60 protein-coding genes (2 of these 60 cut by a window edge) are annotated in these 55,436 nt (G+C 60.5%); 37 read left to right on the forward strand and 23 right to left on the reverse strand.

The window, feature by feature from the left end; translation table 11 throughout:
- Together grrP and SynA1560_RS03445 are read right to left on the reverse strand one after the other, a co-directional pair.
- Positions 1–369: the beginning of an extracellular substrate binding-like orphan protein GrrP gene (gene grrP, locus SynA1560_RS03440; protein WP_186501177.1), read on the reverse strand. 543 nt of this gene lie to the left of the window's left edge; only the first 369 of its 912 coding nucleotides appear in the window; the start codon lies at positions 367–369; its stop codon lies off the left edge, out of view.
- A 96-nt stretch (positions 370–465) separates the two neighbouring features.
- Complete coding sequence (locus SynA1560_RS03445; protein WP_370523179.1) at positions 466–780, reverse strand: hypothetical protein; 315 nt, start codon at positions 778–780, stop codon at positions 466–468.
- Between the two features lie 241 nt (positions 781–1,021).
- On the opposite strand from SynA1560_RS03445, the gene SynA1560_RS03450 reads away from it, so the two are divergent.
- Together SynA1560_RS03450 and rpiA are read left to right on the forward strand one after the other, a co-directional pair.
- Positions 1,022–2,080, forward strand: coding sequence for a trypsin-like peptidase domain-containing protein (locus tag SynA1560_RS03450; protein ID WP_304623066.1), 1,059 nt, complete (start codon positions 1,022–1,024; stop codon positions 2,078–2,080).
- Between the two features lie 37 nt (positions 2,081–2,117).
- Positions 2,118–2,834 carry a ribose-5-phosphate isomerase RpiA gene (rpiA, locus tag SynA1560_RS03455; protein WP_186501178.1) on the forward strand — a complete coding sequence of 239 codons (717 nt, stop codon included), beginning with the start codon at positions 2,118–2,120 and terminating at the stop codon, positions 2,832–2,834.
- A 2-nt stretch (positions 2,835–2,836) separates the two neighbouring features.
- On the opposite strand, the gene hisD is transcribed toward rpiA, so the two are convergent.
- Complete coding sequence (gene hisD, locus SynA1560_RS03460) at positions 2,837–4,159, reverse strand: histidinol dehydrogenase (RefSeq protein WP_186501179.1); 1,323 nt, start codon at positions 4,157–4,159, stop codon at positions 2,837–2,839.
- Positions 4,160–4,266: 107 nt separating this feature from the next.
- Between hisD and rpsT the strand changes: the two genes are divergently transcribed.
- From rpsT to SynA1560_RS03525, 14 genes are all read left to right on the forward strand, one after another.
- On the forward strand, positions 4,267–4,575 hold the full coding sequence (gene rpsT / locus SynA1560_RS03465; RefSeq protein ID WP_186470989.1) for a 30S ribosomal protein S20: 309 nt from the start codon (positions 4,267–4,269) through the stop codon (positions 4,573–4,575).
- A 73-nt stretch (positions 4,576–4,648) separates the two neighbouring features.
- Positions 4,649–5,434 (forward strand): TatD family hydrolase, encoded by a 786-nt coding sequence (locus tag SynA1560_RS03470; RefSeq protein WP_186501180.1) that lies wholly within the window; start codon positions 4,649–4,651, stop codon positions 5,432–5,434.
- Between the two features lie 267 nt (positions 5,435–5,701).
- Positions 5,702–8,995, forward strand: coding sequence for a DNA-directed RNA polymerase subunit beta (gene rpoB / locus SynA1560_RS03475; protein ID WP_186501181.1), 3,294 nt, complete (start codon positions 5,702–5,704; stop codon positions 8,993–8,995).
- Between the two features lie 48 nt (positions 8,996–9,043).
- Positions 9,044–10,948, forward strand: coding sequence for a DNA-directed RNA polymerase subunit gamma (locus tag SynA1560_RS03480; RefSeq protein WP_186470277.1), 1,905 nt, complete (start codon positions 9,044–9,046; stop codon positions 10,946–10,948).
- A 46-nt stretch (positions 10,949–10,994) separates the two neighbouring features.
- The gene (locus tag SynA1560_RS03485) at positions 10,995–15,086 is read left to right on the forward strand and encodes a DNA-directed RNA polymerase subunit beta' (RefSeq protein ID WP_186470278.1); all 4,092 of its coding nucleotides are present in this window, start codon (positions 10,995–10,997) and stop codon (positions 15,084–15,086) included.
- A gap of 68 nt (positions 15,087–15,154) precedes the next feature.
- On the forward strand, positions 15,155–15,307 hold the full coding sequence (locus tag SynA1560_RS03490) for a chlorophyll a/b-binding protein (RefSeq protein WP_186470991.1): 153 nt from the start codon (positions 15,155–15,157) through the stop codon (positions 15,305–15,307).
- Positions 15,304–16,344 (forward strand): 23S rRNA (adenine(2503)-C(2))-methyltransferase RlmN, encoded by a 1,041-nt coding sequence (gene rlmN / locus SynA1560_RS03495; RefSeq protein ID WP_186470279.1) that lies wholly within the window; start codon positions 15,304–15,306, stop codon positions 16,342–16,344. The genes SynA1560_RS03490 and rlmN overlap by 4 nt, the downstream gene beginning before the upstream one ends.
- 28 nt (positions 16,345–16,372) lie before the next feature.
- A complete protein-coding gene (locus tag SynA1560_RS03500) occupies positions 16,373–18,136 on the forward strand; it encodes a sodium:solute symporter family protein (RefSeq protein WP_186501182.1) in 1,764 nt (587 codons plus the stop codon).
- Positions 18,137–18,175: 39 nt separating this feature from the next.
- A complete protein-coding gene (locus SynA1560_RS13740) occupies positions 18,176–18,301 on the forward strand; it encodes a hypothetical protein (protein WP_255442756.1) in 126 nt (41 codons plus the stop codon).
- 15 nt (positions 18,302–18,316) lie between these two features.
- Positions 18,317–19,126 carry a HEAT repeat domain-containing protein gene (locus SynA1560_RS03505; RefSeq protein WP_186501183.1) on the forward strand — a complete coding sequence of 270 codons (810 nt, stop codon included), beginning with the start codon at positions 18,317–18,319 and terminating at the stop codon, positions 19,124–19,126.
- Between the two features lie 107 nt (positions 19,127–19,233).
- Entirely contained in the window at positions 19,234–19,443 is a 210-nt protein-coding gene (locus SynA1560_RS03510; RefSeq protein WP_186470282.1) for a DUF2997 domain-containing protein, read from the forward strand.
- A complete protein-coding gene (locus tag SynA1560_RS03515) occupies positions 19,443–19,835 on the forward strand; it encodes a DUF1257 domain-containing protein (protein ID WP_186470283.1) in 393 nt (130 codons plus the stop codon). Before SynA1560_RS03510 ends, SynA1560_RS03515 begins: the two co-directional genes overlap by 1 nt.
- A gap of 29 nt (positions 19,836–19,864) precedes the next feature.
- The gene (locus SynA1560_RS03520; RefSeq protein WP_186501184.1) at positions 19,865–20,263 is read left to right on the forward strand and encodes a ferredoxin; all 399 of its coding nucleotides are present in this window, start codon (positions 19,865–19,867) and stop codon (positions 20,261–20,263) included.
- On the forward strand, positions 20,263–21,471 hold the full coding sequence (locus SynA1560_RS03525) for an aldo/keto reductase (RefSeq protein WP_255477044.1): 1,209 nt from the start codon (positions 20,263–20,265) through the stop codon (positions 21,469–21,471). Before SynA1560_RS03520 ends, SynA1560_RS03525 begins: the two co-directional genes overlap by 1 nt.
- Here the strand turns inward: SynA1560_RS03525 and rsmG are convergent.
- A complete protein-coding gene (rsmG, locus tag SynA1560_RS03530; protein WP_186501185.1) occupies positions 21,447–22,211 on the reverse strand; it encodes a 16S rRNA (guanine(527)-N(7))-methyltransferase RsmG in 765 nt (254 codons plus the stop codon). The two genes, SynA1560_RS03525 and rsmG, sit on opposite strands and share 25 nt — an antisense overlap.
- A 28-nt stretch (positions 22,212–22,239) precedes the next feature.
- Between rsmG and SynA1560_RS03535 the strand changes: the two genes are divergently transcribed.
- Both SynA1560_RS03535 and SynA1560_RS03540 read left to right on the forward strand, forming a co-directional pair.
- Complete coding sequence (locus SynA1560_RS03535; protein ID WP_255477045.1) at positions 22,240–22,800, forward strand: J domain-containing protein; 561 nt, start codon at positions 22,240–22,242, stop codon at positions 22,798–22,800.
- A gap of 7 nt (positions 22,801–22,807) precedes the next feature.
- A complete protein-coding gene (locus SynA1560_RS03540) occupies positions 22,808–23,008 on the forward strand; it encodes a DUF3143 domain-containing protein (RefSeq protein WP_370523180.1) in 201 nt (66 codons plus the stop codon).
- Positions 23,009–23,014: 6 nt separating this feature from the next.
- Here SynA1560_RS03540 and bioA read toward each other — a convergent pair whose 3' ends face one another.
- Positions 23,015–24,304, reverse strand: coding sequence for an adenosylmethionine--8-amino-7-oxononanoate transaminase (gene bioA, locus SynA1560_RS03545; protein WP_255477046.1), 1,290 nt, complete (start codon positions 24,302–24,304; stop codon positions 23,015–23,017).
- A gap of 54 nt (positions 24,305–24,358) precedes the next feature.
- Between bioA and SynA1560_RS03550 the strand changes: the two genes are divergently transcribed.
- Positions 24,359–24,649: a hypothetical protein gene (locus tag SynA1560_RS03550; protein ID WP_186470288.1), complete on the forward strand. Its 291-nt coding sequence runs from the start codon at positions 24,359–24,361 to the stop codon at positions 24,647–24,649.
- Positions 24,650–24,692: 43 nt separating this feature from the next.
- Here SynA1560_RS03550 and SynA1560_RS03555 read toward each other — a convergent pair whose 3' ends face one another.
- From SynA1560_RS03555 to SynA1560_RS03575, 5 genes are read right to left on the reverse strand one after another with little or no spacing between them, the layout of a single operon-like run.
- Entirely contained in the window at positions 24,693–24,848 is a 156-nt protein-coding gene (locus SynA1560_RS03555) for a hypothetical protein (RefSeq protein ID WP_186470289.1), read from the reverse strand.
- Positions 24,845–25,516, reverse strand: coding sequence for a dethiobiotin synthase (gene bioD, locus SynA1560_RS03560; RefSeq protein ID WP_186470290.1), 672 nt, complete (start codon positions 25,514–25,516; stop codon positions 24,845–24,847). Before bioD ends, SynA1560_RS03555 begins: the two co-directional genes overlap by 4 nt.
- Positions 25,513–26,271: a methyltransferase gene (locus tag SynA1560_RS03565; protein WP_186470291.1), complete on the reverse strand. Its 759-nt coding sequence runs from the start codon at positions 26,269–26,271 to the stop codon at positions 25,513–25,515. The genes bioD and SynA1560_RS03565 overlap by 4 nt, the downstream gene beginning before the upstream one ends.
- Positions 26,268–26,996, reverse strand: a complete 729-nt coding sequence (locus SynA1560_RS03570; RefSeq protein ID WP_186470292.1) for an alpha/beta hydrolase — start codon at positions 26,994–26,996, stop codon at positions 26,268–26,270. Before SynA1560_RS03570 ends, SynA1560_RS03565 begins: the two co-directional genes overlap by 4 nt.
- Entirely contained in the window at positions 26,993–28,138 is a 1,146-nt protein-coding gene (locus SynA1560_RS03575; RefSeq protein WP_186470293.1) for an 8-amino-7-oxononanoate synthase, read from the reverse strand. Before SynA1560_RS03575 ends, SynA1560_RS03570 begins: the two co-directional genes overlap by 4 nt.
- 68 nt (positions 28,139–28,206) lie before the next feature.
- On the opposite strand from SynA1560_RS03575, the gene SynA1560_RS03580 reads away from it, so the two are divergent.
- Together SynA1560_RS03580 and SynA1560_RS03585 are read left to right on the forward strand one after the other, a co-directional pair.
- The gene (locus SynA1560_RS03580; RefSeq protein WP_186501566.1) at positions 28,207–29,130 is read left to right on the forward strand and encodes a bile acid:sodium symporter family protein; all 924 of its coding nucleotides are present in this window, start codon (positions 28,207–28,209) and stop codon (positions 29,128–29,130) included.
- A gap of 9 nt (positions 29,131–29,139) precedes the next feature.
- A complete protein-coding gene (locus tag SynA1560_RS03585) occupies positions 29,140–31,914 on the forward strand; it encodes an RNA helicase (RefSeq protein WP_186501188.1) in 2,775 nt (924 codons plus the stop codon).
- A 16-nt stretch (positions 31,915–31,930) separates the two neighbouring features.
- On the opposite strand, the gene fumC is transcribed toward SynA1560_RS03585, so the two are convergent.
- From fumC to SynA1560_RS03605, 4 genes are all read right to left on the reverse strand, one after another.
- Positions 31,931–33,328, reverse strand: coding sequence for a class II fumarate hydratase (gene fumC / locus SynA1560_RS03590; RefSeq protein WP_186470296.1), 1,398 nt, complete (start codon positions 33,326–33,328; stop codon positions 31,931–31,933).
- 18 nt (positions 33,329–33,346) lie between these two features.
- Complete coding sequence (locus SynA1560_RS03595) at positions 33,347–33,454, reverse strand: adenylosuccinate lyase (RefSeq protein WP_186470297.1); 108 nt, start codon at positions 33,452–33,454, stop codon at positions 33,347–33,349.
- A 15-nt stretch (positions 33,455–33,469) separates the two neighbouring features.
- On the reverse strand, positions 33,470–34,765 hold the full coding sequence (purB, locus tag SynA1560_RS03600; RefSeq protein WP_186501189.1) for an adenylosuccinate lyase: 1,296 nt from the start codon (positions 34,763–34,765) through the stop codon (positions 33,470–33,472).
- 68 nt (positions 34,766–34,833) lie between these two features.
- Positions 34,834–35,049, reverse strand: a complete 216-nt coding sequence (locus tag SynA1560_RS03605; RefSeq protein ID WP_186470299.1) for a hypothetical protein — start codon at positions 35,047–35,049, stop codon at positions 34,834–34,836.
- A gap of 98 nt (positions 35,050–35,147) precedes the next feature.
- On the opposite strand from SynA1560_RS03605, the gene SynA1560_RS03610 reads away from it, so the two are divergent.
- On the forward strand, positions 35,148–35,975 hold the full coding sequence (locus tag SynA1560_RS03610) for a TlyA family RNA methyltransferase (RefSeq protein ID WP_186501190.1): 828 nt from the start codon (positions 35,148–35,150) through the stop codon (positions 35,973–35,975).
- 15 nt (positions 35,976–35,990) lie between these two features.
- Here the strand turns inward: SynA1560_RS03610 and SynA1560_RS03615 are convergent, their stop codons facing one another.
- A complete protein-coding gene (locus SynA1560_RS03615; protein ID WP_186470301.1) occupies positions 35,991–36,329 on the reverse strand; it encodes a P-II family nitrogen regulator in 339 nt (112 codons plus the stop codon).
- A gap of 331 nt (positions 36,330–36,660) precedes the next feature.
- Positions 36,661–36,876: a DUF4278 domain-containing protein gene (locus tag SynA1560_RS03620; RefSeq protein ID WP_186501191.1), complete on the reverse strand. Its 216-nt coding sequence runs from the start codon at positions 36,874–36,876 to the stop codon at positions 36,661–36,663.
- 296 nt (positions 36,877–37,172) lie between these two features.
- On the opposite strand from SynA1560_RS03620, the gene queF reads away from it, so the two are divergent.
- Entirely contained in the window at positions 37,173–37,583 is a 411-nt protein-coding gene (queF, locus tag SynA1560_RS03625; protein ID WP_186470304.1) for a preQ(1) synthase, read from the forward strand.
- Here queF and SynA1560_RS03630 read toward each other — a convergent pair.
- The 7 genes from SynA1560_RS03630 to SynA1560_RS03660 all read right to left on the reverse strand — a co-directional run bounded on the left by SynA1560_RS03630 (position 37,555) and on the right by SynA1560_RS03660 (position 45,675).
- Positions 37,555–38,847 (reverse strand): cytochrome c biogenesis protein ResB, encoded by a 1,293-nt coding sequence (locus SynA1560_RS03630; RefSeq protein ID WP_186501192.1) that lies wholly within the window; start codon positions 38,845–38,847, stop codon positions 37,555–37,557. The two genes, queF and SynA1560_RS03630, sit on opposite strands and share 29 nt — an antisense overlap.
- Positions 38,848–38,849: 2 nt before the next feature.
- Complete coding sequence (locus SynA1560_RS03635) at positions 38,850–39,518, reverse strand: cytochrome c biogenesis CcdA family protein (RefSeq protein WP_255477120.1); 669 nt, start codon at positions 39,516–39,518, stop codon at positions 38,850–38,852.
- A 152-nt stretch (positions 39,519–39,670) separates the two neighbouring features.
- Complete coding sequence (locus tag SynA1560_RS03640; RefSeq protein ID WP_370523181.1) at positions 39,671–40,963, reverse strand: FtsW/RodA/SpoVE family cell cycle protein; 1,293 nt, start codon at positions 40,961–40,963, stop codon at positions 39,671–39,673.
- A 110-nt stretch (positions 40,964–41,073) separates the two neighbouring features.
- Positions 41,074–41,274, reverse strand: a complete 201-nt coding sequence (locus SynA1560_RS03645; protein ID WP_186470306.1) for a phycobilisome linker polypeptide — start codon at positions 41,272–41,274, stop codon at positions 41,074–41,076.
- A 4-nt stretch (positions 41,275–41,278) separates the two neighbouring features.
- Positions 41,279–41,767 (reverse strand): allophycocyanin subunit beta, encoded by a 489-nt coding sequence (gene apcB, locus SynA1560_RS03650; protein WP_186470307.1) that lies wholly within the window; start codon positions 41,765–41,767, stop codon positions 41,279–41,281.
- A 39-nt stretch (positions 41,768–41,806) separates the two neighbouring features.
- Positions 41,807–42,292 (reverse strand): allophycocyanin, encoded by a 486-nt coding sequence (locus tag SynA1560_RS03655; RefSeq protein WP_067095786.1) that lies wholly within the window; start codon positions 42,290–42,292, stop codon positions 41,807–41,809.
- 419 nt (positions 42,293–42,711) lie between these two features.
- Complete coding sequence (locus SynA1560_RS03660; RefSeq protein ID WP_186501193.1) at positions 42,712–45,675, reverse strand: phycobilisome rod-core linker polypeptide; 2,964 nt, start codon at positions 45,673–45,675, stop codon at positions 42,712–42,714.
- A 158-nt stretch (positions 45,676–45,833) separates the two neighbouring features.
- Here SynA1560_RS03660 and SynA1560_RS03665 point away from each other — a divergent pair, with 158 nt between their 5' ends.
- The 14 genes from SynA1560_RS03665 to SynA1560_RS03730 all read left to right on the forward strand — a co-directional run.
- Positions 45,834–47,027, forward strand: coding sequence for a bifunctional 2-polyprenyl-6-hydroxyphenol methylase/3-demethylubiquinol 3-O-methyltransferase UbiG (locus SynA1560_RS03665; RefSeq protein ID WP_255477049.1), 1,194 nt, complete (start codon positions 45,834–45,836; stop codon positions 47,025–47,027).
- Between the two features lie 113 nt (positions 47,028–47,140).
- Positions 47,141–47,464, forward strand: coding sequence for a hypothetical protein (locus tag SynA1560_RS03670; RefSeq protein WP_186501194.1), 324 nt, complete (start codon positions 47,141–47,143; stop codon positions 47,462–47,464).
- A gap of 21 nt (positions 47,465–47,485) precedes the next feature.
- The gene (gene atpB, locus SynA1560_RS03675; protein WP_186470311.1) at positions 47,486–48,214 is read left to right on the forward strand and encodes a F0F1 ATP synthase subunit A; all 729 of its coding nucleotides are present in this window, start codon (positions 47,486–47,488) and stop codon (positions 48,212–48,214) included.
- A gap of 154 nt (positions 48,215–48,368) precedes the next feature.
- Positions 48,369–48,617, forward strand: a complete 249-nt coding sequence (gene atpE / locus SynA1560_RS03680; protein ID WP_006911576.1) for an ATP synthase F0 subunit C — start codon at positions 48,369–48,371, stop codon at positions 48,615–48,617.
- A gap of 80 nt (positions 48,618–48,697) precedes the next feature.
- Complete coding sequence (locus SynA1560_RS03685; RefSeq protein WP_186470312.1) at positions 48,698–49,162, forward strand: F0F1 ATP synthase subunit B'; 465 nt, start codon at positions 48,698–48,700, stop codon at positions 49,160–49,162.
- Between the two features lie 2 nt (positions 49,163–49,164).
- Positions 49,165–49,683 (forward strand): F0F1 ATP synthase subunit B, encoded by a 519-nt coding sequence (locus SynA1560_RS03690; RefSeq protein WP_255477050.1) that lies wholly within the window; start codon positions 49,165–49,167, stop codon positions 49,681–49,683.
- Complete coding sequence (atpH, locus tag SynA1560_RS03695; RefSeq protein ID WP_186470314.1) at positions 49,683–50,231, forward strand: ATP synthase F1 subunit delta; 549 nt, start codon at positions 49,683–49,685, stop codon at positions 50,229–50,231. Before SynA1560_RS03690 ends, atpH begins: the two co-directional genes overlap by 1 nt.
- A gap of 57 nt (positions 50,232–50,288) precedes the next feature.
- On the forward strand, positions 50,289–51,809 hold the full coding sequence (gene atpA / locus SynA1560_RS03700; RefSeq protein ID WP_186470315.1) for a F0F1 ATP synthase subunit alpha: 1,521 nt from the start codon (positions 50,289–50,291) through the stop codon (positions 51,807–51,809).
- A 10-nt stretch (positions 51,810–51,819) separates the two neighbouring features.
- A complete protein-coding gene (locus tag SynA1560_RS03705) occupies positions 51,820–52,770 on the forward strand; it encodes a F0F1 ATP synthase subunit gamma (protein WP_186470316.1) in 951 nt (316 codons plus the stop codon).
- A 106-nt stretch (positions 52,771–52,876) separates the two neighbouring features.
- The gene (locus SynA1560_RS03710; protein WP_255477051.1) at positions 52,877–53,578 is read left to right on the forward strand and encodes a TIGR02466 family protein; all 702 of its coding nucleotides are present in this window, start codon (positions 52,877–52,879) and stop codon (positions 53,576–53,578) included.
- Positions 53,579–53,610: 32 nt separating this feature from the next.
- Positions 53,611–53,946, forward strand: coding sequence for a 2Fe-2S iron-sulfur cluster-binding protein (locus tag SynA1560_RS03715; RefSeq protein WP_186470318.1), 336 nt, complete (start codon positions 53,611–53,613; stop codon positions 53,944–53,946).
- Positions 53,943–54,146 (forward strand): hypothetical protein, encoded by a 204-nt coding sequence (locus SynA1560_RS03720; protein WP_186471254.1) that lies wholly within the window; start codon positions 53,943–53,945, stop codon positions 54,144–54,146. Before SynA1560_RS03715 ends, SynA1560_RS03720 begins: the two co-directional genes overlap by 4 nt.
- A gap of 20 nt (positions 54,147–54,166) precedes the next feature.
- On the forward strand, positions 54,167–55,198 hold the full coding sequence (locus SynA1560_RS03725) for a DUF3326 domain-containing protein (protein ID WP_186470996.1): 1,032 nt from the start codon (positions 54,167–54,169) through the stop codon (positions 55,196–55,198).
- On the forward strand, positions 55,198–55,436 hold the 5' portion of the coding sequence (locus tag SynA1560_RS03730) for a YchJ family protein (protein WP_186470319.1). 196 nt of this gene lie beyond the right edge of the window; 239 of the gene's 435 nt are visible here — the first part of the coding sequence; it begins with the start codon at positions 55,198–55,200; its stop codon lies beyond the right edge, outside the window. Before SynA1560_RS03725 ends, SynA1560_RS03730 begins: the two co-directional genes overlap by 1 nt.

Here is a 55,436-nt window from a genome sequence, read left to right on the forward strand (position 1 = left end):
GCGCTGCCAGCTGAAGTCAACACCGCAGGCGATGTCTGCGTCGCCAGAACGAATTTTATCGAGCCCTTCGGTAGGGGAATTCACGGCCACAGGCTCGATGGAGACGTCCTTGTCCTTTCTCAGAGGCGAGACGTTGATCTGGTCGCGAATCGCATCCAGCACCACGAAGGACAATCCGTCATACCCGTCGCCATTTTTTTCGACCATCGGCAACGCGTCGCCGATCACCACAGCACGCAGCTTGCCTGTGTCGTAAACGCTGGCGGACGTGGCTGTATGGGTTGAGCTCGACGCTGCGTTCTGGGAAGTAACCAGAGCAATCGAAGACAGAGCGATCAGGCCCGTTGCGGCCGTCTTGATCAGGCGCATGGTGAAAACCCGTTAGATCCGTTTCGCTACCTCTAGACACGCCGCTGGAAAGCGTCCACGCGTGTGTGGACAAAACCTGCCCAACACGGATCAGGATCAGGGCATGCTGTCGCCGATTTGAATGGCGTCGATTTCCTCAAAACCATCTCCTGGACGACAGTCTCCGCGGAGCTCGGGGTCCTGATTGATGCATCGGCTGCGCTGCGCATCGCTCTTGAGGTACTGACACACCCTGGCCCAAAGTTTGCTGCGGCTGCCAGGGGTGCCGCGGCTGAAGATCACCCGATCGGCTGGCCCACCTTGACCATGGATCTCAACCTCACAAAGAGGGCAACGCTCACGTTGATCAGTGGCAAGGCTCATCGAATCGGGGCGGAATTGTGCGGACACTAGTGCTGGATCTCGACCCATGAAGCTTGCTGACGGCTGGGGTGCAACCTGATGGTGCTGCCGAGGATGGGGTTTTCCGTCGCAGCGAGGAGAAACCGCATCTGTGGATGCTGCTCGCTGGATCCTCGTTCTGTACCGCTTATCACGGAAGGACAGCCCTAGCGTGCACCGAGAGCTTGCGCCTCCAGCTGTGCTTCAAGGTTCGTCGTTCTCTTCGCTGATTGTCCGCTGGTTCGCCGTGTTGTCAGCGATCGTTCTGACCGTGGGGCCCCCTGTGGAGGCGGCCTCTACACCAGTCCCAGGCCCCCACAGCTTTGTGGCTGATGCTGTGCGCAATGTGGCTCCCGCGGTCGTTCGCATTGACACCGAACGTGTTGTGGAGCGACAACCCTTTGATCCCAACTTGATTGATCCTCTGTTGCGTGACCTGCTTGGGGAGCCGGGCTACGGCCCCGAGCGTCAACGGGGGCAAGGGTCAGGCGTGATCATCGACCGAGAAGGCCTGGTACTCACGAATGCCCATGTTGTGGAGCAGGTGGAGGATGTCGGCGTCACTCTTGCCGACGGAGAGCAGCGCGATGGGGTGGTTGTCGGCCGTGACCCGATCACGGATCTGGCACTGGTGCGTCTGAAGGGCGAGGCTCCTCCGAAGCCGGCCCGTCTGGGTGATTCCGATGCCTTGGATGTCGGTGATTGGGCCATTGCTCTGGGCACTCCCTACGGATTGGAGCGAACCGTCACCCTTGGGATCGTCAGCAGCCTGCATCGCAACATCAGCAGTCTTGGCTTCAACGACAAGCGACTGGATCTGATTCAGACGGATGCGGCCATTAATCCTGGTAATTCAGGTGGCCCCTTGGTCAATGCCGAGGGGCGTGTGATCGGGATCAACACCCTGGTGCGCTCGGGTCCTGGCGCCGGTCTTGGTTTTGCGATCCCCATCAACCTCGCGAGGCGCGTGGCTGATCAGCTGCAGGAGGCTGGTGAAGTGGTCCACCCCTATTTGGGCTTGCAGCTGGTGCCACTCACCGCACGAATCGCCAGAGAACACAACAGTGACCCCAACGCGTTGGTGGAATTGCCGGAACGTTCTGGTGCACTGGTCCAGTCGGTTCTGCCGGATAGTCCTGCCCAGCGAGCCGGGCTGCGTCGAGGTGACCTGGTGGTGAAGGCCGGCGAAGTGCCGGTTGCCGACCCCCAGACACTCCTCCAGCAAGTGGATCAAGCCGAGCTTCACCGGCCCTTGCCGCTTCAGATCATTCGCGGTCAGAAAGATCTCCAACTCTCAGTCGAGCCAGAGCCCCTGCCAGGGTTCAGTTAAGACCCTTGCTACGGTCGCGCCGGACTAATCCTGCGTGATGTCAGATCTTCAGAACCAGATGAAGCGGGCCGTCGCCGAGGCGGCGGTCGAACAATTCCGTGATGGCATGGTTGTCGGTCTGGGGTCCGGTTCGACGGCGGCTGTGATGATTCAGGGCCTAGGTCAGCGACTGGCGTCAGGGCAGCTCAAAGACATCGTTGGGGTGACGACATCCTTCCAGGGTGAGGTGCTGGCTGCGGAGTTGGGGATCCCCCTCCTCAGCCTCAATGCCGTAGACCGAATCGATCTGGCCATTGACGGTGCGGATGAAGTTGATCCCTCTTTTCAGCTGATCAAGGGCGGCGGTGCCTGTCACGTTCAGGAAAAGCTGGTGGCGGCTCGCGCGGATCGTTTCATCGTCGTGGTGGATTCCACCAAGTTGGTGGACCGCCTCAACCTTGGGTTTCTGCTGCCGGTTGAGGTGTTGCCTGGAGCCTGGCGTCAGGTGCAGCAGCAATTGACCGGCATGGATGGTGCAGCCGAGCTGCGCATGGCGCAACGCAAGGCTGGACCTGTGGTGACTGACCAGGGCAATCTCGTTTTGGATGTGCGTTTCAACGGTGGAATTGCTGATCCTGTGGCCCTCGAACGCGAGATCAACAACATTCCCGGAGTGCTTGAGAACGGCCTGTTCGTCAACATCGTCGATGACGTGCTGGTCGGTGAGGTCAGCGATGGTGTCGCCGGTGTGCGCAGCCTCGAGAAGGCTGGTTGATCTCAGTTCAGGCGTACGCGGACAGAATTGGCATGGCTGTGCAGCCCTTCACTGCCAGCCAGCTCAATCACAGCCCCCCCGGTCGCTTCCAGGGCCTCCCTGCTGAACTCGATCATCGAGGTGTGGCGCATGAAGGTCTCCACGCTTAAGGCGCCGCTGTAGCGGGCTGATCCACAGGTGGGGAGTGTGTGGTTCGGGCCTGCCAAGTAATCACCAACCGCCTCAGGACTCCAGGGGCCAATGAAGATGGCGCCGGCCTGCTGGATCCGGTCGGCGAGCATCCGGGGCCGTTCGACCAACAGTTCCAGATGTTCGGGAGCAAAGCGATCGCTCAGGCAGGCGCATTCCTCAAGGCTGTCGCAGACCACCACCAGGCCCCATGCTTCCAGCGACTGACGGCAGATCTGTTCGCGTGGATGCCCTGCGAGCTGTCGTTCCAGTTCCGCTGGCAGGGCATCAGCAAGGCCCTGCGATGTGGTGAGCAAGATTGCAGCAGCCAGGGGGTCATGCTCTGCCTGAGCTAAGAGGTCTGAGGCCACTTGGGTCACGGAGGCCGAGGCATCGGCGATCACCAGCACTTCACTGGGGCCTGCGAGCGAGTCGATACCGACCTGGCCGTAGACCAGCTTCTTTGCAAGGGTGACGTAAAGATTTCCAGGGCCACTGATCACGTCGACCCGGGGAATGGACTGTGTGCCGAAGGCAAGGGCGGCAATCGCCTGAGCCCCACCCACTCTGTACACCTCCTGAACGCCGGCGAGATGGGCAGCTGCCAGAACCGTTCTGTTGACGGTTCCATCAGGGCTTGCGGGGGTGACCATCACCACCCGCCCGACCCCGGCTGCCTTGGCAGGCACCGCGTTCATCAGCACAGTGCTGGGATAAGACGCCCGCCCGCCAGGGATGTATAGGCCTGCTGCCTGCACCGGCCGCCAGCGGCGACCGAGCTGTTCTCCGTGGACCCCCTTGACGTCGAGATTCTGAGGCTTCTGGCGCTGATGAAAATCCTGGATGCGGCGGTGCGCCAGCTCCAGGGCATCTCTCAGATTGGCGGGAGTCTGATCCCAGGCCTGATGCAACTCTGTCGGAGAGACCTGAAGAGGCTCAGGCCGGAACCCATCGAACTGCTCGGTGAGCGCCATCACTGCCTCATCCCCGTCGTTGCGCACCTGGTCGAGGATCGATTCCACAGTGGTGGTCGCGTCCTGCTGGGTTGACCCGGTGGTGCGTCTGGAAATCAGGTCGAGCTGGTGTTCAGCATCAGCTGTGTTGTGGAGACACCTGGGCAGTCCGGATTGGATTGAATCAGTGCTCAGGGTGCTCATCAACGCCCAGCGTCATGTTTGGGCACGCTAAGGCCCACCGGGTGATGTGATGGTGAAGAGAGGGGGGTGCGTTATGGTTGCAGATTGTCGATCTGAAATCCGGCTCTGTGGCCAATAACAAGTCATCAAAGAAGCGCGTCGAGATCGCTGAGCGCAATCGCCTCCAGAACAAGGCTTACAAGTCCGCCATGCGCACTCTCATGAAGCGCTGCTTCAGTGCTTGTGATGCCTACACCGCTACTCCAGGCGATGAAGCCAAGGCCACTGTTCAATCCAGCCTGAATGCGGCCTTCAGCAAAATCGACAAGGCGGTCAAGCGCGGCGTTCTGCATCGCAACAGCGGTGCCCATCAGAAAGCACGTCTCAGTGTGGCGGTGAAGAAGGCCATCGATCCAGCTCCGACGACCGCCGGCTGATTCCAGTCGCTTTAAAAGCAAGTCGAAGGCCCATCCCTGCAAAATGGATCCTGAAGGCGCGTTTCAGGATCCAATGGCCATCCCGGCATTGATTGACAGTCACTGTCACATCGTCTTCCGCAACTTTGAAGAAGACCTCGACGAGGTCGCAACCCGCTGGCGACAGGCTGGTGTTAAGTCGTTGTTGCATGCCTGTGTCGAGCCCAGCGAGATCCCTGCGATCCGCGCCCTTGCCGATCAGTTTCCTGAAATGCGTTACTCGGTGGGGGTGCATCCTCTGGATACCGAGCATTGGCGCGAGGACACGCCCGAGGTTCTGCGGCAGGCGGCTCAAGCTGATGCCCGTGTGGTGGCCATCGGCGAGCTCGGGCTGGATCTCTTCCGCGACAAGAATCTGGATGAGCAACTCGCGGTTCTTCGTCCCCAGTTGGATTTAGCGGTCGAGCTCGATCTCCCCGTGATCGTGCACTGCCGCGATGCGGCCGATCCGATGTTGAAGGAATTGCGTCGGCGTCAAGAGAAGGGGGAGTGCCCGCGAGGCGTGATGCACTGCTGGGGTGGCACCCCCGATGAAATGGACCAATTCCTCGAACTGGGTTTCTTCATCAGTTTCAGTGGCACCGTGACCTTCCCCAAGGCCACGCCTACGCATGACTGCGCCCGGCAGGTTCCGCAGGATCGTTTCTTGGTCGAGACGGATTGTCCGTTTCTGGCCCCCGTGCCACGGCGCGGAAAACGCAATGAGCCTGCGTTTGTGGCTTCCGTCGCAGCGCGTGTGGCCGAATTAAGGGAGCAGTCTTTGGAGCAGGTGGCTGAAGACACCACGGCCAACGCCCGTCGACTCTTTGGTCTTCCTTGAGTTGGTCAAGGAATCGTGCACGAAAGTGTAAGATGATTTATTGGCCTGGCCAAGCACGGTTTTCTGTGCTTGGGCTCCCGAAGCGTCCATTACCGTCCGGTGCATTGACGACGTCAGCTGTTCTGACCCGAGTCTTCTGAAGCCAGTGATCACGGTGGTTGTCCCTCCCCGTGGGGATGACCACCGTTGTGTTGGCTGCCAGTTTCGAGTTTGAGCCGCTGCCTACTTCAGGCCCCTCTGTCCCCTCTGATACCTGCAGGTCTCCGCATGAGCAGCAGCGCGATTCAGGTCGCCAAGACCGCTACCTATCTGCCCGATCTGGTGGAGGTTCAGCGTGCCAGTTTCAAGTGGTTCTTGGAGAAAGGTCTGATCGAGGAGCTTGAGAGCTTCTCCCCGATCACCGATTACACCGGCAAGCTCGAATTGCATTTCGTCGGTAGCGAGTACCGATTGAAGCGTCCGCGCCACGACGTCGAAGAAGCCAAGCGTCGTGATGCCACTTTTGCATCACAGATGTATGTGACCTGTCGTCTGGTTAACAAGGAAACCGGCGAAATCAAGGAGCAGGAAGTCTTCATTGGTGAGCTCCCGTTGATGACCGAACGGGGAACGTTCATCATCAATGGCGCTGAGCGTGTGATCGTCAACCAGATTGTTCGCAGCCCTGGTGTCTATTTCAAAGATGAAATGGACAAGAATGGCCGTCGCACCTACAACGCCAGCGTTATTCCAAACCGAGGAGCCTGGCTAAAATTTGAAACTGACAAGAACGATCTGCTGCATGTTCGTGTCGACAAAACCTGCAAAATCAATGCCCACGTGCTCATGCGCGCGATGGGTCTGTCTGATAACGATGTGATCGATAAACTCCGCCACCCGGAGTATTACAAAAAGTCGATTGATGCCGCTAACGATGAAGGCATCAGTTCTGAGGATCAAGCGCTTCTTGAGCTGTACAAGAAGCTTCGCCCCGGTGAACCTCCCTCGGTCAGCGGCGGTCAGCAGCTGCTGCAGACCCGCTTTTTCGATCCCAAGCGCTACGACCTCGGTCGTGTGGGCCGCTACAAGATCAACAAAAAGCTGCGCCTCACCATTCCTGATTCGGTGCGCACCCTCACCCATGAGGACGTGCTCTCCACTTTGGACTACCTAATCAACTTGGAGCTGGATGTCGGCGGCGCCAGCCTGGATGACATCGACCACCTCGGCAACCGTCGTGTCCGCTCGGTCGGTGAGCTGTTGCAGAACCAGGTCCGTGTTGGCCTCAACCGGCTCGAGCGGATCATCAAAGAGCGGATGACTGTGGGTGAGACCGACTCCCTCACCCCTGCTCAGCTGGTGAATCCCAAACCTCTGGTGGCGGCCATCAAGGAGTTCTTTGGCTCCAGCCAGCTGAGTCAGTTCATGGACCAGACCAACCCTCTGGCAGAGCTCACCCACAAGCGCCGCATCTCAGCTCTCGGCCCCGGTGGTCTGACTCGTGAGCGTGCCGGTTTCGCCGTTCGTGATATCCACCCATCCCACTACGGCCGTCTCTGCCCCATTGAGACGCCTGAAGGTCCCAATGCTGGCCTGATCAACTCCCTGGCCACCCACGCCCGGGTCAATGAATATGGATTCATCGAGACCCCGTTCTGGAAAGTTGAGAACGGACGGGTTTTAAAGGAGGGTGATCCGATCTACCTCTCGGCTGATTTGGAGGATGAATGCCGTGTCGCCCCAGGCGATGTGGCCACCGACAGTGATGGTTCGATCCTCGCTGATCTGATTCCCGTCCGCTACCGCCAGGACTTCGAGAAAGTCCCTCCTGAGCAGGTGGATTACGTGCAGCTCTCACCGGTTCAGGTGATCTCCGTTGCAACTTCTCTGATTCCGTTCCTGGAGCACGACGACGCCAACCGTGCGTTGATGGGCTCCAACATGCAGCGTCAGGCAGTGCCTCTGCTGCGCCCTGAGCGTCCCTTGGTGGGCACTGGGCTTGAAACCCAGGTGGCACGCGACTCCGGCATGGTGCCGATTTCACGGGTCAACGGCACCGTCACCTTTGTGGACGCCACGGCGATCGTGGTGCAGGACGACGATGGCAATGATCACAATCATTTCCTTCAGAAGTACCAGCGCTCCAACCAAGACACCTGCCTGAATCAGCGTCCGATCGTTCGTCAAGGCGACCGCGTCATTGTTGGTCAGGTACTAGCCGATGGCTCGGCCTGTGAAGGCGGTGAGATCGCCCTGGGTCAGAACGTTCTGATCGCTTATATGCCCTGGGAGGGATACAACTACGAGGACGCGATTCTCGTCAGCGAGCGTCTGGTGAACGATGACCTCTACACCTCGGTGCACATCGAGAAGTACGAGATCGAAGCCCGTCAGACCAAACTCGGCCCTGAAGAGATCACCCGCGAGATTCCCAACGTTGCGGAGGAGAGTCTCGGCAACCTGGATGAAATGGGCATCATCCGGATCGGCGCTTTCGTCGAAAGCGGCGACATCCTGGTGGGCAAAGTGACGCCCAAGGGTGAGTCAGACCAGCCGCCGGAAGAAAAACTCCTGCGCGCAATCTTCGGTGAGAAGGCAAGGGATGTGCGCGACAACTCCCTGCGTGTTCCCAGCACCGAGCGCGGTCGCGTCGTCGACGTGCGGATCTACACCCGAGAGCAGGGTGATGAGCTACCCCCTGGCGCCAACATGGTGGTGCGTGTCTACGTGGCCCAGCGTCGCAAGATCCAGGTCGGCGACAAGATGGCTGGCCGTCACGGCAACAAAGGCATCATCAGCCGCATCCTTCCTCGGGAGGACATGCCTTATCTGCCCGATGGCACCCCCGTCGACATCGTGCTGAATCCCCTGGGTGTTCCCAGCCGGATGAACGTCGGTCAGGTGTTCGAGCTGCTAATGGGCTGGGCTGCCGCCAACCTCGATTGCCGCGTCAAGGTGGTTCCCTTCGATGAGATGTACGGCGCCGAGAAGTCGCAGCAGACCGTTGAGGCCTACCTCAAGGAAGCAGCCAAGCAGCCCGGTAAAGACTGGATCTACAACCCTGACGATCCCGGCAAGCTGCAGCTGATTGATGGCCGCACCGGCGAACCCTTCGACCAACCGGTGGCGGTGGGATATTCCCACTTCCTCAAACTGGTGCACCTGGTCGACGACAAGATCCACGCCCGCTCCACTGGCCCCTACTCCCTGGTGACTCAGCAGCCTCTCGGCGGTAAAGCCCAGCAAGGTGGACAGCGTCTTGGAGAGATGGAGGTGTGGGCACTGGAGGCCTATGGCGCTGCCTACACCCTTCAGGAGCTGCTGACGGTCAAGTCCGACGATATGCAGGGCCGTAACGAAGCCCTCAACGCGATCGTCAAGGGCAAACCGATCCCCCGCCCCGGTACGCCGGAATCTTTCAAGGTGCTGATGCGCGAGCTTCAGTCCCTGGGTCTCGACATCGCTGTGTTCACCGATGAAGGCAAGGAAGTTGACTTGATGCAAGACGTGAACCCACGTCGCAGCACGCCCAGTCGACCTACCTACGAATCCCTCGGCGTCGCGGATTACGACGAGGACTGACGGACCAACGAACGAACCGACAAACCGCTCCTTCTTCCTTAACCGTCAATGACCAACAGCAACCTCCGCACCGAGAACCACTTCGATTACGTCAAGATCACACTCGCATCACCCGATCGGGTGATGGAGTGGGGACAGCGCACCCTGCCCAACGGCCAGGTTGTCGGTGAGGTCACCAAGCCGGAGACCATCAATTACCGCACCCTCAAGCCCGAGATGGACGGGCTGTTCTGCGAAAAGATCTTCGGCCCTTCCAAGGACTGGGAATGCCATTGTGGAAAGTACAAGCGCGTGCGTCACCGGGGCATCGTCTGTGAGCGCTGCGGCGTGGAGGTCACCGAAAGCCGGGTGCGTCGTCATCGCATGGGCTTCATCAAACTGGCGGCACCCGTTTCCCACGTCTGGTACCTAAAGGGGATCCCCAGCTATGTGGCCATTCTGCTGGACATGCCCCTGCGGGATGTGGAGCAGATCGTTTACTTCAACTGCTATGTGGTCCTGGATCCCGGCGATCACAAGGATCTGAAGTACAAACAGCTGCTCACGGAAGACGAGTGGCTGGAAATTGAAGACGAGATCTACGCCGAAGATTCCGAGATTGAGAACGAGCCCGTGGTGGGCATCGGTGCCGAGGCCCTCAAGCAATTGCTGGAAGATCTCACCCTTGAAGAGGTGGCGGAACAGCTGCGCGAAGAGATCGCCGGTAGCAAGGGTCAGAAGCGGGCCAAGTTGATCAAGCGTTTGCGCGTGATCGACAACTTCATCGCCACCAACGCCCGTCCGGAATGGATGGTGCTGGACGTCATTCCGGTGATTCCCCCCGACCTGCGCCCGATGGTGCAGCTCGATGGTGGACGTTTTGCCACCTCCGACCTGAATGACCTCTACCGACGGGTGATCAATCGCAACAACCGTCTCGCAAGGCTTCAGGAAATCCTCGCTCCCGAGATCATTGTCCGCAACGAAAAGCGGATGCTGCAGGAAGCCGTCGATGCCCTGATCGACAACGGCCGTCGTGGCCGCACCGTGGTAGGCGCCAACAACCGTCCGCTCAAGTCATTGAGCGACATCATCGAAGGCAAACAGGGTCGTTTCCGTCAAAACCTGCTCGGGAAGCGTGTCGACTACTCCGGGCGTTCCGTGATCGTGGTTGGTCCCAAGCTCAAGATGCACCAGTGTGGTCTTCCCAAGGAGATGGCGATCGAGCTGTTCCAGCCGTTCGTGATTCATCGCCTGATCCGGCAGAACATCGTCAACAACATCAAGGCGGCCAAGAAGCTGATTCAGCGGGCCGATGATGAGGTGATGCAGGTGCTGCAAGAGGTGATCGAAGGACACCCGATCATGCTCAACCGTGCTCCGACGCTGCACCGTCTTGGTATCCAAGCGTTTGAGCCCAAGCTGGTGGATGGTCGCGCCATCCAGCTGCACCCCCTGGTCTGTCCGGCCTTCAACGCCGACTTCGACGGTGACCAGATGGCTGTCCACGTGCCTCTAGCGATCGAGGCGCAAACCGAGGCCCGCATGCTCATGCTGGCCAGCAACAACATCCTGTCTCCAGCCACCGGCGAACCGATCATCACGCCCTCTCAGGACATGGTTCTCGGTGCCTACTACCTCACAGCACTTCAACCGGAGATGGCACCGATCGACTTCGGTGATCGCAGCCGCACCTTCTCGGGTCTGGAAGATGTGATTCACGCTTTTGAAGACAAGCGTCTTGGCCTCCACGACTGGGTGTGGGTGCGCTTCAACGGCGAAGTTGATGACGATGACGAGCGGGATGAACCCGTGAGCAGCGAAACCCTGTCCGATGGCACACGTCTGGAGCAGTGGACTTTCCGCCGTGATCGTTTCGATGAAGACGGAGCCCTGATCAGCCGCTACATCCTCACGACCGTGGGACGTGTGGTGATGAATCACACGATCATCGACGCAGTGGCAGCCACCTGAACGTCACCCCTCAATCCGCTTCTCACCTTCCTTTCACCGCGCTGTCATGACCTCCACTCCCTCCAAATCCCGTAAGTCCTCCAAGACGTCCAAAGCGGCTAAGGCCGCAAAGGCGGCAAAAGAAGCCCGCGCTCTAGCCAAGACACCACCACCCTTTCGCAACAAGGTGGTCGACAAAAAAGGTCTGAAGCAGCTGGTGGCCTGGGCCTACAAGCACCACGGTACGGCGGCCACCTCCGCGATGGCCGATCAGCTCAAAGATCTTGGCTTTAAGTACGCCACTCAAGCGGCTGTTTCGATCTCCGTCGACGACCTCAAGGTGCCTGAAGCCAAGCAGGATCTGCTGGGTCAAGCCGAGGAGTTGATCACAGCCACGGAGGAGTCGTATCGCCTTGGTGTGATCACGGAAGTGGAGCGTCACACCAAGGTGATCGACACCTGGACCGAGACCAATGAGCGTCTGGTGGATGCGGTCAAGAAGAACTTCAACCAGAACGACCCGCTCAACTCGGTCTGGATGATGGCCAACTCCGGTGCCCGAGGGAACATGTCCCAGGTGCGTCAGCTGGTGGGCATGCGCGGTCTGATGGCCAACCCGCAGGGTGAAATCATCGACCTTCCGATCCGCACCAATTTCCGTGAGGGTCTGACGGTCACTGAATACGTGATCTCCTCCTACGGCGCCAGAAAAGGTCTGGTTGACACGGCACTGCGCACCGCAGACTCCGGATACCTGACACGACGCCTGGTGGACGTTGCTCAGGATGTCATCGTGCGCGAAGACGATTGCGGCACGACACGCTGCATCGTGGTCAAGGCGGAGGACGGCAAGTTCGGTAGCCGACTGGTCGGACGGCTGACCGCTGATCAGGTGGTGTCTGCCGACGGCGAAGTGCTTGCTGAGCGCAACACCGAGATCGATCCGCCCTTGTCCAAACGGTTTGAGGGGGCTGGTGTCGCTGCAGTGAGCGTGCGTTCACCGCTCACTTGTGAAGCCAATCGCTCGGTATGCCGGAAGTGCTACGGCTGGGCACTGGCTCACAACGAACTCGTCGATCTGGGTGAAGCCGTCGGCATCATTGCTGCTCAGTCCATTGGTGAGCCCGGAACCCAGCTCACGATGCGGACGTTCCACACCGGTGGTGTGTCCACGGCTGAAACCGGCGTGGTGCGTTCCAAGTTGGCCGGCACCGTGGAATTTGGTGCGAAAGCACGCGTTCGCCCGTATCGCACCCCGCACGGCGTGGATGCACAACAGGCTGAGGTGGACTTCAACCTGACCATTCAGCCCTCGGGCAAAGGCAAGGCCCAGAAGATTGAGATCACCAACGGTTCTCTGCTGTTCGTTGACAACGGCCAGGCCATTGACGCGGATGTCACCGTGGCCCAGATCGCCGCAGGTGCGGTGAAGAAGAGCGTTGAGAAAGCCACGAAAGACGTGATCTGCGACCTGGCTGGGCAGGTCAGCTACGACCCCACCATCCAGCCTCGGGAAGTCACAGACCGCCAGGGCAACATCACGCACAAAGCCCAACGATTGGGTCGGATGTGGGTGCTGGCCGGTGATGTCTACAACCTGCCTCCGAATGCTCAACCTGTGGTCACAGCTGGCGCGCAGGTGGTCGAAGCGCAGGTGCTGGCAGAAGCCAGCCAGGCGACTGAGTACGGCGGTGCCGTCCGCCTGCGTGAAGCTCTGGGTGATTCTCGCGAGGTTCAGATCGTCACCACGGCGATGACCTTGCGTGACTTCAAGCTCCAGGGTGAATCCACCCATGCTGGGGAGATCTGGAATCTTGAGGCCAAAGACGGCACCCGTTACCGCCTAAACACCATCCCCGGCAGCAAGATCGGCAGCGGCGAAGTTGTTGCTGAACTCAATGACGATCGCTTCCGCACGCAGACCGGAGGTCTGGTGAAGTTTGCTCCTGGTTTGGCGATCAAAAAAGCGCGTTCAGCCAAGAACGGTTACGAGGTGAATAAAGGTGGAACCCTGCTGTGGATTCCTCAGGAAACTCACGAGATCAACAAGGACATCTCCCTGTTGATGATTACCGATGGTCAGTGGATCGAGGCTGGCACCGAGGTAGTGAAGGACATCTTCAGCCAGACCGCGGGCATCGTGACAGTGACTCAGAAGAACGACATTCTTCGCGAAATCATTGTTCGTAGCGGCAGTTTCCATCTGTGCACCGAAAAGAAAGCGCTGGAGCGCTTCACCGGTGATGGCGTCATGGTCAACCCCGGTGAGCCCATCGCCAAGGGCATCAGCACCGATGCCACGGTCTACGTGCAGACCGTTGAAACCCCCGAGGGTACGGGTCTGTTGTTGCGTCCCGTTGAGGAATACACCATTCCCAATGAGGCTCAGCTGCCTGATCTTGGCCATGTCAAACAGCCCAATGGCCCGCACCTGGGTCTGAAGGCAACACAGCGTCTTGCGTTCAAAGACAACGAGCTGGTCAAGTCTGTTGAGGGTGTTGAGCTGCTGCGGACGCAGCTCATGCTCGAGACTTTTGACACCACACCGCAGATGACGGTTGACGTCGAGCGTGTGCCCGACAAGCGAGCCAAGACGATCGAACGTCTACAGCTGGTGATCCTGGAGAGCATTCTGGTTCGTCGCGACACCATCTCTGACTCGAGTCACGGTTCCACCCACACCGAACTCCAGGTGGAGGACGGCCAGTCCATCAAGGCTGGTGATGTGGTCGCCACCACACAGATCCTTTGCAAGCAGGAAGGTGTGGCTCAGTTGCCCGAACCCTCGGAGAACGAGCCAGTGCGGCGTCTGATCGTTGAGCGGTCTGAAGACACCGTGACCATCAACACAGCGTCTGCACCTGTGGTGACCGTTGGTCAGCGGATTGTTGACGGTGAACTGCTCGCTGAGGGTCAGGCTGCGGACTGCTGTGGTGAGGTCGAGAAAGTCGATGCCAAGGCCGTCACCCTGCGACTGGGTCGCCCCTACATGATCTCGCCGGATTCCGTGCTTCACGTGCGAGACGGCGACCTCGTGCAGCGTGGGGATGGTCTGGCGCTGTTGGTGTTCGAGCGGCAGAAGACTGGTGACATCGTTCAGGGTCTGCCCCGCATTGAAGAGCTGTTGGAAGCCCGTCGTCCGAGGGAGTCGGCCATCCTTTGTAAGAAGCCCGGCACCGTTGAGATCAAGCAGGGAGAGGACGACGAAACCACCGTTGTCACGGTCATTGAGGCCGATGACGCTGTCGCTGAGTATCCGATTCTTCTTGGCCGCAACGTGATGGTCAGCGATAGCCAGCAGGTGCTCGCCGGTGAGCTGTTGACCGACGGACCGATCAATCCCCACGAACTGCTCGAGTGTTTCTTCGAAGACCTGCGCAGTCGCAAGCCTCTAATGGAGGCCGCTCAAGAAGCGATCGCCAACCTTCAGCACCGTCTGGTGACCGAGGTTCAGAACGTCTACAAGTCCCAGGGCGTGTCGATCGATGACAAGCACATCGAAGTGATTGTCCGTCAGATGACCAGCAAGGTTCGGGTCGAGGATGCTGGTGACACCACGCTTCTTCCTGGCGAGCTGATCGAGCTGCGCCAGGTGGAGGACACCAACCAGGCCATGTCGATCACCGGTGGTGCGCCTGCGGAGTTCACGCCTGTCCTCCTCGGGATCACCAAGGCCTCTCTCAACACCGACAGCTTCATCTCTGCAGCCTCCTTCCAGGAGACCACCAGAGTGCTCACGGAAGCTGCCATCGAGGGCAAGAGCGACTGGTTGCGTGGTCTCAAGGAGAACGTGATCATCGGTCGCTTGATTCCGGCCGGTACCGGTTTCAGCGGATTCGAGGAAGAGCTCCGGGCTGAGGCTGGTCCTCATCCGGACATCCTTGCCGAGGATCCTGCTGGCTATCGCCGCATGCAGAACCTGCGCCCGGATTACACCGTTGACATGCCGGCCGCTCCTGCCGCCGATGCCTCTGCGGTTCTCGACGATCCCAGCGATGCGGATCTCGAGGCCACTCGCAGCCGTCATGGCATTGAAGCGGGCGCCAACTTTGCAGCGTTTGCCCGTCCTGAAGGCGACAACGAGCTGAAGGAAGAGCAGGTGGTGGATGCAGAAGCCGTCGAGGGTCTGCAGGAGGAGGGGCTTCTCAGTGATGAGTGAGTTCTGCGCTCGCTCTCGCGGCCGCTCCCCGGCGGCCACCAAACTGATCCACGATGCCCGTTCAGTCCATGATTGATCCCACCACGATCCCGGTTCGTCGACTGCCTCGGTATGGGTTTCACACCCACACTGAGCGCCTCAACGGGCGTGCTGCCATGCTCGGCTTCATTGCCCTTCTCGTGGTTGAGATCAAGCTTGGCCATGGCCTCCTGATCTGGTGAGCAAGACCCTGCTCGGCCGCAGCGCGGCCGAGCTTGAAGACTGGGTCGTGTCCCAGGGGCAGAAGCCCTTCCGGGGCCGGCAGCTCCACGATTGGTTGTACGCCAAGGGTGCCCGCTGTCTGGATGACATCACGGTGCTGCCCAAAGCGTGGCGATCCAGTCTTCAGGACGAAGGGGTGACTATCGGTCGCCTCAAGGAAGTGCACCGATCGGTTGCCGCAGATGCGACCACCAAGCTTCTGCTGGCCACCGAAGACGGTGAAACGATCGAAACCGTTGGCATCCCAACCGATCAGCGACTGACAGTTTGTGTGTCCAGCCAGGTGGGATGTCCGATGGCCTGCCGCTTCTGCGCAACTGGCAAGGACGGTCTGCAGCGCTCACTGCGCACGCATGAAATCGTTGATCAGGTGCTGAGCGTGCGCGAAGCCATGGATCGTCGCCCCTCCCACATCGTGTTCATGGGGATGGGTGAACCACTGTTGAACAGTCAAGCGGTGCTCGAGGCGATTCGTTGCCTCAACGATGATCTCGGCATCGGCCAGCGCCGGATCACCGTGAGCACGGTTGGCGTGCCAAAGACGCTTCCGCAGCTGGCGGAACTGGCCCTCGAGACACTTGGTCGCGCGCAATTCACACTGGCCGTCAGCCTGCATGCACCGAATCAGCAGCTGCGCGAGGAATTGATCCCCACCGCGCATGCCTACCCCTATGACGATCTCCTCGAGGATTGCCGTCACTACCTGGCGGTGACCGGTCGGCGGGTGAGTTTTGAATACATCTTGCTCGGCAATCTCAATGATCGTCCGCAGCATGCTGAGGAGCTGGCGGATCGTGTGGGTGGCTTTCAGAGCCATGTGAATCTGATTGCTTACAACCCAATCGAAGAAGAGGAGTTTCAGCGGCCCTCCCGTGAACGCATCGACGGCTTCAGGCGGGTGCTTGAGCGTCGTGGCATCGCTGTCAGCCTGCGGGCTAGCCGTGGTCTGGACCAGGATGCAGCCTGCGGTCAGCTGCGGCGCTCGCGCCTGAAGTAGGGGAGACTGCGGCCACCTGCCCGGTCTTATGGCCCCGATCGACTGGATCATCCTGATTGGCTACCTGGCAGCGACGTTGGCCCTTGGCCTCTGGTTGGCCAAACGCAACCGTGGTGAGGATGACTATTTCGTTGCAGGTCGCAGCCTCAGCGGTTGGCTCGCGGGCGCTTCGATGGCCGCCACGACCTTCTCCATCGATACGCCGCTTTACGTGGCGGGCATTGTTGGCACCCGAGGCCTCGCGGCCAACTGGGAGTGGTGGGGGTTCGGCTTAGCCCATGTGGCAATGGCCGTGGTGTTCGCACCGCTCTGGCGCCGGAGTGGGGTGCTCACGGATGCGGCCTTTACGGAATTGCGTTATGGGGGGCCGGCAGCGGCTTGGCTTAGGGGCATCAAGGCCTTTCTGTTGGCATTGCCGGTCAACTGCATCGGCATCGGTTATGCCTTCCTCGCCATGCGCAAAGTGGTGGAGGCTCTGGGCATCGTCTCCAACCGACCGGTGGCCGCCGCCGGGGGAATCCCCGACACGCTGCTGCTGCTCAGCATCGTCGCTGCATTGGTCCTGGCGTACACCGTGGCCGGGGGACTGTGGGCCGTGGTGATCACTGATTTCATTCAGTTGCTTCTGGCTCTGCTGGGGGCCTCTGCTGTGGCTTGGGCAGCGGTGCATGCGGCCGGTGGAATGGGCTCACTCCTGGATCAGCTCAGCGCCATCGAGCGCCCTGAGTTGCTGTCCCTCGTTCCCTGGCGCTGGGGTCCTAACGGTTTCGACTGGATCGGTGGGGCTGGCATCAGCATCTCGACCTTCCTGGCCTACCTCACCGTGCAGTGGTGGAGCTTCCGTCGCAGTGACGGTGGTGGTGAATTCATTCAGCGAATGCTGGCCACGAAAGACGAGCAGCAGGCTCGTCTTGCCGGCTGGGTGTTTCTGGTGGTCAATTATCTGGTGCGCAGCTGGTTGTGGGTGCTCGTGGCCTTGGCGGCTCTGGTGTTGCTGCCCGATCAGAGCGATTGGGAGATGAGCTATCCCGCCCTCGCCGTGCAGTTGTTGCCTCCTGTGGTGCTTGGTCTGGTGGTGGTGTCGCTCGTGGCTGCCTTTATGAGCACCGTGAGCACCTCCGTGAATTGGGGTGCCAGCTATCTGACCCACGATCTCTATCAACGTTTCCTGCGTCCGAACGCTTCGCCCCGCGAGTTGCTTCTGGTGGGTCAGGTGATGAGCGTGGTGCTGTTGGTACTGGGGGTGGCAACCGCTCTGATCAGCGACAGCATTGGAACGGTCTTCCGTCTGGTGATCGCCATCGGCACCGGCCCGGGGGTGGTGCTTGTGCTGCGCTGGTTTTGGTGGCGGATCAATGCAGCAGCGGAGCTGGCCGCGATGCTCTGTGGCTTTGTTGTAGGCCTCACCACGTCGGTGGTGCCCCTGCTTCAGATCAGTGATTACGGTCAGCGGCTGATGGTCACCACCGCGCTCACCGCGGTGGTTTGGATCACAGTGATGCTGGTGACACCACCAGAGTCTTCGGATGTGTTGGAGCGTTTTGTGAGGACGGTGCAACCACCCGGCCCCGGTTGGAACCAGTGGCGTCGGCGCTTCGAAGTGCAGGCCAGCGAAAGCCTCCCAGACCTGCTGGCCCGATTTGTGTTCAGTTCGGGTGTGCTCTTTGGTGCCCTGTTGGGCTCCGGCGCTTTCCTTCTGCACCAGACGCCATTGGGCTGGCTCGGCTTGGTGGTGGCAGTGGTGTCGTTGACACTGCTTCGACTTCCACGCCGTTCGGTCGCAGCGCTCTGATCGAGCGCCAGTCACAATGCAATGAAATCAGGCAATGCCTTGGCTTTTTTTCGCAGCACCCTGCTCCCAATCCTGATCGTGGCTCTGTTCGCCTTGGCTCTCGTGGCCGTCAGCGCCAGGATTTGGCTTCCCGGTGACATGCTTGCGCCTGCACCTATCGGCTGAGATTACGATCGGCTCATGCGCGATTCATCCGGCAACCACAATGAGGAGCCGAGGCCGGAGTTGGCCATCGATCCTGATGTGCTGGCTCGCGAGCTCGAAGCGGAGCTTGTGGGAGACCCACTGGATGAGATCGCTCCGGATGATCCAGAAGGGGATGCGCTTGAAGCTGTGCGTTCCTGTGACGCCGGCTTGGAATGGCTCAAGCAAGGCCATGACCAAAAGCTTCAGGGCCTCAGAGTGTTCTGCGAACACCGTGATCCACGAGCCGTTCCATTGCTCTTGCCGCTGCTGGACGAGACGTGTCCAGTGGTGAGGATGAGTGCCGTCTATGCGCTGGGACGGAACCCTTCAACCCAGGCTGTACAGGCGTTGCTCACTCTTCTGCAGGTCGATAGCAATGCCTATGTGCGCAAAGCCACGGCCTGGAGTTTGGGAAATTATTCAGATGCTCCGGTTCTCAACCCATTGATCCGCGCCTTGCAGGTCGACGTTGCAGCCGTACGACTTTGGGCATCGGTTTCTCTAGCTGAGGCTGGCAGTACCTCCCCTGCCAAGGCGGATCTCGCTGCGGGGCAACTGCTGCTCAGCCTGAAGATCGACAGCGAGCCTGTGGTTCGCAGCAACTGCATCTGGGCACTCGGTCGCCTCCACGACATGTTGGTCAAGCCTCGCCAAGAGGAAGTGGTCGAATGCTTCGTGGCGGCACTGCTGAAGGATCCGGAAACTGCTGTTCGCGATGAAGCGCGCACTGCTCTTGAGCAGTTGGATAACCCAGACTTGGTCGACCGGTTGCAAACTCTCCTGGACGAAGGTCTGCTGCTTTGACCCCTCAGGGGCTGAAGCTCTGACTCAAATCTGGTCGGATCCTGTGACAGGTGAACCTCAGATTTCGATCAGTTGCCCTTAACATGCGGCCAATTCTGTGTTGGTGCATGCCTCAACGCACAGTTCGATTCCGCATCCGCCCGGATGGGCGTGTTGAAGAGCAGGTGGAGGGTGTCAGTGGCGACGCCTGTCTGCAGCTCACGGATCGTTTAGAGGCGGCCCTTGGCACCGTTGAACAGCGTCAGCCTACGGCTGAAGCCTTTTGTTCTCCTCAGGTCCTGACCCAGTCGCAACCCCAGTCCGTCGAGCCTTCCTGATGTCTCACTTCAGTACTGTCAAAACCGAACTACGTCAGCTCCCCTCACTCCGAGCAGCGCTGGAAGATCTGGGATACACCCCTGGCGAGAGTCAGCAGGCTGTCCGGGGTTATCAGGGGCAAACCGTTGACGCTGAACTGGCTGTTGCGGTCGAGGGCAGTGCGGATTTCGGTTTCCGTTGGAATGAGACCAGCGGTGCCTATGAATTCGTCACCGATTTGGACCTGTGGCGTCAGCCCATTCCCGTCGAGCGATTCCTCTCCAAGCTCACCCAGCGTTACGCCCTGCGTTCGGTTCTTGAAGCCAGCCGCCAGGAAGGCTTCGATGTAGCCCAACAAACGGATTGCCAGGACGGTTCCATTGAGCTTGTGGTGACCCGCTGGGACGCCTAAGCCCATTCACGTTGCGTCTCTGATGACCAGTGGTTGATCCCTCGGCGGCCGCCTATGTCGCTGCCTCCTATGTACAGGACAAGCGCACTGGGAAGGAGCCTGTGCTCGGGGGTGAATTGCGCGAAAAGGCGGTGTGGGTTGATGAAGCGGTGTGTATTGGCTGTCGCTACTGCGCCCATGTCGCTACCAACACCTTCTGCATCGAACCCAATCTCGGGCGCTCACGTGCGATCCGTCAGGACGGCGATAGCACTGAACGCATTCAAGAAGCGATCGAGACGTGTCCCGTCGATTGCATTCATTGGGTCGCCTTTGATGATCTGCCAGCCTTGAAGCGGCAACTGGATGCTCAGGAATTGCTGCCGCTGGGCCTCCCTTCCCCGGCTCGACTGCGTCGGCAGTTGCCACGCAACACCAGTCACGACTGATGGCCAGCTCTGCCCTGCCGACACGACGCTTTGGGCGCACAGGGATTGCCATGCCGGTGCTCTCTCTGGGTGGCATGCGCTTTCAGCAGAGCTGGACCGACCTCGCGGCTGAGGCCATCACCGGAGAATCACAACGTCTCCTGGAAGACACTCTCAGTCGAGCCGTCGAGGCTGGCTTCCACCACGTGGAAACCGCACGGCATTACGGCAGCTCGGAGCGGCAACTGGGTTGGGCACTTCCTGAAAGCCCTGATGCATCAAGGATTCTTCAGACCAAAGTGCCGCCTCAGGCAGATCCCGAGGCCTTTGAGGCTGAGCTGGAGATATCGCTCGAACGCCTGCAAGTGCAACGGGTGGATCTGCTAGCGATTCATGGCATCAATCGTCATGACCATCTCGAGCAGACCATTCGATCCGGCGGATGTCTCGATGTGGTCCGTCGCTGGCAAGAGCAGGGGCGCATTGGCCATGTGGGGTTCTCCACCCATGGCGAACCCGAGCTGATCGTCGATGCGATCGAGACGGACTGTTTCGATTACGTGAACCTTCACTGGTATTTCATTCGTCAAGACAATGAACCTGCGATCGCAGCAGCCCATCGCCATGACATGGGAGTCTTCATCATCAGTCCGACGGACAAGGGGGGACACCTGCACACGCCTGGACCGAGGCTCCGCGCCTTAACGTCGCCACTGCATCCGATCGTGTTCAACGATCTCTTCTGTCTGCGAGATCCAAGGGTGCACACGATCAGCGTCGGCGCTTCCTCCCCCGACGACTTGAGACTCCACCTCGATGCGGTGGCTCTGCTCAACCAGGCGGATGCACTGATCACGCCGATTGAGCATCGCCTGCATCAGGCGGCGCGGGAGGTGCTGGGAGATGCCTGGATGGACAGTTGGCAGCAGGGTCTGCCGCCTTGGCAAGACACACCGGGAGAGTTGAATCTTCCCCTGCTTCTGTGGTTGCACAACCTTGTCGAGGCCTGGGATCTCGAAGGTTTCGTCAAAGCCCGTTACGGTCTGCTGGGGCGTGGCGGCCATTGGTTTCCTGGTTCCAATGCTGATCCTCTGGATGCCACTGTGACGGAGACGGATCTGATGGCTGTTTTGCAGGACAGCCCCTGGCGAGAGCAAATTCCTGGAATCCTCCGACGTCTCAGAGATCGAGCAGGCGGAGAACGTCAAGAGCGCCTGTCGTCGGCCTGACATCCCAGAGGAAGCTTGGTCGGCACACCGATGGCGCGGGGATAAGTTTTGGGGGTTGCGCGATCAGCGCTGATGCGAATCAGTGTTCGTGGGCCCCGATCGGCAGGAAGCTCGGTGCGGCTGATGCCATGGGTCCGTGCGTTGAGAAGCTCAAGGGCCGGTTGCAGCTCGGCGTCGTCGCTGGCCTGCCAGCGGCCTCGATAGAGCAGCGCCTGTCCCTGCTGTTGCAGCAGGGGCACGAGGTATTCCGCCACGACTGGTGCTGCAGCCACAGCGCGCGCCATGGCCAGGTCGAATTGACCTCGGCACCGGGGATCGTGGCCCGTTCGTTCCACCCGTTCGGTGCGAACGACCACGCGCTCGCTCAGTCCAAGTGCAGACGCCATGGCAGCAACCGCTGCGGTTTTGCGCCCAACCGAGTCGACCAAAGTCAGGTGCGCACCCGGCAGCGCAATCGCCACGGCTAGCCCAGGAAATCCTCCACCTGTGCCCACATCAATGCAACGACGTGGTGTCTCCGGTTTCGCCAGCTCCGGCGAGAGAGGCCAAAGGCTATCCAGCACTTGCGCGATCCAGAAATCCTCGCCTTGCACCAGACGGGTGAGGTTGACGCGGCTGTTCCAGTCCTGCAGCAGCCTTTGTAAGTCGATCAGCTGTTGCAGTTGCTGGGGATCCGGAGTCCATCCGAGCAACCTCCAAAGTTCCGGCCCTGGCGTGGCGAACGGCGATGAATCCGGCATGGCGGCCTGCCCTTCAGACCTTTCTAGAATGCCGTTCTGGCCGGAGGTGTTCCTGCAAGCGATGGCTCCTTCGGCCCAGGACATGACCCATTACGAGCGTCTGGGCGTGTCCCGCAGCGCCGACGTCGACACCGTGCGGCAAGCGTTCCGCCGCCTGAGCAAGGCCGTGCATCCCGACACCACCCGCTTGCCGGCTGAGGATGCGGCCCACCAGTTCCAATTGCTGCGCGATGCCTATGAACAGCTCGCGGATCCGGGACTGCGGCGCCTCTATGACGCTGCGCTGCGCGAGCGCGACAATCCCCCAGCCTTAAAGACCCCCACGCTTCCAGTCCCCGACAACATCGGTCAGCGCCGGCCTCTTTCCGGGGGGGAATGGCTATCGCTGCTCTTGTTGCTGGGTGCTCTGGCCCTCTGTCTGCTGCTGGGTGTCGGTGTGGCCTGGAGTCGTGGGCTTGAGCTTCAGGTGCAGCCGAGCTGGTTGCTCGAGGAGCAGACTCAGAAAAGTGCTGAGCAATCCGGTGGTTCCGATGGCATCACTCCCTTCGCCAGAAACGCCGCTCAACCAGCACTCCCTCAGAGCCCTTGAACGTTGGTTGGAGACTCTGGGTGCTACCCGGAGTGAGCAGGATCCCTGCGACTGGATTTGGGAACAGCCTGACTGGCGGGCGCGGTTGCGTCTGGATCAGGAAGACCTTGGAGTGATCTGGGATTCGGCGCAGCCACCGCGAAGTTGCAGTTATTCCTACCGGCTGCCCCGAGCCGACGTCGAGGCTGCCCTGCGATTCGGCCCTTGATCCGATTCATAGGTCGCTGGCAGGCAACGCCTCCAATCCGTTGGAGATGGCCTCGTAGCACTGATCAAGCTGGGTTTCGCTGATGCACAACGGCGGTAAGAGATAGACCACATCCCCCAGAGGACGAATCAGCACCCCCTGGTCCCTGACCAGTCGTCGCAAGACTTTGCCGGCGGGGTTGAGATAGCCCTGGGTTCCGCTCGTCACCAGGTCGAAGGCGGCGATCGTGCCGCAGAGGCGAGGACGCTGCACTCTGGGATGTTGCGCCAGGCGTTCCAATCGGGACCGATGGCGCTGTTCAAATTGTTCGTGCTGTTCCGGCTCGACTTCGAGCAGATCCAGGCTGGCATTGGCTGCGGCACAGCCCAGGGGATTGGCCGTGAAGCTATGGCCATGCCACAGGGTCTTGGTTGGATCGGTGCCGAGAAACTCCTCGAAGATCGCTTCCTTGGCCAGCGTGATTCCCATTGGCAGGAACCCTGCTGTGAGCCCTTTAGACAGAGCCACGAGATCCGGTGTGATGCCGGCTCTCTGCGAAGCCAGCAACCGGCCGCAGCGTCCGAATCCCGCCATCACTTCATCGGCGATCAGCAAACTGCCGGCCTCGCGCACCCGTTGTTCAACCGCCTGCAGAAACTGAGGACGCACGATGCGCATGCCGCCCGCTCCCTGAACGAGCGGTTCGAGAATCACCGCTGCTGTTGGTGTCCGTAGTGCCAGCCCTAGTGCGTCCAAGGCCTGTTGCTCGCGACGTTCCACCTCCTCGTCGTTCCAGTGCGTGTGGGGCCACGGGATCCGGGTGACTGGAAACAGCAGCGGATCAAAGGGTTCGCTGAACAGACTGCGCGCCCCGACAGCCATCGCGCCAAAGGTATCCCCGTGATAGGCCCCGTCGAAGGCAATCAGCTGCTGACGCGCTTCGCCACGGTTGTGCCACCACTGCACGGCCGTCTTCAGGGCCACTTCCACGGCCGTCGATCCGTTGTCGGAGAAGAACACCCGCTCGAGGCCAGTGCGTCCGGCCAGGCGTTCCGCCAGGCGTTCCGCCTGGGGATGGGTGAATTCAGCGAAGATCACTTGCTCTAGCTTGGCGGCCTGTTCCGCGATCGCCTCAGCCACCACTGGGTGCGCATGGCCATGCAGCGTGACCCACCAACTGCTGATGGCATCGATCAGTGGTGGCCCTTCCGCTCTGTAGAGGACCGCGCCTTCGCCGCGAACCACCTGTTCCAGCGGTGGAGTGGTGGTGATGGAGGTGAAAGGAGGCCAAAGATTGGGGTGATGGTTCCGTGACACTGGGCACGTTCGATCGCCTGTTGTCATCATGGGCGTTCGACAAGAGGGGGGACAATGACCACACCTCAGGTCGGCAGTCGCCGGCTGCGATCTCCCTCCAATCGCTTTGTGGAGCCGGCGCCTCAGACACCGCGATTGGGCCCAGGTCGTGAAGGATCACGCAGCATCTTTTTCGAAGGCGGCTGGCCCTGCATCAAGGCACGTCTTGAAATGCGGGGATGGTCACCATCACAAATCGAACAGATTCATGAGCAGTTGCGCCAGGGATGGCCGCTGTCCATGGCTGTGCGCCACGTGGCCTTGCTGATGGGGCGTTGTCCTTTGCGCTCCAGGCCGCTGGGCTAAGCAAGGCAACCTCTTTGGGTTGGTTGAGTTCGCCAAGGCCGGATCAGCGGCAGACCTCGCTGTCTTGTTCGCTTTGAGTGGCGATCGGTCCGCAGTTGAACCAACGCACCAATTGCACCTCTACATCCGTGAACAGCACGAGAATGCCGCCACAGAGAAGAACAACGGCGGCGGTGGCCCAGGTCTGACGACTGGTCATTGATGGTCTGGGCATGCAGCGAGCGCCTCGAACTTAGGGCCCAGGCCCTGCTTTTGCCACGCGTCTGCCAGTGCAGCTGCGTTGAGAGGCTCCAACACCGGTAGTTCAGCCAGCACGGGAACATGCCCCAGTTCTGACAGGGTGCGCGGATTGTCAGCGTGCCGGGGACCGTTGATCACAAGACCCAGCACCGGAATGCTGCGGTTTCGAAGTGCCTCCAGGCTGAGCAGGGTGTGGTTGAGCGTGCCCAGACCACTGCGAGCCACGAGCACCACGGGGAGCCCCCAGCGCTGCAGTTGATCAATCTGCTGCCATGACCGGTTCAGTGGTACATGCAGTCCCCCCGCCGTCTCGACCACAAGGGGCGTCCCATCGTCGGCTGGCAGGGTCAGGCGGTCGGGGTCGAGTTGTCGATTCTCAAGCTCCGCAGCCCAATGCGGCGACACCGGAGCATCAAAGGCGTATGCCTCGGGTATCCACTGGGACGCTGGCAAGTCGATTAAATCCACCACCCGTTGCCGATCTCCGCCGCCCTCGAGTCCGCTCTGAACCGGTTTCCAGTAGCGGGCCTTCAGGCCCTGGACGAGCAGGGCGCTGATCACCGTTTTGCCGACGTCTGTGTCGGTGCCGCAGACCACAAGGCGTAGTGGAGTCCGGGGTGCGGTCATCGGCGGATCAGCAGCAGTTGGATCACCCAGGTGAGTCTGAGCCTTCGATCGTCATCGCGATCAGGCCAACACCTCTGCAGCGCTCGCCAGTCCTGCACAGGTAGAGCCTGGGTCCGGCTTGAGCCGGCACCCACGCGGCGGAGCGGTTTCAGCAGCTGGGGGAGATTGATCGCACTCGTGGTGAAGTGAAGCTGTTGGGTGAATTGAAGCTGCTCTGATTCCAGATCACCACACAACGACGCGTGGTGTGGAAATGCCAGCGCGCTGCAGGCAATCCCGCTTTGTGCAGAAGCCTGATGCCACTGTGGGAAGCAGCCTTCAACCGGCAGAGCAAGCGCCAGCCATCCACCCGATTGAAGCCGGTTCAGCCATTGCTTCACCCGTTGTTCAGGGCAGTCCAGCCAGTGCAGACAGAAACTGGAGGCGAGCAGGCTGGGGCTGAGCTCCCAGCTGGGTAGGGGTTGCCTCAGGTCCCAAAGCTGGGTGCGCACAGATGACGGTTGCTGGCGCAACATGGCGTCACTTCCGTCCAGACGCAGCACCTGTTGCCCAGGGTGATGGCTCTCCAGTGCATCAGCGAGGTTCCCGGTGCCGCTGCCAAGATCAACCCACAATCCCTTGGGGACGCCGACCCTTCTGCAATGGCCTGCTAGGCGCCAGGCCACGGCACGCTGAAGCATGGACGCCGAGTCGTAGCGGTCGGCCGCGGCTCCGAAGCGTGACAGCACGCGGTCACCCCAGGCATCGGTGGTCATGCCGGGCCTGGGGACGCATGGTCCAGCCACTGTTGAACACGCTTCAGCAGATCGGGAACCAGCAAGGCATGGCCTGCCTTGCGCAGCTGCCAATGCTCTGGTGGTTGTTCGAGATGGCGTTCGAGTGCGAGCAGCTGATCTCGACGGGCTGCTGGAGCGACGATCGCATCCTCCTCAGCATCCACCACCAGAACCCTTGCGCTGGAGGGGAGTCCCTTGGGCAGGCCACAGGTGGCAATCAGTTGGTCAAGATCGTTGGCAAGCCGCTCTCGGCCTTGCGCAGAGAGCCCCTTCTGCACGGGGCCATGCGGCAAGCCATCGGCGTTGCCGGGTTGCGCGGCTCTTCGAAGAAACGTGCGCAACATGGCAGTTTCTCCTGCTCCGCCGATTGCCTTGCGCATTCCTCTAAGACCTGTTCGCAGCGCGCGCCCTTGCGGGCCTTCAGGAACGAATCGCCCGAAGCTGGCTAGCAGCACCACTTCGGTGGCCTGCGTCAGCACATCGGTCCCGATCAGATGCGGGCCTAGGGAATGGGCAATCACGGCACGGCACGGTTGGGATTCCCCTGGTTCCGACGTCTGCCAGAAGGGCATTGTGGGTGTGCGGTCGCCGTAGCCGCGTTCGCCACTGCACCAGCTCCAGCCATGCCGGCTGAAATGGCGCTCCCAGGCCTGCCAGCTGCCTCCGTCGCCGCTCCAGCCATGCATGGCGATGACCTGTTTCATTGAGCACTGCCGGTGCGAGCCAGAACCTGGATCAGAGAGTCCAATGTCTCATCGGGCAGGGTGCGATGCAGCACTAGACGGAGCCGGGCACAGCCTTCTGGCACCGTCGGTGGGCGGATCGCAACGGTGAGCAGACCCGCTTGCTCCAGCTCCCCCTGCAGGTCCAGTGAGGTTTGGTCGTCTCCTACTACGAGCGGCAGAATCGGACCGGTCCCCATCGGCCGCGTCCAGCCAGCGGTCTGCAGGCGGGCTCGCCAGATCTCGCCCCGTTGCAGCAGCTCCGCCCCCCAGCTGGGATTGTCCTGGATCAGCTGCAAAGCAGCGAGGGCCGCCGCGGCCAACGAAGGTGCGAGTGCTGTGGTGTATCGGAAGGCCCCACTGCTCTGCAGCAGATGGTCGCCAAGAGCTTCGTCACAGGCCAGGAAAGCGCCGCCGCTACCGAAGGACTTGCCGAAGGTGCCACTGATCATGGTCACGTCGCTCATCCTGTACCCCAGTCCCCGCCCACCGTCACCCAGCACGCCGAGGGCGTGCGCTTCGTCGAGCAGCAGCTGTGCTCCGTGCTGCCGGCACAGTGCGGATAGCTCAGTCAGTGCAGGACTAGTTCCCTCCATGCTGAACAGGCTTTCCGTGATCACCAGCAGCGGAGCGCCGGGACGATCGTCCCGGCATTGCAGCAGCAGATGCTCCAGTGCTTGTAAGTCGTTGTGGGCAAATCGCCGGAGGCGGGCTCCGCTGGCTTGCACGCCCACCAGCAGGGAGTGATGAATCAGCCGATCTGCAAGCACGATCGTGTGACGGCCCGCCAGGGCGCTCACGGCCGCCAGATTGGCCTGGAAACCGCTGGGAAACAGCAGCACCCGTTCGCGTTCCAACCAGTGGGACAGAGCGGTTTCCAGTTGGTCATGCACGGGGCGTGTGCCGCTCACCAGGCGCGATCCAGCGGCTCCAGCACCACTTCGCAGCAGTTCCTCATGGGCTGCGGCGATCACAGCCGGATGGCGGCACAGGCTCAGGTAGTCGTTACTGGCCAGATCCAGCAATCCCTCATCGGCAGTCGCCATCCCCGCTTGCAAGCGACCATCCTTCCCTGATGGAGACCAGGTGCGCAGCTGACGGCGGCGGGCCGGAGGAATGTTCATGCCATCAGTCTCGGTCCCCACAGCCCAGCAGGATGGTTGACGTTGTTTGGCTTATGCGGCCTCCATCCATGGCCCGTGCCCTGGAGCATTTCACCCTCCTCTTTCCTCTCTGGACTCTGTTGGCTGCTGTCCTGTCACTGATGCAGCCCGATTGGTTTAGCTGGGTGAGCGGACCTGTGATCGTTTGGTCGCTGGCGTTGATCATGCTGGGGATGGGTCTGGGTCTAGCTCCGTCTGATTTCCGTCGGGTGCTGGTGGCGCCCCGGCCGGTTCTGCTCGGCGTGGTTTGTCAGTTTGTGGTGATGCCGTTGCTGGCAGCCTTGGTGGCCTGGGTGCTGGGTCTGGCACCGCCGTTGGCCGTTGGGTTGATTATCGTGGGCTGCTGCCCCGGGGGCACCGCCAGCAATGTGGTCGCCCTGATTGCCAGAGCTGACATCGCCCTTTCGGTGGTGATGACCTCGCTCAGCACGCTGCTGGCTGTGGTGTTGACACCTCTGCTCACCGGTCTGCTGGCGGGGCGTTACGTGCCCGTGGATGGTTGGACCCTGCTGGCCAGTGTGCTGCAGGTGGTGCTCGTTCCGGTGGCCTTGGGCGTGTCCCTCAAGCAGGGGCTTCCGCGCTTCGCTGCCCGTGTCGAGCCGTTGATGCCTCCGGTGGCCGTGCTCGCGATCGCGCTGATTGTGGGTGGAATTGTGGGCAGTCAGCAGGAGGTGCTGTTGCGCCAGGGAGGACTGCTCGTGCTGGCCACACTGCTGCTGCACGGCGGCGGGTTCCTGCTGGGTGGGCTGTTTTCGGCGTTGATGGGGGAATCGGTGCCGGCGCAACGCACCATCAGCATTGAAGTTGGCATGCAGAACTCAGGATTGGCTGTCGTCCTGGCCCGCTCCGGTGGCTTTGCCAGCCCGCTGACCGCGTTGCCGGGTGCCATTTCAGCCGTGATCCATTCCCTGTTAGGAAGCCTGTTGGCGGCTCTGTGGCGGCGGCGTCCTTAGGATCGCCACATGCCGGATCCTGAGACCCAGGCTGCAAAGCCCGAAAGCGTGGGATCTCCGGATCCGGCGCGACTCTTTCCGTTTCCACTGGATGACTTTCAGTTGGACGCGATTGATGCGCTCAACCAGGGCCATTCGGTGGTGGTCAGCGCTCCCACGGGTTCAGGGAAAACGTTGATCGGTGAATACGCCATTCACAGGGCGATGGCGCATGGTCAGAAGGTTTTTTACACCACGCCTTTAAAGGCGTTGTCCAATCAGAAGCTGCGTGATTTCCGCGAGCAGTTCGGCGTTGAGAACGTCGGTCTGATGACCGGTGATCTCAGCGTCAATCGCGACGCATCGATCGTGGTCATGACCACGGAAATCTTCCGGAACATGCTTTACGCCGAGGCGGATGAGCATGACGACCCCCTGGCGGATGTGGAGGCCGTGGTGCTGGATGAGTGCCACTACATGAACGATTCCCAGCGAGGAACTGTTTGGGAAGAATCCATCATTCACTGCCCGCCGGTTGTTCAGCTCGTCGCGCTGTCGGCAACGGTGGCCAATGCAGGGCAGCTCACCGATTGGATTGAACGGGTCCATGGCCCCACCCGTTTGGTGCTCAGCGACTTCAGGCCGGTGCCGTTGCAGTTCAGCTTCTGCAGTGCCAAAGGGCTGCATCCGCTCCTCAACGATGAGGGCACTGGACTGCATCCCAACTGCAAGGTCTGGCGTGCACCCAAGGGCCACAAGCGCAAGGGGCGTTCGCCCCGTCCTCCTCAGCCGGAGCCCCCGCCGATCAGTTTTGTGGTGGCGCAGATGGCTGAGCGCGACATGCTGCCGGCCATCTATTTTATTTTTAGCCGCCGCGGTTGTGACAAGGCGGTGCGCGATCTTGGCGTGCAGTGTCTGGTCACGGACGCCGAGCAGGCTCGGATCCGAGATCGCCTGAAGGTTTACAGCGCTGCCAACCCGGAAGCGGTGCGCGATGGTCTGCATGCCGATGCTCTGCTCCGTGGCATTGCCGCTCATCACGCCGGGGTTCTGCCGGCCTGGAAAGAGTTGATTGAAGAGCTGTTTCAGCAGGGTTTGGTGAAGGTGGTGTTCGCCACCGAAACGCTTGCCGCAGGCATCAACATGCCCGCTCGCAGCACGGTGATCGCGTCTCTGTCGAAACGCACTGAGCGTGGCCATCGCCCGCTGATGGCGAGTGAATTCCTGCAGATGGCCGGACGGGCCGGACGACGTGGCTTGGATTCCAAGGGTTATGTGGTCACGGTGCAAAGCCGATTCGAAGGGGTACGTGAGGCGGGTCAGTTGGCCACCAGCCCGGCAGACCCTCTGGTGAGTCAGTTCACGCCAAGTTACGGCATGGTTTTGAACCTCCTGCAGCGTCACGACCTGGCCAAGGCGCGCGAGCTGGTGGAACGCAGCTTTGGTCGTTATCTGGCCAGCCTTGACCTTGTGGAAGAGGAAGAGATCCTCGAACAGCTGCGACTGCAGCTTGGGCAATTGCAGGGATCAGCTGGTGATGTCCCCTGGGAAGATTTCGAGGACTACGAAAAGCGCCGGGGACGATTGCGAGAGGAGCGTCGTCTGCTGCGCATCCTTCAGCAGCAGGCTGAAGAAACCTTGGCCCATGAACTCACGCTGGCCTTGCAGTTCGCCAGCGTTGGGACCCTGGTCAGTCTGAAGTCGCCCCAGCTCAGAGGCGGAGTGACTCCCGCGGTGATCGTCCAGAAATGTGAGGGGCCAGGCCAGTTTCCGCTGCTGCTCTGTCTCACGCTCGACAATGTCTGGCTGCTGGTGCCGTGTCAGGCCGTGGTGAGCCTGCACGCCGAACTCAGCTGCCTTCAGGTGGAGGGTGTGCAAGCCCCTGAACTCAGCCGGCCCGGTGAATTGCGTCATGGTGACCAGCAAAGCGGTGGTCTGGCCCTTGCCGTGGGCCATATGGCTCAGCGGCATGACATGACCACGCCGCAGTACGACCTGGCGGGTGAAGTGCTGTCTCAGGCCCAGACCGTAAAGGATCTGGAAGCGGATCTCGAGGCGCATCCGGCCCATCGCTGGGGCGATCGCAAGCAGCTCAAGAAGCATCGCCGCCGCATGGAAGATCTGGAGGTGGAGATTGCCGAGCGCCAGCAGCTGTTGCATCACCGGGCGAACCGCCACTGGGACACATTCCTTTCTCTCATGGAGATCCTTCAGCATTTTGCGGCTCTCGATGACCTGGAGCCCACGGAGATCGGCCGCACCGTTGCGGCCTTGCGAGGCGACAACGAGCTGTGGCTCGGCTTGGCGCTGATGAGTGGTCATCTCGATGACCTGCCCCCGGCGGAACTGGCCGCAGTGTTTGAAGCCATCAGCACCGAAGTGAATCGACCGGATCTGTGGAGTGGCTTCCCGCCGCCGGCACGGGCGGAAGAGGCGCTCCAGGATTTGTCTGGACTGCGGCGGGAACTGTTGCGGGCTCAGGAGCACCACCAGGTGGTTGTGCCTGCCTGGTGGGAGCCCGAGCTGATGGGCCTCGTGGAGGCCTGGGCGAGTGGCACTTCCTGGAATGATCTGATCGCCAACACGTCTCTGGATGAAGGCGATGTGGTGCGGATCATGCGCCGGACTGTGGATCTGCTGGCTCAGGTGCCCTACTGCGAAGCGATCAGTGAGCAGCTCCGCAGCAAGGCCCGTCAGGCGCTGAAGGCCATCAATCGCTTCCCCGTGGCCGAAGCCGATGATCTTCTCAAGGCCGCGGCGGCCGAGGCGGAGGGGCTGAATCCGGCAACCGAGCGGGCCGCTTAATCAGCCTTTCGCCTCATCAGCCTTGGCAGATGGCCATCGCAGCGGGATCCACGATGCGATCAAATTCTTCACCGGTCACATAGCCCAGTTCAAGGGCGGCTTCGCGCAAGCTTGAACCCTGGTCATGGGCATGCTTCGCAATGGCACTGGCCTTGTCGTAGCCAATGACCGGAGCAAGAGGCGTCACCAGCATCAGCGACTGTTCCAGGTAGGACTGAATGCGTTTGGCGTTGGGTTCGATGCCCTCGACCATCGACACCCGGAAGCAGCGGCAGGCATCCGTTAGCAGGGTGATGGCCTGCAGCAGGTTGAAACCGATCAGGGGTTTGTAGACGTTCATCTGCAGATGTCCGCCGGAGCCAGCCATGGCCACAGCGGCGTCGAGACCGATCACCTGCGTGCAAACCATCGCCATGGCCTCACACTGAGTTGGGTTCACCTTGCCCGGCATGATCGAGCTGCCCGGCTCATTGGCGGGCAGCTCCAGCTCATTCAGCCCAGCCCTGGGTCCGCAGGCGAGCAAGCGGATGTCGTTGGCGATCTTGAGCAAGCTCACCGCCAGCTGCCGCAGCTGACCCATCGCATTCACCAGGCCGTCATGGCCTGCCATCACCGCGAACTTGTTGGGGGCTGTGCTGAATGGCAGGCCCGTGACCTTGGCCAGTTCCGCGGCAGCCTGCTCAGCGAAGCCGTTAGGCGCATTGAGTCCGGTTCCGACAGCTGTGCCTCCCAGGGGTAGCGGCAGCACTTCACTGAGGCTGGCATCGATGCGTTGGGCGGCCATGCCGATCTGGTCTCGCCAGGCCGAGGCCTCTTGGCCAAGGGTGAGCGGCACCGCATCTTGAAGATGCGTCCGACCGATCTTCACGATCGTCTCCCAGGCCGTCGCTTTGGCCGCGAAAGCAGCCTGCAGACACTCCAATTCCGGCAGCAATCGCCGAGTGATGCCCTCAACGGCTGCCACATGGATCGCCGCTGGAAACGCGTCGTTGGTCGATTGCGAGCAGTTGACGTGGTCGTTTGGATGCACGGGGTGGTGGCTCCCTAGCGGTTCTCCCGCAGCCTGAGATGCCAGGTTGCTGATGACCTCATTGAGGTTCATGTTGGTTTGCGTGCCGCTCCCGGTTTGCCAGACCCGCAGGGGGAACTGGGCGTCGTGCTGTCCTTCGGCCACGGCGATGGCTGCTGCCACGATCTGTTCACAGCGCTCTTGATCCAGCACCCCAAGCCGTGCATTGGTGATGGCTGCTGCCTGTTTGATCCGCGCCAGAGCGTGGATCAATTCCGCAGGCATCTGGTCGGAGGCGATCGCGAAGTTTTGCAGTGATCGCTGGGTCTGGGCGCCCCAGAGCGCCTCAATGGGCACCTCCACGGCACCCATGCTGTCGGTTTCGATCCGTGTCGCTTCAGGCATTCCAGGCCAGCAGAAGGTTCATGAGCGCGGGCCCGCGCCGGGCCGCAGCACCAGAGCGATGATCAGCAGCATGCCGCTGACACTCACCACCACATAGATCCAGTCTGCGTAGGGGGTCCAGAACATGCCGTAATCGCCAAATCAGAGTCCGAGACGGTCCCAGATCACCCCCAGATTCTGCTGGTGCAGCTCGGTGCTGAAGCAGTCATTGAGCTGCTCAGGGGTGAGCTTCGCGGTGACGTCCGGATCGGCCGCCAGGTTGGCTCGGAAGTCGCCTCCATCGGTGTTCCAGGCGGTGTGTGCATTGCGCTGCACCACGCGATAAGCCTCTTCTCTGCGCATCCCTGCGTCCACGAGGCCCAGTAGCACTCGTTGGCTGAACACCACGCCGCCGTAGACATTCATGTTGCGGAGCATGTTGCCTGGGTAGACCCCGAGGCCAGCCACCACGGCGGTCATCTCGCGCAGCATGAAATGCAGCGTGACAGAACAGTCGGGAAGCATCATCCGTTCGGTCGAACTGTGGCTGATGTCCCGTTCATGCCAGAGGGCCACGTTTTCCAGTGCGGCCACGACGTAACTGCGAAGCACCCGGGCCAGGCCGCTGATGCGTTCGCTGCGAATCGGATTGCGCTTGTGGGGCATGGCTGAGCTGCCTTTCTGCCCTTTGGCGAAGCTTTCTTCCACTTCCAGCACATCGGTGCGTTGCAGGTTGCGGATTTCTGTGGCGAAGCGATCCAGTGATGCGCCAACCAGGGCCAGCGTCTGGATGTAGTCAGCGTGGCGATCGCGGGAGATCACCTGCGTGCTGGCGGTGTCGGGCGTCAGGCCGAGGCGCTCGCAGGTGAGACGTTCTACCTCAGGGTCGGTATTGGCGTAAGTGCCCATGGCGCCGCTGACTTGGCCCACGGCCACATCACCCTCCAGCCGCTCCAGTCGTTCGGCATTGCGCCGGGTTTCAGCTAGCCAGCCAGCCAGCTTGAAGCCGAAGGTGATCGGCTCACCATGGATGGCATGGGAGCGGCCGATCATCACCGTGGATTTATGTTTCGCAGCCAGTTTGGCAATGGCGGCATCCAGTGCCGCCAGCTCCTTGCGCAGCAGCGCCACCGAGGCCTTGAGCTGGAGTGCAACACCCGTATCCAGCACATCACTGCTGGTCATGCCCACATGGATGTAGCGCCCAGCATCACCCACGTGTTCATTCACGTTGGTCAGGAACGCGATCACGTCGTGACGCACTTCTGCCTCGATTTCCAGGATCCGCTCGGGTTCAAAAGCCGCTTTGCTGCGGATATCAGCCATCGCCGCTTCGGGAACGCGTCCCAGGCTGCAGTTGGCTTCACAGGCAGCCACTTCCACATCGAGCCAGCTCTGGTACTTGGCCCGGTCGGTCCAGATCTCGCCCATTTCGGGCAGGGTGTAGCGCTCGATCAAGGGATCGCAGTCGAACGGTCAATCCATGACCATACGGTGACGCAGGTGCAACACCCTTTGGCTCGGCGTCAAGCCGAACGGAGGCGGCGATGGTCGACTTCCCACTGCACATGCTGGCCCCAGGCTTGCTGACGCACCCGGCACACACCACCCCGACATTCGATCACCTGGAAGGGAGGGAGATCGTTTGGGTGATTTTCAATGGTCACGAAGGTACCGGGGTGCAGGAGTTCCAGCACGTTGCGACGCCTCTTGCACTGATGCGGGGGGTGCTTGGCTGACATGTCCGGTCAACGGCTCGGATCGATCTTCTCGGAGTTGTTTGGGGTCCTCAGTGAACCTCACAATTTTGTTCCGATTTGCCCTCTGCTTTTATGAAGAAATGGCCCGAAAACGCCGTCTGGATCTGCATCTCCTCACGTTGGGACTGGCGTCATCACGTCAGCAGGCCCAGCAGCTGATTCGTGCCGGCAAGGTTCGCGACGTCAATGGTCAACGCCTGGAGAAGCCGGGTCAGGAGATTTCGGAAGCTGCGCAACTGCGGGTTGAACAGCCACCACGTTTCGTGTCCAGGGGTGGGGAGAAATTGCTGGGTGCTTTGGAGGCGTTCCCCGTCTCAGTGACGGAAAGGGTTTGCCTGGATGGGGGGATTTCCACCGGCGGCTTCACCGATTGCCTTCTCCAACACGGGGCAAGCCGCGTCTACGGCATCGATGTGGGCTATGGGCAAACGGCCTGGAGTCTGCGCACGGATGAGCGGGTGGTGCTGCGCGAACGCACCAATCTCAGGCGTCTGACGGCAGAGGAGTTGTATGAGCAGGGCGATCCACGGCCGACGCTTGCGGTGGCCGATGTGTCGTTCATCTCGTTAGGGCTGGTGTTGCCGTCCTTGCGTGCCCTGATGGTGACCGAGGGTTCCCACGCTTCCAGTTGTGAAGCCATCGTGCTGGTGAAGCCTCAGTTCGAGGTGGGACGAGAACGGGTCGGCAAAGGGGGGGTTGTGCGCGATCCGGAGGCCCATGCCGATGCCATCGCCGGGGTCATGGCTCAGGCAGTTCCTTTGGGATGGCAAGCCTCTGGACTTGTGGGTTCACCCATCACCGGACCGGCAGGAAATCATGAGTACCTGCTTTGGCTCGCGTCAGCCGATCAACCCATAGTGAGCACATCCCAAATCGAGCGTGTGGTCACCGCAACCTTGAGAATTTGAAAGGGCTGGGTGGCCTCAGAGTGCAGCACCGTCGCGGTCACCGGTGCGGATCCTCACCACGGTGTCCACGGGGGAGATGAAAATCTTGCCATCACCGATCTCACCCGTTTTGGCGGCTTCGGCAATGGAATTAACAACAGTGTCGACTCTTGAGTCGTCGATCACCACTTCAATTTTGAGTTTTTGCAAAAACTCAACGGTGAACTCAGAACCGCGATAGCGCTCCACCTGTCCTTTCTGTCGGCCAAAGCCACGCACTTCACTCACGGTCATGCCGACGATGCCGGCATTGACGAGAGCCAGCTTGACGTCCTCGAGCTTGAACGGACGGATAATCGCTTCGACTTTTTTCATGACGGCTGATCGTGATGGCCTGAAATTAGGTTCTCAGACGCGGTTTGAGGAGGTGGGGTAGGGCAACGGATTCAGTCTCAGACCTGCTTCAGCTGCATCAGAGCAGACCCTTTCAGCGTCATCTCTGCACAGGGTGATGAGCCCGTCGGCCAGGAGCTCCCAATGCTCCGACTCGAAGTGGGTCTGAAGCCAGAGAATCCCGTGGACGCTCGCTGGAACCACTCGGAAGGAAGTGCCTTCAGCGTGCAAACGGAGATCCATGAAGGAGCCGCAGACTACGTTTCCATTACGGCCTGCGGCTCTCTCGAGAGATGTACGCGTTGCTACAGAATTAGGAGTTGAGCCGGGCCTCTGCCTGAGCGCGGCGATGTTGATAAACGCTGCCGCGGTAATGGAGTTCCACGGTGGACTCGGCTGCTGGGGCGTGGCTTAAAGGGGCGTCGTAGTGCCGGCCGCGGTAGGTGTGGTCCACGCTGGCGTGGCTGAGGCGCTCGTGGTCTGCGGGGTTGTAGGTGACTCCGCGATAAGTGCGCTCTTGGGTCTTCATGGGGACTGGCCTCGAAGGGATGATGGGTTGTCCGATCGGTGATCGGGATCGCTTCGTGGGAAGGAGCGTTGCTTCGCCGCGCGGGTGGCTACTTCCGGCTGGTAGGGGGCTGGCAAGCCAGGCCCAAGCCCAACGGTTTGTCCTTCAATGCATTTCTACCTCATTTACGCTGTTCATGGTGAACTTTTTGTGTTCTGTGATGGGGTTTTGGTCGGATTCCGCTTGGCTCACGGCTTCCCGCCGACGGTCCCGTTGGGTTTTAGGGTTTTTACAAAGCGTTGCGTTTCTCTCCTTTGATGAGTGCTTCCACGTCGGATTCCACCCGGACCCCTCTGTATGGCGAGCGGGCCATCGCCGAAGCCGAACTGATCTGTTTTGACAATCCGCGTCCCGGTCGTCCCTACGAGGTGTCGATTGAACTGCCGGAGTTCACTTGCCTCTGCCCGTTTTCTGGCTATCCCGACTTCGCGGTGCTGCGCTTGCTCTATCAGCCCGGCCCTCGTGTGGTGGAACTGAAGGCCATCAAGCTCTACGTCAATAGTTATCGCGACAAGACCATCTCCCATGAAGAGGTGGCCAACCGCATCCTGGATGACCTGGTTGGAGCCTGCGATCCGGTCTGGATGCAGCTCGAGGCTGACTTTCATCCCCGCGGCAATGTGCACACGGTGGTGCGAGTCAGTCACGGAGAGCGTCAACCCTGCTGATGAGCGCAGGAAGTTCTGCTGCAAACCCAGCCAAGTTGCGATTGCAGAGGCCTGCCACGTGAAGGCGGGCCGATGTTGTTTCCGTCACGGCCCAGATCTGTCGGGTGGCCACCATGCTCAGTCCGCCTCCCAGCAGAGTGATGGCGAATCCGGCGTACACCAGGGGAACCCCAGGGTCTCGTTTCAGCAAAAGCCCGCTTGCGGGCATGATCTCAACCACCCGCAGCGGAAGACCTTTTACGTCTGTGCCATCGCCACCAGGCCGCAGATTCGTGATCAGGCTCCCGTCGGAATCGAACACCTGAACCGGCCCTTGTTCGCTGCCTGTGCTCAGAAAGACCGGTTCGCTGCCGTCTGGCCGTGTGGGAAGCACAAGGCCCCAAATCTGATCGCCAAGTTCTGGAAAGTTGCTGAGTGGCAGTTGCAACTGAGGACTCCGCCCGATTTGCAAGGTGATTGCCGCTAGAGACCAGTCCGCCTGGTAGACGGTCATGCCCCGATAGCGCAGCGGATGATTCACGCTGATTTGCCGTTCATCCTCGGGTTCACCGGCAGGCGTCAGCTGGAGGGTGGAGCTGAATTGTTCAGGTCGACCGGCGGGATCGCGCTCGATGGCGAAATCCTTGAGGGTGACACTCAGCCTGCTGTCGCCTGTGGGGCTCAGGAGATCCAGTGAACGTCCAGGAGCAAGAAAGCGCTCCAGTCGTTGTCCGGCCAATGCTCCCCACGCAGCTCCGACCAGCAGAAGCACCAAGCCGGTGTGTACCAGCAAAGGTCCGACTTTGCCAATCACGCCTCGACGGGCGGCCAATCGGTCGCTCTTTTGACGGACGTCCCAGCCGTTCGCTTTCAGCTCACCGGCCAGAGCATTCAGCGCTCCTTGACTGTCTGAGCAGGTGCGGGTTTCAGCCAGAGCTAGCTTGCTCAGCTGCCTTGGGCGGGAATAATCGATCCAGCGCAGCGCTGCTTGCAGGGCAGGCCATTGCCGTCGCCAGCTGCAGAGCATCAGAGCGAGTCCCAGCAGGGCCAGCAGGGTCAGAAACCAGTTGCTGGCGTACACATGATCAAGCTGCAATCGCAGCATCAGGTCGCCGTTGATCAGGCCAAGCCACGGGTCTGTATTGAAACGCTCCAGATACAAATCAGTGGCTTCTTGCTGAGGAAGGATGGTCCCCAGAGCACTGGCCAGAGCGATCAGCAGCAGCAAGGCGATTGCCAGTCGCAGGTCGGAAAGAATCGCCAGCAATCGTTTGAAGATCGGCATGCTCAGACCACTCTCGCCAGTAGGGTGAGCGTGCCGACCGTGAGCAGAATCACGCCGCTAACGCTGGGGATCCAGCGACTGACGGAGCGCAGAGCCATCAGTTTGGGAATGGAGGCAGCAAGACTGCCCGCCAAGAGCAGTGGCAGCACCTGGCCGATCCCGAAGCTGAGCAGAAACAGTAGGCCGAGCACAGGATTCCCCGTGCTGGCAATCCAAGCCAGCAGGACCGCCAGTACAGGCGTGGTGCAAGGTGAAGCAGCCAGCCCGAAGGCGAGGCCAGCGGCAATTGGGGCAAGCGGTGCCGGCACACGTCGGCTCCAGGCCTGAGGATCGGGCCCTGCCGGCAGGGGCACACGAACAATTCCGAGCAGATTGAGCCCCATCACAACAGCCAGAATCGCCACGAGCGTGGGGATCAGCCCGGGAACCTGTCCGTAGATTCCGCCCAGCAATCCACTCAGGCTGCCCAGCATCACCAGTGCAGCGACGATCCCGGTGCAGAACGCCAGGCTGCGTTGCCAGGGTGACTGTTCACTCTCGAACCCTGCCAGGTAAGCCATGGTCACGGGAAGCAATGACAGGGAGCAAGGGCCCAGGCTGGTCAGTGCCCCGACAAGGAGAACGATGCCCAGGCTCAGTGGACCCGGTTGCTGCAGGGTGCTGTTCAGCAGTTGCTCACCGCTGCGCGCCAGGTCGGACAAGGCCAGGTCGAGGAAGGCGATGGTGGTCTGCCCGATCCAGGGGAAACGCAATCAAGACTACTGATCTCGGCGGAGCCGTTGCTGAAGAGCAGCCTTGTGGGCGTTGTTTTTTGAAGAGGGAATCAAGCTGGATGATTGAGCGATCGTGTTGACCTTGTTCGTTGTCGACGTCGTTCCGAGCCCGGCCTCTGGCCGACGCTGCGTCCGCCGATTAGTCCCGTTGACTCCAGCGAGCAACGGATCAACAGCCCCACAATCATCAGGCTGGACAGAAGAGAGTTGCCTCCGTAACTCATCAGTGGCAGCGGCAGGCCGGTGGTGGGCATCGCCCCGGAGGCCACGGCAATGTTCATCACTGATTGGCCGACCAGGAGCGTGGCACAACCAATGGCGACGAGACGGGCTTGGTTGCTGCGGCAACGTAAGGCCACGCGGAGGCCTAAATAGCCGATCAGCATCAGGAATAGCAACAGCAAGAGAGATCCCACCAATCCGAATTCCTCGGCGTAGACCGCAAAAATGAAATCAGTGCTTTGAATCGGCAGATACTGAAGCTTTTGGGTCGATAGTCCAAACCCCTGCCCGAACGGACCTCCCGAGCCGATGGCCAGAAGGCTCTGAATCAATTGGTAGCCATCGCCTTGTGGGTCTTTCCAAGGGTTCAGAAACGAAATCACCCGCAATCGCTGGTATTCGTTGATCATGATGCTGGCCGTTCCAAGCATGGCTCCGCCGATGGCGGTGCCGAAGAGTTGAACCAGAGGAAGACCTGCTGAGAACGCCATCAACCAGATCAGGAGACCGCTCAGTGCTGCCGTGCTCAGGTTGGGCTGTTTGAGAATGAGCAGCACCAACATGCCGAAGCTGCTGAGCCAAAGCAGCTTCTGATCGAGGCCGGTCCGCTTCCAATGGGCGAAAAGATTGGCGGCCTGGAGCACCACGAATGGTTTGACCAGTTCTGAGGGTTGAATCTGGATGGGACCGATCACCAACCAGCGGCTGGCGCCATTGACGGTTGTTCCCATCACCAAGGTGGCGGCAATCAGCAGACAGCCCATCCAGAGTGCTGGTCCAGCCACCTTGAGCCATCGCCTCAGATTGATGGAAGCCGTGAAGGCCATCAGGCTCCAGCTGGCCGTCATCCAGACCAGCTGTCGTTTGAGGTAGTAGGCGCCTTCACCCTGTTCCCGGGCCGCAACCCACCAACTGGCTGAGGCCAGTACAAGCAATCCAGCCAGGCTCCAGATGGCTGTGAGGGTCAGCAAAAGTCTGGCCTCCGCAGGCCACAGCGTCCAGTCGAGAGGTAAGTGGCGTTGCCAGAAGGGTCTTGGGAGAGATGTTGTGGGGTTCCGCTCCTTCACCGTGCTCCGCCGTGAGGATCGACTCCTTTTGGAGATCACGCTGGCGCTGCTCAAAACGATTCACGATGTTGCCTCTATTGAGCCGTTCAAAGCAGGGTTTGCCAAGGGATCTCCCACAAAAAAACCCGGCTCAGGGCCGGGTTTCTGATGGTGGAGGATGTTGTTCAGTTGCCCACGTTGATCTGTCGATTTCCCGTACAGAGCTCAACTTTGATGATTCGACCTCCCTGTTTTTGGATGCGCTGTTGTTCAGCGAACCAGCTGTCGTAGGGCACCCACTTCGTAAAGAAGGTGTTCTGTAATTCGCGCTGCGTCCGAACCTTTTCAGGACTGGGGATGCAAGCGGTGACTTTGAACAACCGCATGGGTTCAGTTGCCCAGGCCGGAGCAAATGTAGTCGAAGTACACGCCCATTTCCTTACCAGCGTCAGGACCGACCAGAGATGCAGTCACTTCCTTCATGGCCTGAATGGCTTGGACCGTTGCGCCGATGGGCACACCCAGGGAGTTGTAAGTCTCCTTGAGGCCATTCAGCACACGCTCATCGAGGATGGAGGTGTCACCAGCCAACATGGCGTAGGTGGAGTAGCGCAGGTAATAGTCGAGATCGCGGATGCAAGCTGCATAGCGACGGGTGGTGTACATGTTGCCGCCCGGACGGGTGATGTCCGAATAGAGCAGAGCCTTGGCAACCGCATCACGGATGATGGCCGAGGCATTCGCACTGATGGTGGCGGCAGCCTTCACCCGGAGTTCACCGCTGGCGAAATAGCTCTCGAGATTGGTCATGGACGTCGTGTCCAGGTACAGACCTTGGACATCGGACTTGTTGATGACGTTGGTGATCGCGTCTTGCATGGATCAGAAGTGACGTGAAGGGAGCGTTGGTTTCGGGGATCAGGCGAGAGCGCCCACCACGTAGTCGAAGTAAAAGCCGGCTTCCTCGGCATCAGCACCGCTGAGGATGCCCATGGCCACGGTTTTCATTTCGCGCACAGCTTCGGCCATGGCTTCGAGGGGGGTGCCTAGAGACCGGTAAAGCTCGCGTGCACCAATAACTCCAATCTCTTCGATCGGAGTCACGTCGCCGGCAACGACGCCATAGGTGACGAGTCGGAGGTAGTAATCCATATCGCGAAGACAGGTTGCTGTCATCGCTTCTCCGTACGCATTGCCGCCAGGGGAGATGACGTCGGGACGCTTTTGAAACAGCTGACCGCCTGCGGTCTTGACGATGCGTTCACGGCTCTCGCTAAGAACCTGAGCGACACGCAGACGTCGTTGGCCTCCGCTGACGAAAGCCTTGATCTGGTCCAGTTCGCCTGGGCTGAGATAGCGGGCTTCGGCGTCCGCGTTGATGATCGAGTTGGAGACGATGCTCATGCAGTTCTACCTCGAAGCAAGCGGCCGCCCGTAGGAGACCGGTATCCGGTGAGTGGTGTGGAGATCTCGGTTGAGATCGAAATGCAGCTTAAAGGCCGCGAGGGCTCGAATCGGGGAAATTCGAGTGGAAAGAGGGTCAGATGTTGTATCTGTTGACTTTCCGGGTGGCGCCGGTCTGTTCGGGATGCCGAAAGCAGCCAGAGCACTGTGATTCTCAATCAGCAGCCTGAAGCAGCCGAGCCCCGGTAACAGATCTTCATTGGCAGTCTGAGGTGCAGAAGCTGAAGTTCTGCCTGCTGAATCGTGGTCTTTTTTTGATAAATAGACATGAAAAAGCCGGAGGTCTTGATGACTCCGGCTCAAACAATCTTGAGGTAAAACAAATTTGGCTCAAATCGGCTCCAATCGTCTTCTGACCATCAGAGGGCTTCCCCTGGAGGAGGCGTAAGACCTGCATTGCCACGGTAAAGGCTGGCGGTTCGAGTCAGCGTTGACTGGGAGACCCCACGCCGGGAGCTCAGATTGTCAAGATCGGGCACTTCAGAGGGTTCAACGCCGGTTGATGAGCGGAGCACCAACACATCCTTGACGGCCTCGGGTTGACCGGATTCGGCCCGAATCTGCAGAAAACGGCTGGTTTCTGAAGGGGTTGAAGCCCGTCCCAGCAAGGCCAGGGTTGCGGCTGTTGCAGCGCGAAGCGGTGCCATCCGAGAGAGACGGTCTTGGAAGGCTTCACTGAGAGCGACCAACTCAATAAAACCCTCGAGATCGATCTGGCCGTCGCGCAGAAGCGACTCGGGTGAGATCAAGCGCTCGTCTTCGAGTGGAACACGATTCAGCAGTTGTCGATAAACAGCATCGACAACCTCACGGCGCTCTGATTCTGATGCCCCTCTAACGAGCGATAGTTTCATTGGTAAGCCAGACCGCTTGAGATAGCCAGCAGCATCACCGACAGGGAGTGATGCCTCAAGACGCGCACTGGGCTTGTCTGCTACGCCAGCACCACTAAGGCCGTTGCGGAAAGCACTTGGAGAGTTAAGTGAGCGACTCCAATCTTGAGCTGTCAGTGAGTCTTTGCCCCCCAATCTTGCGAGCGTTCGATTGGGAATTCGCTTCATCATCACCGACCAAGGCTCGATAGGAGCCACTTCGCTAACCCCACTGATCCATTGGTTGATGTCACCAGTGTTCCGCTGCGATTGATTGCGGGGTGTTGTGTCACCACTGGATTTGAACGCATCTTTCAGCCTGGAATCTGGGCGGGGCCTCACGGTGAGATCGGCCACAGCTGTTGCTGTGAAAGGCCTCCGCATGGATGGAGCTCGTCGAGTGGTCAGATCACCAGGGGTGATGAATCGCTCGTAAGGAACCGTGTCTTCGCCGAAGCAATCCTTGTAGTCCTTGCTGTCGATCAGGGCGTCAACAACGCCGTAAAAGCCTCGGCGAGCCGCGGTGTCGAACAACGCGTCGATTTCCCATCGGCCGAAGGTGGGACGTCCGAGCAAGCGGCGGTGCATTACCTCAATCGCTTTGGCGATGTAGAGGCCTTCCCAGTAACGACGTCGGAAGGCGTCGGAGCGCGCCACGCTGCGGATGAAATCCCTCAGGCTGATGTCGCCATTTTCCAGACGGGCTTCTTCGGATCCCAGGCGCTCACCGGCATAGCCGGCATTGCCGAGAACCTGGACGTAGACAGCCTGAATCACCGCTTGGGTGGACGATTCGGTGTTGCGGATGCTGGGTTGTCCTGCCCTGCGGGGCATGGCTGCTCCGCCGGTGGCAATTTGCTGCAGCCTCACCACACGGGGCCCCACCTTGCGTGGTCGACTACCGCGGAACTGAGGGCTGTCCATCTGTCCCGGTTGTGCCATGCCGTTGCTGACCAGCAGACGGCGCGTGTCGTAGCTGAACGGTGCCGGTCGGGTCGAGACGGACGCTGTGCCCGAGGGGAAGATGGCTCCGTACTGGTTGCCCACGGGATCGTTGCCGCCTCCGTAGACGTGCTGATCAGCCAGTGGTTGGCGGTAGGACGCGTAGAGCGTCACGTACTGAGGTGCGCCCTCGAAGGGTGCGCTGAATTTGAACAGGCGTCGGTTGGAGCCCCACCCTGCGCTCTCCTGGGCCTCTTCTCCCAGATCACGCAGGTAAGGAACGGTCTCCTCTCCGAAGGTCTGCGCATATTCATTGCTGTTGACCAGCACATCCACAAGGCCATTCAGGCCTTGTTCACTCACGATGGAAAACGACTTCCGGAATTCCTCCAGGGAGCTGATGCCACGACCAAGAAAGTGGCGATAAGCCAACTCCACGACGCGGCTGTTCACAAAACGGCCGTAAAACTGCGTTCTATATTCCTTGCTCTTCCCGAGGGCGCGGATGAATTCCCGCATGGAGATCTTGCCCTGCACGAGCTGACTGGCTTCCGAGCGGCAAGGGGTCTGTGAGTAGCCCTTGGCGATGTCGCGTTCAAACACTTGCCTGTAAGCCGCGCGAACGATCTCAGCCTTTTCCGCGCCGGAAAGACCTGGCCGCATTTCAAAGCGCTGGGCCGATTCCGAAGCCAGGGCATAAATCGCAGGGAGCTGTAGGCCCTGACTCACTGGACTGCCGGGTTTCTGGCGTGTTGAGGGAGTGGCGACGGCCAGTTCCTTCAACAAAACGTTGAAGCAATCGATGGCTAGCCGACGTGCTTCGGGGCGCTCCCTCAGCAGGTCCGCGCAGGCAGCGCGCATCTCTTGAAGGGCCACGTTGGTGGCACTCAGCGAGCAGTTTTTCTCAAGGACGTCGCGCAGTCCTCGGGTGTTCACCGCAAGGATGCTGGGGTCACCGGCAACAAGGGCATAGCCCACATAACGCAGGAACCATCCGAGGTCGCGCACGGATTTGCGCATGAAGGCTGGACCGTATTTGGCCACGCTGATCGCGTTGAATCCGGTGGGAAGCACCACGCGGACGTCGGCGTCTCCACCGGTTCCTTCGAGCAATCGCGTGAAAAAGTTGCCCCGTTTGGTGATGCCGCTGTCGCCGGTGAAGGTGCGCACGGACTGCTCGAATGCCACCTGGTCGGCCGCCAGTGGAGTGGCGTCGGACGACCGGGCCATCTCGCCTGTGCTGAGAGGGGCTTCGAGGAATGACAGCGGTGTGCCACCAACAAAAATGCGATTGGCGGCACGGGCGACGATCGCCTCGGCATTTGACGCGATGATCCGCGACGCTTCCAGCCGGTCGTTGCCGCTGCGGAAGAAGGTGATCAGTGTGTCGAGCTCGCCGCCATCCGGAAAGCGGTCTTGCTGTTCTGCCTGGCGAACGCTGGAGAGCGGCAGGGTGTCGTACAGCTGAGGGGAAACCCTTGGGCTGCCGCTGCTGGCGGTCACGGTCATGAACGGGAGCAAGCAGGGTTTGGCCACGTTACGGCTCGTGCTGAGGCCTCCCGAGCCAGCATGAACAAATGTTTGCAGGGGTTGCTGCAATTGGCGTGCTGTGGGGGGCGCTCGTGAAATGCTCCAAATCCATCCCACCTACTGGAGTTCGCCGCCCCGTGCAGTCCACGCCTTCGGATGCCGCCACACCCGTGGTGAGCGATTTCTATGACCGCTTTCCCTATCCAGGCGACCCACTTCAAGATGGTCCGCCACCTGGATACAACTGGCGTTGGTGCCATGACAGCGTCCTGGCCGCTGTTCTTGGAGCTGTGCCCCAGCGCTCCGATCGCTCCGTTCCGGTGCGGATCCTCGATGCGGGATGCGGGACCGGTGTCAGCACCGATTACCTCTGTCATCTGAATCCCGGCGCCCAGGTTCTTGCTGTCGACATCAGCGCCGGAGCGCTCGCCGTGGCCCGTGAGCGGCTGCGACGGTCTGGAGGCGCCAAGCAGGTCAATGTCCTGCGTCAGGAACAGCGCAGTCTTCTCGACCTTCAGGGAGAGGGACCGTTCGACTACATCAACTCTGTGGGAGTGCTTCATCACCTGCGCGATCCGTTGGCGGGGCTCAAGGCACTGGCGTCGCTTCTGGCTGATGGGGGCCTGTTGCATCTGTTTCTTTACGCCAACGGCGGGCGTTGGGAGATCCACCGCACCCAGCGAGCTCTGACCCGTCTCGGAGCTGGCACGGGAGCCGAGGGACTGCGCCTGGGTCGGGACCTATTTCAGTCGCTGCCGGAGAGCAACCGCCTGCGGATCAATTACGAGCAGCGCTGGCGGATCGACACCGCAGCGGATGCCAATTTCGCGGATATGTATCTCCATCCCCAAGAGACCAGCTACGACCTCAGCAGCCTTTTCTCCCTGATCGAGACGGCGGGTCTTCAGTTCGCCGGGTTTTCCAATCCGGCGGTTTGGGATCCTTCCCGGCTGCTCGAGGGGGAGCTTTTGCAGAGAGCTCTTGCGCTTCCCGAGCGGGATCGGTGGCTGCTGGTGGAAGATCTCGACCCTGACATCAGCCATTTCGAATTCTTCGTGTCCCGCACGCCCATCCGTCCCCAGGCCTGGGATGACGACTGCGAGCTGCTCAAGACCCGTGGTCGTCGACAACCCTGTCTCTGGGGGTGGCCGTCCGCCAACCTGCTTGGGCCTGATCTCGAGCCGATCAGCTTGAGCGCCGCCGAGTTTGCCTTGCTGGAAGCCATCGAGAATCAGCCCTCTCGCTCGCTCGGTGAGCTGGGTCTGAGCGATGAGACTGCTTCGGTGGCAAGGGAGCTGATGGCCCGGAAACTGCTGCTCCTCGAGGTCTGAGCTGCTGGAGCTCGAGAAAACGCGTGATAGATTCCGCGCGCTTTCTCAGATGTTGTTTGCTGGCTACCACCACCACCGAATCAACTGCGGCATCCGTTGCGACTGATTCCGGTATGGGCGAGTACGCGAAGCTCCAACGACGTCTGATGCTGGCCACCTTGGCGTTATCTTTGATCGCGCTGGTTCGATTTGATGTCTTGGTGGCCCGCAGCCTGCTGGTGGGTTCCTGCGCTGGTCTTCTTTACCTGCGTCTACTCGCCCGCAGCGTCGCCCGGCTCGGCGGAGGTTCCCGCCAGGTTGGACGGTTCCAGTTGATTGTGCCAATGCTTCTTGTCGTTGCAGCGGCCAAGCTCCCCCAACTGGAATTGCTTCCAGCCTTCCTCGGATTCCTTCTCTACAAGCCAGCTCTGATTCTTCAGACCGTCATCGACGGCTGAGTCCGCGCACTTCCCCAACACATGGTTCCGTCGCTCCTCAACCTGCCGTTTGCCGAACTGGAGGTCGGTCAACACCTCTACTGGCAAATCGGCAACCTGAACCTCCATGGCCAGGTTTTTCTTAGCTCCTGGGTCGTGATCGGCCTGCTGCTGCTGCTCGTGGTGAGTGGCACCCGCAAAATGGAGCGCGATCCCAAAGGTGTGCAGAACCTCCTTGAGTTTCTCTGGGATTACCTCCGCGAACTCGCCCGGGAGCAGATCGGAGAAAAGGCTTATCGCGACTGGCTTCCCTTCGTAGGAACTCTGTTCCTTTTCATCTTCGTCTGCAATTGGGGTGGTGCTCTCATCCCCTGGCGTCTGATCGAGCTCCCCAACGGAGAGCTGGGTGCCCCGACCGCAGATATCAACACCACGGTGGCCATGGCCCTGCTGGTGTCGCTCTCTTACTTCTATGCAGGTTTGAGCCGGAAGGGACTGCGCTACTTCGAGTACTACGTGGAGCCGACGCCGATCATGCTTCCGTTCAAGATCATCGAGGACTTCACCAAACCGCTGTCACTGTCCTTCCGTCTGTTTGGAAACATCCTGGCGGATGAGCTTGTGGTGGCCGTTCTGGCCTTCCTGGTGCCTGTTCTGGTTCCCCTGCCGGCGATGTTCCTCGGTTTGTTCACCAGCGCCATTCAGGCTCTGATTTTCGCGACGCTCGCCGCTAACTACATCGGCGAAGCCGTTCATGAAGAGGCTCACTAAGCCTCGTCTCATCTTTCGCAGGTCCCCCGCGATCTGCTAAACACTTCGCGCGCAGGTCCGGGTGGAACCGGGCCCACTCTCATCAGTGAGAGTGTCCCGGGCGCGCCCTGCCCTTTCCGCGCTCATCCTGCGCAACTCCAACCGCTTTCCACCAATGAGTGATCTGACCTCCGCCGCTTCCGTTCTGGCCGCCGCCCTTGCGGTGGGTCTTGCCGCCATCGGCCCTGGTATCGGCCAAGGCACCGCAGCCGGTCAGGCTGTGGAAGGCATCGCCCGCCAGCCTGAAGCTGAAGGCAAGATCCGCGGCACCCTGCTGCTGTCCCTGGCTTTCATGGAAGCTCTCACCATCTACGGCCTGGTTGTGGCTCTGGTGCTCCTGTTCGCCAACCCCTTCGCCGGCTGATCAGGTCATCGCACGGAAGGATCCTTGCTCCTTCCGTGGTCCTGATTCGTTCGATTTGATTCACCCCATCGCACCCTTCCATGCCCTGGCTTCTGCTTGCTGAAGCAGGTGTTCCGGAGGGAGGTCTCTTTGACCTCGATGCCACCTTGCCGCTGATGGCGGTTCAGGTGGTTCTCCTCACCTTCCTGCTCAATTCCCTGTTCTTCCGGCCGGTCGGCAAGGTCGTGGAGGATCGCGAGGGTTACATCGCGACCAGTCGTGCTGATGCCAAGCAAAAGCTTGAGCAGATTCAGCGACTAGAAGCTGATCTCCAGGATCAACTCCGTGGAGCCCGTCAGGCTGCCCAAGCCGCCATCGTTGAGGCCGAACAAGAGGTGGACCGTCTTTACCGCGAGGCTCTCGCCGAAGCGGAGGCTGAAGCCAATCGCACACGCGAAAAGGCTCGGAGAGAGATCGAAGCTCAGCGTGAAACCGCTCAATCCCAGTTGATGGGTCAGGTGGATCAGCTCAGTGCCCAGATCATCAAACGACTTCTGGCTGCCTGATGATGATGCTTCCCACACTCTTCGCCTCTGAAGGCGGCTTCGGTCTCAACCTCAACTTGTTTGAGACCAACCTCATCAACCTGGTCATCGTGATCGGGGTTTTGTATTGGTTCCTCAAGGGGTTCCTCGGTGGAATCCTCGAACGTCGTCGTCAGGCCATCCTCAAGGATCTTGAGGATTCCGAAGGTCGTCTGCGTCAGGCCACAGCCGAACTCGCGCGTGCCCAGGAAGACCTGGCCGCTGCGCAGCAGAAGGCGGAAAAAATCCGTGTTGACGGCAAGGCCCGTGCTGAAGCCATCCGCAAGGACGGTGAGCTCCGCACCATTCAGGCCATGGCAGCTCTCAAGCAGGATGCTTTGGCTGATTTGAACGCTGAAGGTGCACGCCTCACCGAGGAGCTTCGTCGCCAGGCCGCCCTTGCCGCCATCGACAAGGTGATGGCTGAACTCCCCGGACGTCTTGATGCAGCGGGCCAATCCCGTCTCATCGATTCCTCCATCAGCAATCTGGAGGACGCCTGATGCCCCTACTCAACACTCTGGCCACCCCTTACGCCGAAGCTCTGCTTCAGGTCACCGACGCCCGCAGCGAATCGGATGACGTGGCTGCCCAGTGCAAGGAGCTGCTTGCTCTCTGGGACTCCAGCGATTCGCTGCGTGAGGCCATGACCTCACCAGTGCTCGAGCCCGCTGCCAAGAAGAAGGCTCTCACTGAACTGCTCTCCGAGCAGGTCAAGCCTTCCCTGATGAATCTGCTCAAGGTTCTTGCTGACCGTCAACGTCTTGCGGCGTTCGATTCGGTGTTGCGCCGTTTCCTCGAGTTGTATCGGGACTCGCGCAACATCTCCTTGGCCCATGTGCGCTCGGCCCAGGCACTCACCGAAGCTCAGACAGCGTCGCTGACGGCCAAGGTGCAGTCCATGGTCGGCACCGGCACGGTCGAAATCGATCTGACCATCGACCCAAGCCTCATCGGTGGCTTTGTCGTGAACATCGGTTCTCAGGTCATCGATGCCAGCCTGTCTGGCCAGGTCCGCCGTCTGGGTCTTGCTCTCGCCAAGGCGAGCTGATCCCTTTCTTCACCCCTCCGCTCCTCCTTTCACGCCCTTTCCCAGGGATTACCCGCCATGGTTTCCATCCGTCCTGACGAGATCAGCGCCATCCTCAAACAGCAGATCGAGGACTACGACAAGTCCGTTTCGGTCAGCAACGTGGGCTCGGTTCTGCAGGTGGGCGACGGTATCGCCCGTGTGTACGGCCTCCAGCAGGTGATGGCCGGTGAATTGGTTGAGTTTGAAGACGGCACTGAAGGCATCGCCCTCAACCTTGAGGACGACAACGTCGGTGCCGTGCTGATGGGTGAAGGCCTCGGCATCCAAGAAGGCAGCACCGTTCGCGCCACCGGCAAGATCGCTTCTGTGCCTGTCGGCGACAGCCTTCTTGGCCGTGTGGTCAACCCCCTGGGCGTGCCTCTCGATGGCAAAGGTGATCTCGGCACCACCGAGACCCGTCTGATCGAATCCCCCGCTCCCGGAATCATTCAGCGGAAGTCGGTTCATGAGCCGATGCAGACCGGCATCACCGCGATCGACGCGATGATCCCAATCGGTCGTGGTCAGCGTGAGCTGATCATCGGTGACCGTCAGACCGGTAAAACCGCCATCGCCATTGACACCATCCTGAATCAGGCTGATCAGGACGTGGTCTGCGTCTATGTGGCCATCGGCCAGAAGGCGGCCTCTGTTGCTCAGGTGACCGAAGTCCTGCGTGAGCGTGGCGCCCTCGACTACACCGTGATCGTTGCGGCGAACGCATCCGAGCCCGCTGCTCTGCAGTATCTGGCTCCTTACACCGGTGCCTCCATCGCCGAGTACTTCATGTACAAGGGCAAGGCCACTCTGGTGATTTACGACGATCTCTCCAAGCAGGCTCAGGCGTATCGCCAGATGTCACTGCTGCTCCGTCGTCCGCCCGGTCGTGAGGCTTATCCCGGCGACGTCTTCTACTGCCATAGCCGTCTGCTGGAGCGTGCCGCCAAGCTGTCCGATGCCATGGGCAAGGGGTCGATGACCGCTCTGCCGATCATCGAAACCCAAGCTGGCGACGTGTCGGCCTACATCCCCACCAACGTGATTTCGATCACGGATGGTCAGGTGTTCCTGAGCTCCGACCTGTTCAACTCCGGTCTGCGTCCCGCCATCAACGTCGGTATTTCTGTGAGCCGCGTGGGTGGTGCAGCCCAGACCAAGGCCATCAAAAAGATTGCCGGCACCCTGAAGCTTGAGCTCGCTCAGTTCGACGAGCTGGCTGCGTTCTCCCAGTTCGCTTCCGATCTCGATGCTGCAACCCAGAAGCAGCTGGGCCGCGGCAAGCGTCTGCGTGAGCTGCTCAAGCAGCCTCAGTTCAGCCCCCTGGTGCTGGCTGAGCAGGTGGCCATCGTCTACGCCGGCGTCAAGGGTCTGATCGACGATGTTCCCGTCGAACAGGTGGTTCAGTTCTCCCGTGAACTGCGCGAGTACCTGAAGAGCAACAAGCCCGAGTTCATCAAGAAGATTCAGGACGAGAAAGTTCTCAGTCCCGAGGCTGAAACCATGCTGAAGGAGGCCATCTCCGAAGTGACCTCCACCATGCTGGCGACCGCCAACTGAGGTCTGAGGCATGGCAAATCTCAAAGAGATCCGAGACCGAATTAAATCGGTCAAGAACACCCGCAAGATCACCGAGGCCATGCGCCTCGTGGCTGCGGCCAAGGTTCGCCGCGCTCAAGAGCAGGTGTTGCGCAGCCGTCCCTTTGCGGACCGGCTTGCCCGCCTGCTGGAAAATCTTCAGACGCGCATGCAGTTTGAAGACGCGGATGCTCCTTTGATGGAGCAGCGCAATGTCGAGTCGATCACCCTCGTCGCGGTCACCGGCGACCGGGGTCTCTGCGGCGGTTACAACACCAACATCATCAAGCGCACCGAAGTGCGTTTCGCTGAGCTTCAGAGCAAGGGTTACAAGGTTGATCTGGTGCTGATTGGTCGCAAAGCCATCAGCTATTTCACCAACCGCAACTACCCGATTCAGGCCACCTTCACAGGCCTGGAGCAGGTGCCCACTGCTGATGAAGCCGGTTCCATCGCCAATGAAGTGTTTGCGGAGTTCCTCTCCGAAACCACCGACCGCGTTGAGATCATTTACACCAAGTTCATCAACTTGGTGAGCTGCAAGCCTGTCGTTCAGACTCTGCTGCCTCTCGATCCTCAGGGCATCGCAGAAGCGGATGATGAAATCTTCCGTCTCACCACCAAAGATGGTGAGCTGCGGGTGGAGTCGGGTTCGGCTCCTGCCAACACCCAGCCGGAGCTTCCCTCCGACATCGTGTTTGAGCAGAGCCCTGAGCAGCTCTTGAATGCACTGCTTCCTCTGTATCTGCAGAATCAGTTGCTGCGCTCTCTGCAGGAATCGGCAGCATCCGAACTGGCCAGCCGGATGACGGCGATGAACAACGCCAGCGACAATGCCAAGGCGCTCGCCAAGACGCTCACCCTGGATTACAACAAGGCACGTCAGGCTGCGATTACGCAGGAGATTCTCGAGGTGGCAGGTGGTGCTGCTGCTGTTGGTTGATCGCATCACAACCGTTTTTCTTCGCCGGTCCCAGGGCCGGCTTTTTTATTGCCGATCGCTTCAGTGGTCTTGAACGAGGATGGGGAGGCGGTGTCATCGCCTGCCCGTGGAGCTGCACCATCTGTTCCCCACCGTTGTTGCAACGGATCGCCTTGTTCTTGACCCGCTGGATCTGGCGGCTCAACTGCAGACGCTCCTGGCGATGCGGGGTGACGCTTCCAGCAATCCCGATGAGGGCTGCGCCTGGACCGGTGATCTCAATGGTGTGTGGCAGTTGCATGAGCACCCTGATTTTCGTGACCTGGCGGATCAGGTGACGACTCGCGTCTGGCGCTACCTGACGATGACGGGATTCGATGCCGATGGCCTCGATCTTCATCTGCAGCGCTGCTGGCCTGTGCTCAGCGAGTGGGGGCAAGTGGTCGGGCGTCACCACCATCCCAATGCGCATCTCAGTGCTGTTCTCTATCTCAGCGGTGACGGCAGCGGTGTGGATGGGCCGTTGTGTCTGCACGCGCCGCAGCAGCTCAACGAACTGGTTCCGGGTTTGGCTGTCGGCCATGGCGGGCCCATCACCCATGACCATCCCTGCAATCAGCCGGAATGGATGCTGTCCTCGGAACCGGGTTTGCTGGTGTTGTTCCCGTCGCGGTTGCACCACAGCGTGGCGGCCAACGAGACGGAGGATGCGTTGCGAGTCTCCGTCAGTTTTGATTTCGTGCTGACTGCGCGTGCTGCAGACCGTCCTTCGGAATACATGTCGCCCCATCCCCACCAATGGCAGCGCTGCAAACGGCCCGTGCCCTGAGAGGATGCCATGCCTGGAACGTTCCCTGAAGGATGAGCGAATCAACGGTGGCCACCTACACAATCAGTGTTGAGTTGGATGGTCAGCAGCATCAGTTCCAGTGTCGTGCCGATCAGACCGTGCTCTCGGCGGCTGAGGCGGCTGGGGTGATGGTGCCCAGTTCCTGTTGTGCAGGGGTTTGCACCACCTGCGCCGCCCGCCTCAGTGAGGGTGAGGTGCATCAGCCGGATGCCATGGGAGTGAAGGAGGATCTGCGCAAGGACGGCTTCTCTCTCCTGTGTGTGGCCTATCCCCGTTCGGATCTGAAGGTGATCGCCGGTCAGGAAGATGCGCTCTATGAGGCCCAGTTCGGTCAGTACCAGAAGTGAAGCTGACGTCGCTCAGGCTTGATCTGATTCGGCCTGAGTACCAAGGGATCGTTGAGATGCGTCGCTGGGTGCATCAGCAGTTGCACCCCCACGGGCAGCCGCTGCGATGGGCGATCACAGGTCTTGCCGTCAATGCGGCTGGACAGCAGTGCGTACAGGTGGAGGCCGTTGTCCTCACACCAACGGTGGACACGCCGTGACACGACCACTTCCCACCCTGATGGTGGTTCCCACAGGGATCGGCTGTGAGATCGGCGGCTTTGCGGGCGATGCCTTGCCCAGTGCCCGCTGCCTGGCAGCAGCCAGCGGTTGTCTGATCACGCACCCGAACGTGATGAACGGTGCGGCCCTCTACTGGCGTGATCCCCGCATTCACTACGTCGAGGGATATGCCCTTGACCGTTTCGCAGCAGGTGATCTGCGGCTGCGTCCCGTGCGGCGTCAACGCATCGGATTGCTCCTGGATGCCGGCATCGAGGCTGATCTGCGCCAGCGGCATCTGCAGGTGGCCGATGGCTGTCGGGCCACACTCGGCTTGGAGATCGGCCCTGTAGTCACCAGCGATGTGCCGTTGGGGGTGACGCTGGAGCAGGGTGAGAGCGGTGCGAGCTGGGGCACCATGCAGCGACCGGATGCGTTGCTGCGAGCCGGAGAACGGCTCAAGGCTGCCGGTGCGACAGCCATCGCTGTGGTCGCACGTTTTCCGGAGGATTCCGACGCCACCGCACTGGAGGCCTACCGCCATGGTTCTGGCGTGGATGCTTTGGCGGGTGCTGAAGCGGTGATCAGTCATCTACTGGTCCGGCATCTGCAGCTCCCCTGTGCGCATGCACCGGCCCTAGGGGCGCTTCCTCTCGATCCTGATCTGGATCCCCGAGCGGCTGGAGAGGAACTTGGACACACCTTTCTTGCCTGTGTGCTGGTGGGCCTGGCCCAGGCGCCGTCGCTGGTGGCCGCCTCCGGTTCAGTTCATGCCGAGGATCTGGCGGCGGAGCAGCTCGGTGCCATGGTCGTGCCGGATGGTGCCTTGGGCGGGGAAGCGGTCCTCGCCTGTCTTGAGCGCCGTATTCCCGTGATTGCCGTTCACAACCCTGGCGTGCTGTCGGTGACGGCCGAGGCCTTGGCGTTAGGCGAGCAGGTGCTGAAGGCCTCCTCCTACGCCGAGGCAGCCGGGTTGCTGATGGCGCTGCGCGAGGGCATCGCGCCGCAGGCCTTGATGCGCCCTCTGCCTGGCTTGCGGGAGCTGAGCTGATGGCACGGGGGTTTGCTACGGCCGCTGCATCGTGTCCGTGTCCCTGCGGCAGCGGTGACACCCTCGACCATTGCTGCGGTCCTCTGCACCGTGGTGAACGCAAGGCTGCGACGGCGGAAGCGCTGATGCGCTCGCGTTACTCCGCCTATGCCCTTGGGAAGCTCGACTATCTGATCGCCACCCATCCCATGCCCTCTGAAGCACCTGCTCAACGGCGTCGTGAGCTGAAACAGAGCTG

The organism is Synechococcus sp. A15-60, assembly GCF_014280095.1.
Classification (GTDB): Bacteria; Cyanobacteriota; Cyanobacteriia; order PCC-6307; family Cyanobiaceae; genus Synechococcus_C.

Coding starts and splice junctions, on each gene's coding strand:
- SynA1560_RS03565 (WP_186470291.1), bottom strand. CDS start 26,271: ATGACCACCGATGCCTGGGGTGACCGCGTGCTGTCACGCTTCGGAGCC.
- atpE (WP_006911576.1), top strand. CDS start 48,369: ATGAGTGATCTGACCTCCGCCGCTTCCGTTCTGGCCGCCGCCCTTGCG.
- SynA1560_RS03705 (WP_186470316.1), top strand. CDS start 51,820: ATGGCAAATCTCAAAGAGATCCGAGACCGAATTAAATCGGTCAAGAAC.
- SynA1560_RS03535 (WP_255477045.1), top strand. CDS start 22,240: ATGCCGTTCTGGCCGGAGGTGTTCCTGCAAGCGATGGCTCCTTCGGCC.
- SynA1560_RS03610 (WP_186501190.1), top strand. CDS start 35,148: ATGGCCCGAAAACGCCGTCTGGATCTGCATCTCCTCACGTTGGGACTG.
- SynA1560_RS03670 (WP_186501194.1), top strand. CDS start 47,141: ATGGGCGAGTACGCGAAGCTCCAACGACGTCTGATGCTGGCCACCTTG.
- hisD (WP_186501179.1), bottom strand. CDS start 4,159: ATGAGCACCCTGAGCACTGATTCAATCCAATCCGGACTGCCCAGGTGT.
- atpH (WP_186470314.1), top strand. CDS start 49,683: ATGCCCCTACTCAACACTCTGGCCACCCCTTACGCCGAAGCTCTGCTT.
- atpA (WP_186470315.1), top strand. CDS start 50,289: ATGGTTTCCATCCGTCCTGACGAGATCAGCGCCATCCTCAAACAGCAG.
- SynA1560_RS03510 (WP_186470282.1), top strand. CDS start 19,234: ATGCCTCAACGCACAGTTCGATTCCGCATCCGCCCGGATGGGCGTGTT.
- SynA1560_RS03570 (WP_186470292.1), bottom strand. CDS start 26,996: ATGAAACAGGTCATCGCCATGCATGGCTGGAGCGGCGACGGAGGCAGC.
- SynA1560_RS03480 (WP_186470277.1), top strand. CDS start 9,044: ATGACCAACAGCAACCTCCGCACCGAGAACCACTTCGATTACGTCAAG.
- SynA1560_RS03685 (WP_186470312.1), top strand. CDS start 48,698: ATGCCCTGGCTTCTGCTTGCTGAAGCAGGTGTTCCGGAGGGAGGTCTC.
- SynA1560_RS03555 (WP_186470289.1), bottom strand. CDS start 24,848: ATGACCAGTCGTCAGACCTGGGCCACCGCCGCCGTTGTTCTTCTCTGT.
- SynA1560_RS03550 (WP_186470288.1), top strand. CDS start 24,359: ATGACCACACCTCAGGTCGGCAGTCGCCGGCTGCGATCTCCCTCCAAT.
- SynA1560_RS03470 (WP_186501180.1), top strand. CDS start 4,649: ATGGCCATCCCGGCATTGATTGACAGTCACTGTCACATCGTCTTCCGC.
- atpB (WP_186470311.1), top strand. CDS start 47,486: ATGGTTCCGTCGCTCCTCAACCTGCCGTTTGCCGAACTGGAGGTCGGT.
- SynA1560_RS03580 (WP_186501566.1), top strand. CDS start 28,207: ATGGCCCGTGCCCTGGAGCATTTCACCCTCCTCTTTCCTCTCTGGACT.
- SynA1560_RS03620 (WP_186501191.1), bottom strand. CDS start 36,876: ATGAAGACCCAAGAGCGCACTTATCGCGGAGTCACCTACAACCCCGCA.
- SynA1560_RS03655 (WP_067095786.1), bottom strand. CDS start 42,292: ATGAGCATCGTCTCCAACTCGATCATCAACGCGGACGCCGAAGCCCGC.
- SynA1560_RS03490 (WP_186470991.1), top strand. CDS start 15,155: ATGATTGATCCCACCACGATCCCGGTTCGTCGACTGCCTCGGTATGGG.
- SynA1560_RS03595 (WP_186470297.1), bottom strand. CDS start 33,454: ATGTTCTGGACCCCCTACGCAGACTGGATCTATGTGGTGGTGAGTGTC.
- fumC (WP_186470296.1), bottom strand. CDS start 33,328: ATGCCTGAAGCGACACGGATCGAAACCGACAGCATGGGTGCCGTGGAG.
- apcB (WP_186470307.1), bottom strand. CDS start 41,767: ATGCAAGACGCGATCACCAACGTCATCAACAAGTCCGATGTCCAAGGT.
- queF (WP_186470304.1), top strand. CDS start 37,173: ATGAGTGCTTCCACGTCGGATTCCACCCGGACCCCTCTGTATGGCGAG.
- rpiA (WP_186501178.1), top strand. CDS start 2,118: ATGTCAGATCTTCAGAACCAGATGAAGCGGGCCGTCGCCGAGGCGGCG.
- SynA1560_RS03505 (WP_186501183.1), top strand. CDS start 18,317: ATGCGCGATTCATCCGGCAACCACAATGAGGAGCCGAGGCCGGAGTTG.
- SynA1560_RS03630 (WP_186501192.1), bottom strand. CDS start 38,847: ATGCCGATCTTCAAACGATTGCTGGCGATTCTTTCCGACCTGCGACTG.
- SynA1560_RS03605 (WP_186470299.1), bottom strand. CDS start 35,049: ATGTCAGCCAAGCACCCCCCGCATCAGTGCAAGAGGCGTCGCAACGTG.
- rsmG (WP_186501185.1), bottom strand. CDS start 22,211: ATGCCGGATTCATCGCCGTTCGCCACGCCAGGGCCGGAACTTTGGAGG.
- SynA1560_RS03575 (WP_186470293.1), bottom strand. CDS start 28,138: ATGAACATTCCTCCGGCCCGCCGCCGTCAGCTGCGCACCTGGTCTCCA.
- rpoB (WP_186501181.1), top strand. CDS start 5,702: ATGAGCAGCAGCGCGATTCAGGTCGCCAAGACCGCTACCTATCTGCCC.
- SynA1560_RS03585 (WP_186501188.1), top strand. CDS start 29,140: ATGCCGGATCCTGAGACCCAGGCTGCAAAGCCCGAAAGCGTGGGATCT.
- SynA1560_RS03645 (WP_186470306.1), bottom strand. CDS start 41,274: ATGCGGTTGTTCAAAGTCACCGCTTGCATCCCCAGTCCTGAAAAGGTT.
- SynA1560_RS03690 (WP_255477050.1), top strand. CDS start 49,165: ATGATGCTTCCCACACTCTTCGCCTCTGAAGGCGGCTTCGGTCTCAAC.
- SynA1560_RS03725 (WP_186470996.1), top strand. CDS start 54,167: ATGGTGGTTCCCACAGGGATCGGCTGTGAGATCGGCGGCTTTGCGGGC.
- SynA1560_RS03615 (WP_186470301.1), bottom strand. CDS start 36,329: ATGAAAAAAGTCGAAGCGATTATCCGTCCGTTCAAGCTCGAGGACGTC.
- SynA1560_RS03525 (WP_255477044.1), top strand. CDS start 20,263: ATGGCCAGCTCTGCCCTGCCGACACGACGCTTTGGGCGCACAGGGATT.
- SynA1560_RS03500 (WP_186501182.1), top strand. CDS start 16,373: ATGGCCCCGATCGACTGGATCATCCTGATTGGCTACCTGGCAGCGACG.
- bioD (WP_186470290.1), bottom strand. CDS start 25,516: ATGACCGCACCCCGGACTCCACTACGCCTTGTGGTCTGCGGCACCGAC.
- SynA1560_RS03660 (WP_186501193.1), bottom strand. CDS start 45,675: ATGACCGTGACCGCCAGCAGCGGCAGCCCAAGGGTTTCCCCTCAGCTG.
- SynA1560_RS03485 (WP_186470278.1), top strand. CDS start 10,995: ATGACCTCCACTCCCTCCAAATCCCGTAAGTCCTCCAAGACGTCCAAA.
- SynA1560_RS03715 (WP_186470318.1), top strand. CDS start 53,611: ATGAGCGAATCAACGGTGGCCACCTACACAATCAGTGTTGAGTTGGAT.
- SynA1560_RS03445 (WP_370523179.1), bottom strand. CDS start 780: ATGGGTCGAGATCCAGCACTAGTGTCCGCACAATTCCGCCCCGATTCG.
- SynA1560_RS03515 (WP_186470283.1), top strand. CDS start 19,443: ATGTCTCACTTCAGTACTGTCAAAACCGAACTACGTCAGCTCCCCTCA.